Annotated in this window: 44 protein-coding genes and 4 tRNA genes; 19 read left to right on the forward strand and 29 right to left on the reverse strand. The window is 46.5% G+C overall.

What is annotated here, in order from left to right:
* The 8 genes from Q8J68_RS04085 to Q8J68_RS04120 form a co-directional block, all read right to left on the reverse strand.
* Positions 1–497: DUF1538 domain-containing protein (locus Q8J68_RS04085; protein WP_305310309.1), on the reverse strand; the 497-nt coding region annotated here is incomplete at its 3' end.
* Positions 498–511: 14 nt separating this feature from the next.
* Positions 512–1,201: a DUF1538 domain-containing protein gene (locus Q8J68_RS04090; protein ID WP_305310273.1), complete on the reverse strand. Its 690-nt coding sequence runs from the start codon at positions 1,199–1,201 to the stop codon at positions 512–514.
* A 116-nt stretch (positions 1,202–1,317) separates the two neighbouring features.
* Positions 1,318–1,941: a ferric reductase-like transmembrane domain-containing protein gene (locus Q8J68_RS04095; RefSeq protein WP_305310274.1), complete on the reverse strand. Its 624-nt coding sequence runs from the start codon at positions 1,939–1,941 to the stop codon at positions 1,318–1,320.
* A 760-nt stretch (positions 1,942–2,701) separates the two neighbouring features.
* Positions 2,702–2,896 (reverse strand): MM0924 family protein, encoded by a 195-nt coding sequence (locus Q8J68_RS04100; RefSeq protein WP_305310275.1) that lies wholly within the window; start codon positions 2,894–2,896, stop codon positions 2,702–2,704.
* A gap of 197 nt (positions 2,897–3,093) precedes the next feature.
* A tRNA-Gly gene (locus Q8J68_RS04105) sits at positions 3,094–3,165 on the reverse strand.
* Between the two features lie 21 nt (positions 3,166–3,186).
* Positions 3,187–3,260: transfer RNA gene (locus tag Q8J68_RS04110), tRNA-Phe, on the reverse strand.
* A 65-nt stretch (positions 3,261–3,325) separates the two neighbouring features.
* Positions 3,326–3,402 (reverse strand) — tRNA-Val (locus Q8J68_RS04115).
* A 375-nt stretch (positions 3,403–3,777) separates the two neighbouring features.
* Complete coding sequence (locus Q8J68_RS04120) at positions 3,778–4,167, reverse strand: hypothetical protein (RefSeq protein WP_305310276.1); 390 nt, start codon at positions 4,165–4,167, stop codon at positions 3,778–3,780.
* Positions 4,168–4,601: 434 nt separating this feature from the next.
* On the opposite strand from Q8J68_RS04120, the gene lonB reads away from it, so the two are divergent.
* From lonB to Q8J68_RS04145, 5 genes are all read left to right on the forward strand, one after another.
* Positions 4,602–6,503, forward strand: a complete 1,902-nt coding sequence (gene lonB / locus Q8J68_RS04125; RefSeq protein WP_305310277.1) for an ATP-dependent protease LonB — start codon at positions 4,602–4,604, stop codon at positions 6,501–6,503.
* Between the two features lie 30 nt (positions 6,504–6,533).
* Positions 6,534–7,865: a TldD/PmbA family protein gene (locus tag Q8J68_RS04130; RefSeq protein ID WP_305310278.1), complete on the forward strand. Its 1,332-nt coding sequence runs from the start codon at positions 6,534–6,536 to the stop codon at positions 7,863–7,865.
* A 2-nt stretch (positions 7,866–7,867) separates the two neighbouring features.
* Complete coding sequence (locus tag Q8J68_RS04135; protein ID WP_305310310.1) at positions 7,868–9,178, forward strand: TldD/PmbA family protein; 1,311 nt, start codon at positions 7,868–7,870, stop codon at positions 9,176–9,178.
* A gap of 268 nt (positions 9,179–9,446) precedes the next feature.
* Positions 9,447–11,483 (forward strand): CHASE4 domain-containing protein, encoded by a 2,037-nt coding sequence (locus Q8J68_RS04140; protein ID WP_305310279.1) that lies wholly within the window; start codon positions 9,447–9,449, stop codon positions 11,481–11,483.
* Complete coding sequence (locus Q8J68_RS04145; protein WP_305310280.1) at positions 11,483–12,313, forward strand: response regulator; 831 nt, start codon at positions 11,483–11,485, stop codon at positions 12,311–12,313. Before Q8J68_RS04140 ends, Q8J68_RS04145 begins: the two co-directional genes overlap by 1 nt.
* On the opposite strand, the gene Q8J68_RS04150 is transcribed toward Q8J68_RS04145, so the two are convergent.
* The 7 genes from Q8J68_RS04150 to Q8J68_RS04180 form a co-directional block, all read right to left on the reverse strand.
* A complete protein-coding gene (locus Q8J68_RS04150; RefSeq protein WP_305310281.1) occupies positions 12,303–13,529 on the reverse strand; it encodes an MFS transporter in 1,227 nt (408 codons plus the stop codon). The two genes, Q8J68_RS04145 and Q8J68_RS04150, sit on opposite strands and share 11 nt — an antisense overlap.
* Before the next feature lie 25 nt (positions 13,530–13,554).
* Positions 13,555–14,415: a phosphatase PAP2 family protein gene (locus Q8J68_RS04155; RefSeq protein ID WP_305310282.1), complete on the reverse strand. Its 861-nt coding sequence runs from the start codon at positions 14,413–14,415 to the stop codon at positions 13,555–13,557.
* Between the two features lie 103 nt (positions 14,416–14,518).
* Entirely contained in the window at positions 14,519–14,872 is a 354-nt protein-coding gene (locus Q8J68_RS04160; RefSeq protein ID WP_305310283.1) for a hypothetical protein, read from the reverse strand.
* The gene (locus Q8J68_RS04165) at positions 14,869–16,593 is read right to left on the reverse strand and encodes an ATP-dependent DNA ligase (protein ID WP_305310284.1); all 1,725 of its coding nucleotides are present in this window, start codon (positions 16,591–16,593) and stop codon (positions 14,869–14,871) included. Before Q8J68_RS04165 ends, Q8J68_RS04160 begins: the two co-directional genes overlap by 4 nt.
* A 32-nt stretch (positions 16,594–16,625) precedes the next feature.
* Positions 16,626–17,621, reverse strand: coding sequence for a homoserine dehydrogenase (locus Q8J68_RS04170; protein ID WP_305310285.1), 996 nt, complete (start codon positions 17,619–17,621; stop codon positions 16,626–16,628).
* Between the two features lie 10 nt (positions 17,622–17,631).
* A complete protein-coding gene (locus Q8J68_RS04175; RefSeq protein WP_048146782.1) occupies positions 17,632–18,132 on the reverse strand; it encodes an amino acid-binding protein in 501 nt (166 codons plus the stop codon).
* A 65-nt stretch (positions 18,133–18,197) separates the two neighbouring features.
* A complete protein-coding gene (locus Q8J68_RS04180) occupies positions 18,198–18,980 on the reverse strand; it encodes a hypothetical protein (RefSeq protein ID WP_305310286.1) in 783 nt (260 codons plus the stop codon).
* Between the two features lie 294 nt (positions 18,981–19,274).
* Here Q8J68_RS04180 and Q8J68_RS04185 point away from each other — a divergent pair, with 294 nt between their 5' ends.
* The 3 genes from Q8J68_RS04185 (at position 19,275) to htpX (ending at position 21,953) form a co-directional block, all read left to right on the forward strand.
* Positions 19,275–20,576: a hypothetical protein gene (locus Q8J68_RS04185; protein WP_305310287.1), complete on the forward strand. Its 1,302-nt coding sequence runs from the start codon at positions 19,275–19,277 to the stop codon at positions 20,574–20,576.
* A 72-nt stretch (positions 20,577–20,648) separates the two neighbouring features.
* A complete protein-coding gene (locus tag Q8J68_RS04190) occupies positions 20,649–20,918 on the forward strand; it encodes a hypothetical protein (RefSeq protein WP_305310288.1) in 270 nt (89 codons plus the stop codon).
* A 177-nt stretch (positions 20,919–21,095) separates the two neighbouring features.
* Positions 21,096–21,953, forward strand: coding sequence for a zinc metalloprotease HtpX (gene htpX / locus Q8J68_RS04195; protein WP_305310289.1), 858 nt, complete (start codon positions 21,096–21,098; stop codon positions 21,951–21,953).
* A gap of 20 nt (positions 21,954–21,973) precedes the next feature.
* On the opposite strand, the gene Q8J68_RS04200 is transcribed toward htpX, so the two are convergent.
* Complete coding sequence (locus Q8J68_RS04200; protein WP_305310290.1) at positions 21,974–22,420, reverse strand: DUF488 family protein; 447 nt, start codon at positions 22,418–22,420, stop codon at positions 21,974–21,976.
* A gap of 458 nt (positions 22,421–22,878) precedes the next feature.
* Here Q8J68_RS04200 and aroA point away from each other — a divergent pair, with 458 nt between their 5' ends.
* Positions 22,879–24,159: a 3-phosphoshikimate 1-carboxyvinyltransferase gene (gene aroA / locus Q8J68_RS04205; RefSeq protein ID WP_305310291.1), complete on the forward strand. Its 1,281-nt coding sequence runs from the start codon at positions 22,879–22,881 to the stop codon at positions 24,157–24,159.
* A 50-nt stretch (positions 24,160–24,209) separates the two neighbouring features.
* Here aroA and Q8J68_RS04210 read toward each other — a convergent pair whose 3' ends face one another.
* From Q8J68_RS04210 to mcrB, 6 genes are all read right to left on the reverse strand, one after another.
* On the reverse strand, positions 24,210–26,261 hold the full coding sequence (locus tag Q8J68_RS04210) for a hydantoinase/oxoprolinase family protein (RefSeq protein ID WP_305310292.1): 2,052 nt from the start codon (positions 26,259–26,261) through the stop codon (positions 24,210–24,212).
* 276 nt (positions 26,262–26,537) lie between these two features.
* A complete protein-coding gene (mcrA, locus tag Q8J68_RS04215; protein WP_305310293.1) occupies positions 26,538–28,256 on the reverse strand; it encodes a coenzyme-B sulfoethylthiotransferase subunit alpha in 1,719 nt (572 codons plus the stop codon).
* A gap of 14 nt (positions 28,257–28,270) precedes the next feature.
* The gene (gene mcrG / locus Q8J68_RS04220) at positions 28,271–29,017 is read right to left on the reverse strand and encodes a coenzyme-B sulfoethylthiotransferase subunit gamma (protein ID WP_305310294.1); all 747 of its coding nucleotides are present in this window, start codon (positions 29,015–29,017) and stop codon (positions 28,271–28,273) included.
* 12 nt (positions 29,018–29,029) lie between these two features.
* Complete coding sequence (gene mcrC / locus Q8J68_RS04225; RefSeq protein WP_305310311.1) at positions 29,030–29,635, reverse strand: methyl-coenzyme M reductase I operon protein C; 606 nt, start codon at positions 29,633–29,635, stop codon at positions 29,030–29,032.
* A 1-nt stretch (position 29,636) separates the two neighbouring features.
* Positions 29,637–30,128 carry a methyl-coenzyme M reductase operon protein D gene (gene mcrD / locus Q8J68_RS04230; RefSeq protein ID WP_305310295.1) on the reverse strand — a complete coding sequence of 164 codons (492 nt, stop codon included), beginning with the start codon at positions 30,126–30,128 and terminating at the stop codon, positions 29,637–29,639.
* A 40-nt stretch (positions 30,129–30,168) separates the two neighbouring features.
* On the reverse strand, positions 30,169–31,473 hold the full coding sequence (gene mcrB, locus Q8J68_RS04235) for a coenzyme-B sulfoethylthiotransferase subunit beta (RefSeq protein ID WP_015052764.1): 1,305 nt from the start codon (positions 31,471–31,473) through the stop codon (positions 30,169–30,171).
* Positions 31,474–31,830: 357 nt separating this feature from the next.
* Here mcrB and mmp10 point away from each other — a divergent pair, with 357 nt between their 5' ends.
* On the forward strand, positions 31,831–33,066 hold the full coding sequence (mmp10, locus tag Q8J68_RS04240) for a methyl coenzyme M reductase-arginine methyltransferase Mmp10 (RefSeq protein ID WP_305310296.1): 1,236 nt from the start codon (positions 31,831–31,833) through the stop codon (positions 33,064–33,066).
* 3 nt (positions 33,067–33,069) lie between these two features.
* On the opposite strand, the gene Q8J68_RS04245 is transcribed toward mmp10, so the two are convergent.
* Entirely contained in the window at positions 33,070–36,489 is a 3,420-nt protein-coding gene (locus tag Q8J68_RS04245; RefSeq protein WP_305310297.1) for a DNA polymerase II large subunit, read from the reverse strand.
* Positions 36,490–36,683: 194 nt separating this feature from the next.
* Positions 36,684–36,896, reverse strand: a complete 213-nt coding sequence (locus Q8J68_RS04250) for a winged helix-turn-helix domain-containing protein (protein ID WP_256622032.1) — start codon at positions 36,894–36,896, stop codon at positions 36,684–36,686.
* Positions 36,897–37,157: 261 nt separating this feature from the next.
* On the opposite strand from Q8J68_RS04250, the gene Q8J68_RS04255 reads away from it, so the two are divergent.
* From Q8J68_RS04255 to Q8J68_RS04265, 3 genes are all read left to right on the forward strand, one after another.
* A tRNA-Leu gene (locus Q8J68_RS04255) sits at positions 37,158–37,243 on the forward strand.
* Positions 37,244–37,258: 15 nt separating this feature from the next.
* Entirely contained in the window at positions 37,259–38,098 is an 840-nt protein-coding gene (locus Q8J68_RS04260; protein WP_305310298.1) for a fumarate hydratase, read from the forward strand.
* Complete coding sequence (locus Q8J68_RS04265; RefSeq protein WP_305310299.1) at positions 38,095–38,673, forward strand: FumA C-terminus/TtdB family hydratase beta subunit; 579 nt, start codon at positions 38,095–38,097, stop codon at positions 38,671–38,673. The genes Q8J68_RS04260 and Q8J68_RS04265 overlap by 4 nt, the downstream gene beginning before the upstream one ends.
* Here the strand turns inward: Q8J68_RS04265 and Q8J68_RS04270 are convergent.
* The 4 genes from Q8J68_RS04270 to minD form a co-directional block, all read right to left on the reverse strand.
* Positions 38,666–39,655 carry a type II secretion system F family protein gene (locus Q8J68_RS04270; RefSeq protein WP_305310300.1) on the reverse strand — a complete coding sequence of 330 codons (990 nt, stop codon included), beginning with the start codon at positions 39,653–39,655 and terminating at the stop codon, positions 38,666–38,668. The two genes, Q8J68_RS04265 and Q8J68_RS04270, sit on opposite strands and share 8 nt — an antisense overlap.
* A gap of 1 nt (position 39,656) precedes the next feature.
* Positions 39,657–40,475 (reverse strand): type II secretion system F family protein, encoded by an 819-nt coding sequence (locus Q8J68_RS04275; protein ID WP_305310301.1) that lies wholly within the window; start codon positions 40,473–40,475, stop codon positions 39,657–39,659.
* A 97-nt stretch (positions 40,476–40,572) separates the two neighbouring features.
* Entirely contained in the window at positions 40,573–42,549 is a 1,977-nt protein-coding gene (locus tag Q8J68_RS04280) for a type II/IV secretion system ATPase subunit (protein ID WP_305310302.1), read from the reverse strand.
* A 22-nt stretch (positions 42,550–42,571) separates the two neighbouring features.
* Entirely contained in the window at positions 42,572–43,369 is a 798-nt protein-coding gene (gene minD, locus Q8J68_RS04285; RefSeq protein WP_305310303.1) for a cell division ATPase MinD, read from the reverse strand.
* 182 nt (positions 43,370–43,551) lie between these two features.
* On the opposite strand from minD, the gene Q8J68_RS04290 reads away from it, so the two are divergent.
* On the forward strand, positions 43,552–44,073 hold the full coding sequence (locus Q8J68_RS04290; RefSeq protein WP_305310304.1) for a DUF367 family protein: 522 nt from the start codon (positions 43,552–43,554) through the stop codon (positions 44,071–44,073).
* A gap of 24 nt (positions 44,074–44,097) precedes the next feature.
* Positions 44,098–44,553, forward strand: coding sequence for a TIGR00725 family protein (locus Q8J68_RS04295; RefSeq protein WP_305310305.1), 456 nt, complete (start codon positions 44,098–44,100; stop codon positions 44,551–44,553).
* A 55-nt stretch (positions 44,554–44,608) separates the two neighbouring features.
* Here the strand turns inward: Q8J68_RS04295 and Q8J68_RS04300 are convergent, their stop codons facing one another.
* Positions 44,609–45,382 carry an exodeoxyribonuclease III gene (locus tag Q8J68_RS04300; RefSeq protein WP_305310306.1) on the reverse strand — a complete coding sequence of 258 codons (774 nt, stop codon included), beginning with the start codon at positions 45,380–45,382 and terminating at the stop codon, positions 44,609–44,611.
* Positions 45,383–45,648: 266 nt separating this feature from the next.
* On the opposite strand from Q8J68_RS04300, the gene Q8J68_RS04305 reads away from it, so the two are divergent.
* From Q8J68_RS04305 to Q8J68_RS04320, 4 genes are all read left to right on the forward strand, one after another.
* Positions 45,649–47,904, forward strand: coding sequence for an amino acid permease (locus tag Q8J68_RS04305; RefSeq protein ID WP_305310307.1), 2,256 nt, complete (start codon positions 45,649–45,651; stop codon positions 47,902–47,904).
* Between the two features lie 46 nt (positions 47,905–47,950).
* Positions 47,951–48,124 carry a hypothetical protein gene (locus Q8J68_RS04310; protein ID WP_305310308.1) on the forward strand — a complete coding sequence of 58 codons (174 nt, stop codon included), beginning with the start codon at positions 47,951–47,953 and terminating at the stop codon, positions 48,122–48,124.
* Between the two features lie 35 nt (positions 48,125–48,159).
* A complete protein-coding gene (locus Q8J68_RS04315) occupies positions 48,160–48,537 on the forward strand; it encodes a Fur family transcriptional regulator (RefSeq protein WP_305310312.1) in 378 nt (125 codons plus the stop codon).
* Positions 48,538–48,556: 19 nt separating this feature from the next.
* Positions 48,557–48,802 (forward strand): redoxin domain-containing protein (locus tag Q8J68_RS04320; protein WP_305310313.1); only part of this gene is annotated, 246 nt, incomplete at its 3' end.

Genomic DNA, 48,802 nt, shown 5'->3' on the forward strand with positions numbered 1-48,802 from the left:
GCTATGAAATCCTTATCCGAAAGCCACATCAGCACTATAGCAAGAAGATAGCCTGGTACAATAATGTAAAGGAAGGGAATCCCATACACCAGTTTGGCCATTCCTATGGAAACGAACACTGCTACACTTATTGACAGCGTGTAAAGCATCAGTTTCGATCTGATGTAACCACTTGAAGACTTTTCTATCTGATAGCACAGCACCCTTACTGCGGGCTCTGCAAAGGTGGCAAGGAAGCCAAGGAAGAAACCAACAGGTATCATGAGCCATTGATGCTTCATCTTCCCGAAAAAGCTGCCTATCTCTGTTCCTACCGGAAAGAAGCCATTGTAAACACCATAAAGGAATAATACCATTCCAAGAGCTGTCATCGATATGCCCAGAAAGAGCTTTGCAAGCTGGGAAGAGGGAAACTTAAGGTAGAGGAACTGGAATATTATGAAAAATACTATCAGAGGCAGTAAAGCCTGCAGAACCTCAACAGATATAGATAGCAAGCTTTGGCTATTACTCAAGCGAGCACCCCCATCAGCATTACGCTTAGTATTGGGCCAATTGAAGCAAGACCTATCAGACCGAAGCCTTCGGACAGCTCAGACTTTTCCCCCAGTACTGATACTACACCTATACCCAGTGCCAGGATCACAGGCACGGTCATGGGACCTGTGGTCACACCCCCTGCATCAAAGGCTATCGCAAGATATTCGGGTTTCGTGAAAAAGGATAATGTAATAACTATCAGATAACCTGCTGTCAGCAGGTATTTTATCGGGACGCCATAGACTATCCTGAGCATGGAAACTGACACAAAGAAACCTACCCCAAGAGCAATGGACAGGATCAGTACGTTGCGGGAAATACCGTTCTCGGACACCGAATCGATCATTGTGCTCAGCACCCTCACATCAGGTTCTGCAAGTGTCGCCATGAAAGATAGTAAAAAGGCGACTCCTACAATGAAGATCAAAGAATTATGCTTTGGAAGTTCGGAGCCGATGGATTCCCCGATAGGCAACATTCCCAGCTTGACACCCATGAGGAAAAAGACCATGCCCGCGATAACCATTATAGCTCCTGTAAAGAAAGAGAGGAACATACCGGAATTAAGGCCAATGATCAGCATGATCAGGAGCACAGCTGCTGTCAAGGGTAATACAGCCTGGACTACCTCCCTGAATGTTTCTTTAAAATCCTGTATCATGTAGACCTTCCTCCTATGGAACAGGGCAACGGCAGAGCGAAGCCTAAGAGGTAAATAGGAGCAATACTACATGAGTATAGCTATTAGTATAATTAGCACGTACTATTGCATTGCTTTCAGTCCTGCCTTTTTTCCTGTTTGCCCTTTCCTGCATTCTTCTTCCTGGCAGGGGTTGGCATGATATGTTTACGAACAAAGACTGCAAGCACAATAAGTACCAGAACAATCCAGAGAATCTGCATCAGGCCGTATTGGAGGTCTGTACCTATGATCCATGCATGAAAGAAGACGAGTACGAATCCCAGATAGTTCAATGCGTGGATGTTCTTCCATTTTTCAGGTATCCTCTTCCTGTAGACACCTGCCAGAACTGCTATTATGATAAGATAAAGGGCCGGCCTTCCTGCAAGCCCCAGGAAGTCCATAAAAGGATAGAAAACAGGTAAAAACGCGTTCAAGCCGAATTGGTAGGCAACAAGGATCGGATGTATCAGGATCAAAACAATCCCCACTCTTGCAAGATGATGATGGACATTCATAAAAGGCCTGCCAAACACCTTCCTCATCTGGAGCATGTACTCTGATGACACTATTGCAAGGGAGAGGAAAAGATATCCGAAAAGTCCTGCTGCCCTGACGACCATCCTTATTGCTATATCCCTTTCCTGTAGAAGGTAGAAAAGTATTATCCCTGCCACAACCACCAAAGAGGAAACTATAATCTCTCTTTCATACTTCATGTATATCATTTTTACATTTAAGCAATATGAACTTAACCGGTTTAGTTTTTTAAAATTTTTTCCTTTGGGACTTATTATTTGTTCATCGGAGATAATTTCCATGAGTTTTAGATTAAAAAAGGAATAGATTTTCATTTTTATGTTTTTTCGGGATTTGGAAGCTTGGATTTGACCAGATCTTGAGTTGGAAATACTTCTGCTTGAGGCAGAAGATAGCACCTTACAGACTCAATTATGCATAAAGCCATACTTTTTTAGTCCAATACACGCATTCAATGCAATGTTGAACGCCTCTTTAAGCGGCAAATAACCTCATGTCACAGTTGGGACAGTTTATCAATACTTCCACTTGTTCACACCTCCGCTCCTTTGATACGAGTTGGCTTTCAATCAATAGATGCATCACACTCCCACATGATGCAATTTTGACAAATAGTTTATTAGAAACTACCGGCATTGTACCTTTTTGCCAACTCCGTGTATTCTATGGCCCCCTCTAATATAGATAAAACCGATACAAACAATATAGAAAGTTGAAAAAATACATATGCAATTCAAATTAAAAATAGCTGCATTGTAATTTCTAAGGATTATGATTTTTGCATGTCTGCGCTTATCTTGAAAATGAAGAAAAGCCATCAAAAAAGTTTTGGATTCCGGTGTCTCTTTATCTCTGTCCATGCACCCGACAACTTGAAAGTTCCACCTGTCGGATCATTGACAAGACCAATGACCGGAAAATGCCGAAAGTACGAACGCCTTATTTTAACTGCAGCCAGATGGCTTTGATAGCATCTATCTCTAGGTGAGTATACCCTTCCTTATTTATATCCCACTTCAAGCTAAGGACCCCGTCATTGCATTCCGCAACTACACCCCGGTAGTTGTCCTCTCCTCCAATATCGATCTCAACTTCCTTCTGCATATAGTACTTTTCAATAAAAGACTGTTTCACTTCTATTCCCCCTTGTTAAGAACGGATCATTGATTAAAGTTTGCTGATGAAGCCGCTCCCTTTTAAAAGGGTATTTTATTTTACTTATACTTTATCAGCTGCATGGAGATAGGATACACCAAAGTATGATACTAAAGTTGAAATGAAAGATAAAGAAAGAAAGAAAAGTCTATAACTTAAAAACTAAAAAAAAGAAGTACATCAGCCGGGATTCGAACCCGGGTTCTAGCGTTGGCAACGCCAGGTGATGACCGCTACACTACTGATGTCCTGCGATTACTACTTATAGGTGCCCAGACCCGGATTTGAACCGGGGACAACTGCCTCTTCAGGGCAGCGCTCTCCCGAACTGAGCTACCTGGGCTTGAGTGTCCTTGCACCTAATAGATGTTTTTGCATTTATATTTTTCGAATCCTGCCTAAGGATTCTGGTGGGCCCGCTGAGATTCGAACTCAGGACCTCCGCCATGTCAAGGCGACGTCATGACCGGCTAGACCACGAGCCCATGCAATTTCTGTTTTGCCGTAAAGGACTCCTGAGAATCCCGGGCGATACGTTGCATATTACAGCAAGCATCAAGCGCCTAACAGCATCCCTCCTAATGCATTATTGTTGATAAAGGTTTTGGGTTGATGTGCCTGATACCAACCTACACACTAATGACTTAATATTCTAGAGGCTATATTAAGAGAGGTATGTGTAAACAAGGCATTATAAATACATGAAATATGTTTTTAGCCAGTTTTTTAGCTTTAAATTGCAAATAAATGGCTAAAATTAACAATTTAGATCGGATTACTAGTCAATATGACCTTCCAACATTCCAATATCCGGCAGACCATATATCCAATAGAGGACACCAGGGAATAAGGCGGGCGGCTTATCCACCGTAGAAGGTATAAGGGGTTGATGTGGCACCCGGAACGTTCCTTGAAGAACCGTCAGGATATACCATTGTCAGCATGTCCACTTTTGCTCCGAGAGCGCGTGAATCGTGCAGGTAATACTCTGAATTCTGCCTGGAAATATTGCTGACATGAACTACCGCATGGTTCCTGCCGATTTCCCTGACCTCTACCTGCTCAAAGTCGAAAAGGACATTCTCGAGCGTTGGCTGGAGATTATAACTTCCAAGGAGGAACACATAGACCCTTGAGAACATGTCAAGCTCATAATAGAAAGTCACCTGTGCATCGGTACCTTCAAACCTGATGTCCATCTGCTTCAGATGTATATACTGCCCTTCTTCATTAAGAGCATATCCTGTCACAGATAACGAAATAATTGCAACTAGCAGTATAAATAGGGACAATAGCGCCTGTTTCATGCTGTACCTGACATATCCATATCAATAAGTAGATTCTTATACGGTGCCAGCATTAATAAATGTTGGTTTAGTTTGAGGTACTGTAACTATTTAGCCTACTACAATCAGCCCAATGATGCTGATTCTATTAGAATAGAGGTATTTCGACCTAAAAGTTATTGGAACGAAAAAAGCAATCAATTGTCACAGTTATAATAAGTTTATTAAAAAATTGTCACGCATCAACTTTTTACTAAACTGGCCAATGATAACGATTTTGTCAGGCTGAATCGTTAAGAGGTACTTTGATATAATGTGATTTACAAATTACTTAAAAACCGTCAAGTATATATTTTGTACGTACTTCAGTGAACAAACTAGAAACTTGTGAGCAGACTATGGATAATGAAATAACTATTTCTGGCGATGAGAGAGGGCTCTATGGTGATACTTTTGATACTACAGACTCCATTGATGTCCCCAAGCTCCTGATCGACCAGATCATAGGACAGGAACACGCAGTAGAGGTTGTCAAAAAAGCAGCCAGCCAGAGAAGGCACGTAATGATGATCGGAAGCCCTGGTACGGGCAAGTCTCTGTTGGCTAAGGCTATGGCAGAGCTTTTGCCAAAAGAAGAGCTTCAGGATATACTCGCGTATCCTAACCCTGAAGATAATAATAATCCCAAGATCAGATTAGTTCCCGCCGGCAAAGGCAGGGAAATTGTCATGGCCCACAAAATGGAGGCACAGAAGAAAGTGCAATCCCGGAACATGCTTATGATGATACTGGTGTTTGGTATAGTCATATACTCGTTCTATGTAGGCCAGCTGCTTTGGGGTATCATTGCTGCCATACTGATATTGTTGCTTACGCGTCAACTCCTTCCAAAAGACGATATGATGATACCAAAAATGATAGTATCAAATTATCAGAAAGAGCATGCTTCTTTCATGGATGCGACAGGAACCCATGCAGGCGCTCTGCTTGGCGATGTCAGGCATGATCCTTTCCAGTCGGGAGGTCTTGAGACCCCAGCCCATGACAGGGTAGAGAGCGGAGATATCCACAAAGCCCACAAAGGTGTGCTCTTCATAGACGAGATCAACACTCTGAGCATTGAATCCCAGCAGAGCCTGCTGACTGCGCTCCAGGAGAAGGAGTACCCCATCACAGGACAGTCAGAAAGGAGCTCCGGAGCGCTTGTTAAGACAGAGCCTGTTCCCTGTGACTTCATCATGGTCGCAGCAGGTAACCTGGATGCTATGGAAAAGATGCATCCTGCTCTGAGATCCCGTATAAAAGGTTACGGCTACGAACTGTTCATGCGTGAGTCCATGGAAGATAATCCTGAGAACAGAAAGAACCTTGTAAGGTTCGTTGCACAGGAAGTCATGAGAGACGGTCGTATACCGCCCTTTGACAAGAGCGCGGTTGACGAAGTGATACGCGAAGCCCAGAGAAGGGCAGGAAGGAAAGGACACCTTACCCTGAAGTTGCGTGACCTCGGCGGACTTGTAAGGGTTGCCGGAGATATCGCACACGCCGAAGACGTGACCGTGGTCACTGCAAGGCACGTGCTTGCAGCCAAGAAAATGGCCAGATCCATAGAGCAGCAGCTTGCTGACAGTTACCTGGAGCGCAAGAAGGACTACCAGCTCTTCCAGAAGAAAGGAGGAGCTATAGGGCGGGTCAACGGACTTGCAGTCCTTGGAGGCGATTCGGGTATTGTGTTGCCCATAATAGCTGAAGTGACGCCTTCCCAGTCCAGTTCAGAAGGCCGTGTCATTGCCACAGGTATGCTTAAAGACATAGCAAAAGAAGCTGTCCAGAACGTATCCGCGGTCATCAAGAACATCACCGGGAAGAATGTCACCAATCATGACATCCACATCCAGTTCATAGGCACCTATGAAGGAGTGGAAGGCGACAGTGCTTCAATATCGATAGCAACTGCAGTCATATCTGCACTTGAAGGGATACCTATAGATCAGTCTGTTGCGATGACTGGCTCGCTTTCCGTAAGAGGAGATGTCCTTCCAATAGGCGGTGTGACATATAAGATAGAAGCAGCTGCACAGGCAGGAATTAAGAAGGTCATTATCCCCAAATCCAATGAGGATGATGTGCTTATAGAGGAAGCATATAAGGATAAGATAGAGATAGTGCCTGTAACAAACATTATCGAAGTAATTGAGCACAGCCTGATCGGTCCTGAAAAGAACCGTATCATGGAGAAGCTACAGAACATAACGAGCTTTAGATTGAATCTGGATATGCCAGACGTAGTCCCTGCGTGAACAGGGATCTTACTATTTTGGGAGTATACCATGTACAGGGTCGACTTTTTCGATGCAAAGATCATTGAGGGGACAACAACGTCGATTGTCCTCGATAACGGTAACATAAAGGAAGTGTCCGAGAATTACACAAAGGGAGCCGGTGTGCGTGCCCTGAGCGGAGGCTCATGGGGATATACTTCGGTGGATGGGGACTTTGACCTGAACAAAGCCATCGATGCAGCATCAGAACTCGCTGCCGGGATGGATGAAAGGTCACACAAGGAAAAGGTAGAGATGCTCGATATCTCAAAACCTGTTGCAAGGAATATGCCAAAGATCAAGGTTGACCCAAGGGATGTTTCCCTCGAGGAGAAGGTCAGGTTATTAAAAGAGATAGGTGCAAGGGCAAAGATCGATGGTATCTCCAGCACCAGCGCTGTTTACAGTGAGTCTTCATACAAGGTCTTGTACACAGACTCCACCGGCATCGAGGGAGAATATGAGCTCGTCCGTACTGGATTTGCTATCAGTGCTGTTGCATCCCGAGAAGGAGTGTACCAGGCAGGCAGGGAAAGCAGGTTCGGAGTTACAGGATACGAGATATTTGAAAAGCACGATGCTTTCGCACTTGCAGAGGCTGCAGCAAATACAGCACTTCAACTGCTTGATGCAAAGCCTGCAAAAGGCGGGAATCTGCCGGTCATACTTGACCCGGAGCTTGCCGGCGTATTTGCGCATGAGGCTGTTGGCCATGCATCCGAAGCCGACCTTGTGCTTGAGGGCAGCTCCATACTTGAGAACATGATCGGACAGCAGATAGCTTCCCCACTCATCAATATTATAGACGACCCCACACTGCATGAATATGGGTTTTTCCCGTTTGACGATGAGGGGACACAGTCAGGGAAGACAGTCCTTATCAGGGACGGAGTGTTCAATTCATACCTGCACTCCAGGGAAACGGCTGCAAAGCTTGGAGGACAGCCGGGTCACTGCCGGGCGCAGGGTCATGCAAAGCCCATTGTCAGGATGAGCAACACTTACATCGACAACGGCACTTCGAAATTTGAAGAAATGCTTGAAGAGATCAAGAACGGAGTATATCTCATAGGCTCCAGGGGCGGACAGGTTAACACCGGAGAAGGTGTGTTCCAGTTCAATGCAGAAAAGGGTTATCTTATTGAGAACGGACAACTCACAACCCTGATAAGGGACGTTTCACTTTCAGGCAAGACCCTGGAGATCCTGAACAATGTGAGGATGGTCGGTAATGACCTTACCCTCACCTCAGGCAGGTGTGGCAAAGGTGGACAGCTGGTGCCTGTGACAGACGGTTCACCTCACCTGATGGTCTCCGAGGCCCTGGTGGGTGGTGCCTGATGATGTATGAACTTGCAAGCAAAGGACTCAAAGCTGCAGCGGATGCAGGTGCCGATGAAGCAGAGATACTGCTTATTGAGGATCACAAGACTTCAGTGGATATCCGCAAGGGCGAGATAGAAGGCGCAAAGGAGAACATTTCCCAGGGACTGGGCATCCGTGCCATTGTCAACGGTGCTGTCGGTTTTGCAAGCACTAACATCATGAGCCACATAGAGGATGCAGCCAGGAGCGCCGTCAGGTCAGCCAGGGTCCGCGAGAGAGACCCTGACTGGATATCATTGCCTTATGCGAGTGAATATCCCAAAGTGTCCGGTACAAGGGACCCGGAACTTGAGCAAATGGAGCTCGATGCCTGCATTCTCCAGACAGTAAAAATGATAGAAGGAGCAGGGACCATCCCCGGGATCGTTGTTACCTCAGGCAGCTTTTCCCGCAGTTTTGGAAAGCGTCTGATAATGAACACGAACGGAGTTGAAGTGGAGGAGAACTCCACAGGTATCTCTGGCTTTGCTGATGTCATTACAACAAAAGGAGAGGCATCTACTGCCTACGATTTTGCAATATCCCGGAAGAACGATCTCGATTTCACGGCAATTGGCAGGACTGCAGCAGAACTTGCCTGCAGGTCACAACAGGGAATATCCATCGAGCCGCAAAGAACAGATGTTATCCTGCACCCTTTCGCATTTGCGGACCTGCTGGGAAGTGCATTCATACCATCCATAGATGCTGACAATGTCCAGAAAGAACGCTCCCACCTGAGAGGAAAGATCGGAGAACAGATAGCCACTGAAAGGCTTTCTATAACCGATGATGGAATACTGGACGGAGGTATCGAGACCGGCAGGTCCGATGATGAAGGAGTTCCCTCACAAAGGACAAAAGTTGTAGAAAATGGAATTTTCAGATCCTACCTGTATGATACGTACACAGCAGGCAAGGACAATGTCAAAAGCACTGGAAATGCTTCAAGAGGCTCATATTTCTCAACGCCTTCTGTAGGCCCCAGGAATTTCATCATTGATCATCCGGGCCTTGATATAATAGCCGATACCGATAAAGGTGTCTACGTGAATACGGTCATTGGCGCCCACACTGCTAATTCAATATCAGGGGACTTTTCCGTGGAGGCAAGGAATGCCTTTACTATAAAGGACGGGCAGATCGACAAACCAGTGAGATCCCTGATGATATCAGGCAATATATTCGAGATGCTCACAAAGATCAATGGTGCAGGTACGGATATACGTAAAGTGGGAGGGATTGTCACCCCATCGATCAGGATCCCTGAAATGAGCGTTGTAGGATGAGCCCAATTGAAAACCACGCATTAATCTTGTTATCGCATTGTTGGTCATAGTGTGATAGCAAGATTGCCTTGAACTATCAAATATTAATGGGCATGTATCTTACATTCCCCATAATTACCGATATTTCTTCACAGCCTTACTCCGGTAGCTGAACAGAAGCGATAAGAATATATAGTGATACAGCTCACAGTTTCATAATTTTATGAATTGAATTAGTGTCTTAATATTCACAGATATTCGGCTAATAAGACAAGGACCGTGCAACCATATGACCACTTTACGCAGAAAAACCATTGCAATGCTTGGTGCCACACTTGCCGGGTTGGTCATTTTACTTTTCCTGGGTTCCCAGGTGATCCTGATCAATAGTTTCGATCATCTTGAGAGAGAAGAGCTGAAGGAGGATATGCAGAATGCAAGGAACTCCCTGTACTGGGACATGAAGGACCTCGAGAAGAAAACGGCAGACTGGTCCGTATGGGATGAGACTTACTACTTCGTTCGTGATAATAACAGCAACTACATCAACATCTATCTCGTAGATGAGACATTTATCAACCAGAGAATAAGCTTTGTACTGTTCTATAACGAGTCAGGTGCACTGGTATATTCAAAGGGCATGGACCTGTCGAATATGACACAGGTGCCACCACCACTAATCCTTATCGATCACCTTGAAGAGAACAGATATTTACTGGAACATGATACAAGGGACAGCAGAAAAACAGGAATGCTATATCTGGCAGATGTGCCTATTGTTATCACTTCCCAGCCTATACTGTTAAGCGATGAGGATACCCCCATCGGAGGGGTTATCCTGATGGGACGTTTCCTGGACCAGGCAGAACAGGATTTGCTTTCTGACAAGACAAACCTTTCACTTGAAGTGCTATTAGCGCAGGAAACTGAGGAGGTAAGAGATAATACAGGAATCAGGCTTAGTTCAGGAGAGGAGATATATTTAAGCCTGGTGAACAGAAGCATAATCACCGGGAGCATCTTACTCAATGATATCTATGGACAGCCTGCTCTCGCACTGGATGTAAGCAGCCATCGCACCATTCACCTTCAGGGCAGAGCCACCATGATATACTTTTTAATGATTCTGCTGCTTGTAGCCGGTGTTTTCGGATCTGTGACCCTGTACCTGCTTGATAATTCGTTCTTTTCGCGCCTGAACGATTTGAACACGGACATAAAGAATATAGGGGAAAGCCAGGACCTTTCAAGACGTATCTATGAAGAAGGCAATGATGAGATATCCAACCTCAGCAAATCGATGAACCTGCTGCTTGAATCACTTGAGCAGTCCGGACACCTTGTCCTGAAAAAGGATGCAACTATAAAAGCAATCATCCAGGCTATGCCCGACATGGTATTCCAGATAAGAAGAGACGGGACAATATGCAATTATAAACTCTCCACTGGTGAATGCCTTTACGAATCCCCTGACCGGCTCCCGGACATAAGGATAGCTGATGTATTGCCGGAAGACATTGCAATGAAAGAGCTAATTGTCATCGGAGAAGTGCTAAAGACAGGAAAAATGCAGACCATGCAGTACCAGTTGCCGGTAAAAGGAGAGATGAGGGATTTTGAGGCACGCATAGTTGTGAGCGGAGAGGACGAGGTTATGTCCGTGGTAAAAGATATCACAGATATAAAAAAGGCAGAAGAAGCACACAAAAAGGACATACTTCTAAGGGAGATACACCACAGGGTAAAAAATAATCTCCAGGTCATCTCAAGTCTTCTTAACCTCCAGTCCGGAAAATTCAGGGATAAGGAGGTCATTGAAGCATTCAAAGAAAGCCAGCATCGTGCAAGATCCATGGCCATGGCTCATGAAAGGCTCTGCCGGTCGCAGGATATAGAGAAAGTCCACATGGAGGATTACATAAAGAGCCTCTCAGAATATCTTGTCAGTTCTTATGGCTTTTCCCGGGATGAAGTCCAAATCAATTTAAATATTAAAAACGTAATATTTGGAATAGACACCTCTATTCCCCTTGGCCTGATAATCAATGAAATGGTATCAAATTCCCTGAAACACGCTTTCCATAAAGCTCCCGGAAAAATATCCATAGAGATATACCCGGAGGAAGATGATTTCATCATGAATATCAGCGATGATGGAACAGGGTTTCCTGAAAATATAGATTTCAGGAACACGGATTCGCTTGGCATGCAACTGGTGAACTCGCTTGTGGAGCAGATAGATGGAAAGATCGAGCTCTATAGGAACAAAGGCACAGAATTCAGAATAACTTTCAAGGAACTCTCCTATGTAAGAAGGGACTGTTGATGGTGAATGAAAAAATACTGGTCGTCGAAGATGAGAAGATAGTTGCCCTGGATATCAAGCATAGCCTGGAAAGTTTCGGGTATATAGTACCCTGCATGGTATCAACCGGAGAGGATGCTATAAAGATGGCCAAGAAACACAACCCTGATCTTGTATTGATGGATATTGTGCTCAGAGGGGACATTGACGGTATTGAGGCTGCTTCGGTCATACACACCAACTATAAGATCCCAGTGGTCTACCTTACTGCATATTCCGATGAAAGGACGTTGCACAGAGCGAAAATGACAGAGCCCTTCGGACATATACTCAAGCCTTTTGATAACAGGGAACTTAGAACTAACATAGAGATCGCCCTGCATAAGAAAGCACTGGAGAAGGAAAAATTATTTCAGAACGACAGCTGGGTCACTTCATTGCTTGATAATGTAGGAGATGCCATCATTTCAACGGATGCTTTGGGAAGGGTCAAGCACATAAACCTGTTGGCACAGGCATTGACAGGGTACAGGCTGGAAGATGCATTAGGAGAACCAATTGACCGCATTCTTCGGGTAATATGCGAAACCACAGGAAAAACTGTGTTGAACCCCACAGAGAAAGTCCTGAAAGAAGGGACATTTTATGGCCTTTGTGAAGGAACCGTGCTTGTTTCCAGAGAGAACAACCATATACCTGTCGATGTCATCGGCTCACCCATCAAGAACAGCAATAACGAGACAATCGGAGCTGTCATTGTCTTTTGTGATATTACGGAAAGAAGGCATCTTGAAAAGTCTTTTTTAAATTATATGTTGAATACCGAGAGCAAACCGACAGTCAACCATTAGTCTTCCCGGGCTCTTTCACCTTTGCAAGTATCATGAAAAAGGATAGAAGGATGAGCGCTCCGCACAGATAGAAAGGCGTCCGGAATGAAACATAGCCTGCAAGCAGTCCACCCATTATCGGCCCCAGAGCCATGCCACCGGCCTGCGCTGCAGTTATGATACTGACCCTTGAACTTACTGCATTACCACCAGTCAGTTCTACAGCGAGTGCCATGACAGGAGTCTCAACCGCAGCCATGGAAATGCCCTGCAAAGCACGCAGGATTATAAGTTCTGTTATACTGCCTGCATAGCCAAGCCCTATGACTATGGGAACGTTAAGCAACAGACCGTATGCAACCATCTTTTTCCTTCCCACCCGGTCTGAGATCATACCCATCGGTGTCTGAAAAAGCACCCTTACCAGGACATAGGCAGAGACCGCCATACTGAGTGACAGTTCGCTTGCATTGAACCGGGTCCTGTATTCCGGAAGGAATGCAAATATTATCATGATACCGACCATCATCATGAACATGGCAACCGCAAGCACAATGAACTGTGGGTCTTTAGCGTATGATACACCTCCTGATGTTTTATCCTGTATGTCGCCATGCGTTTCTCTCACAAAGAAAAATACGAGCGAGGTGCTCAGAATACCCAGAAGCGCACATACATAGAAGGCTGCCTCATACCCGTAGTAATTTACTACAGCACCTCCGACGATAGGACCGCTGCCAAAACCCAACCCCCTCAGTGACGAATATATCCCTATGGCTTTTCCCCTTGTCCTGCTTGTGGAAAAGTGCGTCACCATCGCCACAATAGCAGGGACTGCCACACCCACGGTTATCCCCTGGACAAAGCGGAAAAGGACCACATATTCGAACTGCCTGGTATTTGCATATATGAAAGAAAGAATAGTGAAACCCACCATTCCAGCAAGGATGAAGGACTTCCTGCGATCCATCCTGTCGGAAAGGTTTCCCATAATAGGCTGAGATATCGTATTGGAGATGCCAAATGCTGTTGCTACCAGGCCTGCCTTCACTACAATAGGCGTGGATGCAAAAAGTGTGCTATGGAGATCTACTATATACAGCGGGATCATAAAAGCAAGCATCCCGGTACCCATGTCCTTGAAAAGTTTAGAAAGAGAAAGGATGTAAAGCTGAGAGTCAAGATTCCCTGAAGAGGGACTGCTCATTTTTTTAGATTCTGCAGGCAATCTTTGCATTTTTTGGTATCCTGTGGCTGACCTGTTATTCCCGGAGGGGATGCACAGTTTCCCGGATCATCCTAATCCTCTTTACTATCCTGTCCCTGTACCGGATGGCAATGCCACAACTTATAACTGCAAGCACCAACCCTCCGAAGAAATCAGTTATCCAGTGTATACCCAGGTAGAATATAGTGAACTGGATGGAGAGAGTAAGCAGGACAGCTACGACCTTATATTTCATGAGGTTGGTCCTCAGCACAATGAGCAACATTGCTATAATAGAGAGCGCAGCGTGCAGGCTGGGAAAACAGTTATCGAAATAGGGGTCAACGCTCCTTAAGCCATCCAGTATGACGGGGCTTAGCTGATATAACAGGGGAACCACATTTGGAAGTGTATAGCCCGTGATACTCACCGGGGCTAAAACCTGGAAAGGAAAAGCGATAAGATAGGCTATTGCGACTGCAATGGCATATTCCTGCAGGACCGAGATCTTGCCGGTACATATGAGCGCAACAAAAGTGAATATGAGAAGGAACGAGAAGCCGAACAGGTAGATGAACGCACTGAGATATGTCAATGCGGGACTTGCAATTGTCTGGAATAGACTGACAGTGCTCCCTTCTAAGAGTAATATTCTATGTGCGATTGTATATGTTGGCGTTATATCCAGTGCAGCCGTAATAGTTTCCTGTGATTTGGCAAGTATGTACACGACAGATACCAATAAAATATAAGGAAGCACCTCGTATGCAATTCTAAGCGATGCTAAGTGATCATGTTTTTTGCCGTTGGATATCATGTACTCTTTAGGCAGCAGAGTATAATAAGCTATCAAGGTCAATAGAACGACTACAGGAGCCATTACAGTCATCAGGGCAATCGCTGTCAGTATATCCACTCCTCAATGGTGTTTTTGAACCTGATATTTTAAACCTGATATTTGTTCGCCCTGAAAGAAAATAATCGTTGTGCCTGAGGCAGGCACTAAGTGAGGGAGAGCATTATTCCACAATGACCATCCCACTGCCGGTCCAGGGATGTGAGAGCAGGTAATAATTGTAGGTTCCAGGGGCATTGAAAGTGACATCATAACTGCCACCCCTCCTGAGAGCAGGCGACTGGAATGAACTACCACTTATGACTAATGCGGCAGTGTCATTGCTTATCCATCTCACAGTATCGCCTTCCTTTATTGTGACTGCATCAGGATCGAAAGAGAAATTATCAATGTAAACTACCGTTACACCGGGCTCTACATCACCTGCAGAAGTATCCCTGTCATACACATTCTCCAGGCAGCCTGCAAGAATCAGGAAGCTGGAGAGCAGGATAAATGTGATCAATTTTGTATTCATTTGCCACCTACTTCTGCACTACCAGGGTTAATTCCCCTTTCCCTCTGCAGGCGGTACATTTCCTCAAGCCTGCCAATGGTCTCAACATCTTCTAGCGATTTGTCATCCCTCACGCTCACGAGCCGGGGAAACCTGAGAGCATAGCCGGACTCATAATTGGTGCTCTTCTGTATCTCTTCGAATGCAACCTCGAAGATAACCTGGGGTTTGAGCTCTATCTTTGTACCGGATTGCATAACTATCAGGTCCGAGAAGATTGCTGTCAGTTCAGACAGTTGCTCGTCGGAAAAACCTGTAGCTACTTTTCCGACAGGCAGGAAACGTCCTGTCTTGGGGTCATGACATGCAAGGGCATACGAACCCATGAAACTGGTACGTCTGCCATAGCCCCATTCGGCGCCTATCACGGCAAGGTCGAGTGTTTCCATGACAGGCTTCTTTTTAAGCCAGTTCTTCCCGCGTTTTCCAGGTGAATATGGGGACTGGGGGTTCTTGATCATGATGCCTTCATGACCTGCCCTGAGAGCCTCTGTGTAAATGACATTGATCTCTTCGGGGTCGCTGGTTACAACCTGCCTGTCCACGCGGATGGAGTCACCATTCTCAACGCAGCCCTCAAGCATTTCCCTTCTTTTTACCAGGGGAGCATCTATAAGGCCCTTTCCATTAAGATACATTATATCAAAGATATTAATCGACAGCGGAATCTCCTTTGCAGTAGAATCTACTTCGTGCTTGCGCCTCAGGCGTCTCAGTATGTCCTGGAAGGCCCTTGGACGGCCCCTCTCATCCATTGCGACAGCTTCACCGTCAAGTATGGCTGAATCCGCGTGAACATATTTCCTTATAGACGCAGTAATATCAGGCAAAGAGCCGCTTATGTCCTCAAGCTTGCGGGAGTATAATGACACCCGTTCTCCATCTTTATGGATCTGCACCCTTGCACCGTCAAACTTCCACTCGATAGCTGCCTCGCCAATATCCGCTATAGCTGATTCGATAGTGGGAGCTATCTGCGCAAGCATCATTCTTATTGGGCGGTTCAACTGCAGGCCAAGCCCTTCCACTGACTCTGCTCCACCTTCCCTTGCAGTGATTGACACAAGGCCCATGTCATTGGTAAGCATGAAAGCCCGCTCTACAGTAGCCACAGGAACATTGAACGCAGATGCTATGGCATCACGCACGATTCCCTCACCGACGCCTATTCTCAGGTCCTCTACGGCGAGTCTGGCTATATAACCAACCTCATCAGGGGTTGCGCAGTTAAAAAGGTACTGAAGATTCTTTATCTTGGAAGTCTGGGAACCTTTGCCTGATGACCTTGAGATGGCCTGGAAACGTTCGAACACTTCATGTATGGAGATATCTGGCGCTTCCTCCATGAATGAGGAAAATGTCGCCTGACCCTTTGACCTTTTGGCGAGTGCCTTTACAGCAGTCTCGCCTATGTCGCCTGTGTCCCTTATGAGGCCTTCTATATCATTCACGGAGAGCCCGGAGGACTTTGCAAGAGCAGCATAGAGGATGCCCGCTCCCACCCCCACTTCCTGAGAGCTCCAGGCAGGGAATACTTCACCCATGACAAAATGAGTGACAATGGGGAGTTCTTCCGGGCTTACTCTTTTTAGCAGCTCTGCAACCTGGGAAGTCATCTCCAAGGATCCCGGGGTCGCCTCTATCATCCTGCAGGCCTGTGAAAATTCCCTGAAACTTGTCATGTTTATCGTAAAATGTGATATTTATATGAAGGTTATATCTTGTATATGCCGATAATATCACTCAGGATGGCACTTGCTGTTTCTATTGAGCCGGCACCTCTTCCTGTGATGGTGATTGGGCCTGCGAGGTCGGTCTGTACTGAGAAAACATTAAGCGTACCGCCTACGGCAAGAGGATGACTCAGAGGCACCAGCTTTGGTGCAACATTGATCCTGCTGTCGTTCACCTCACCTATCAGCTTGATGGCAAAACCATCAGCATTTGCAAGAGAAAGCGCTTCAGGAGTTATCCTTGTGATGCCTGTTACTGTCACATCCTTATAAGAGGCATTCATGCCGAAAATGGAATTGGCGACGATTACAAGCTTGGATGCCGTGTCGATTCCCTCAACATCGTAGGAGGGATCCTTTTCGGCTATCCCAAGTTCCTGGGCTTCTGCAAGCATCTGCTCGTAGGGGGCCTGCTCTTCCATCATGCGACTGAGGATATAGTTGCAAGTGCCATTGAAAATGCCTTCCATGCTGATGATCCTGTTACCTGCAAGGACATCACATGCAAGGTTGATGACTGGCATAGCACCACCTACTGTAGCTTCGAACCTGCAATTGGAACCGGATTTTTTCGCGGCTTCCATCACGTCTCCGTATTTTAGTGCAAGAGGGCCTTTGTTGGATGTCACCACGTCCATGCCCCTCTCAAAAGCGGTCATCATATTGACGAGACCCACGCCTCCGGTCTCGATATTAGTAGGAGTGGTCTCTATTACCAGCTCGTGATCCACAGTCCTGATGATCTCCGTACCCGAAACGGTTTCACTTCCCACGGTGCCAGTGTCCTTTTTCCTGGAAATGGCGGACGCGAGGTCCACACCATGGGGATCGATCACTGAAGTTCTTGAATCCGCTATCGCAACAACCTTCATATCTATGCCAATGCTGCGCAAGTATTCACTCTTCCCCAGAAGCACCTTCGCCACACCCTGACCTACAGCCCCAAAACCTATAATTGATGCACGTATCGTTTTCATTACATCTCCCTCAGTTAACACCTATAGGCTCTATGACCAGCAGGTCTTTCTCCCTGGCAATCGATTTCAGCAGTTCTATCGCAGCACTCATATGCTGCTTACTCACAGCATCTATTTTAAGGGAAGCGGATGATGGCCTGTTAACCCGGGGCATTGCCAGGTTAAGGTCCACAATCTCAGCATATCCCGTATTGTCGATCTTATCAATGGTATCCTTGATGTCAGTGTGGACTATATGACCAATAAGTATCACAGCTCCATGCTCAAGATACCTCTTCTCATCAACGCTAACTACACTGATCCCGCTTTCCTCAAGGAGGGAGATGATGTTATCAAGATGATCGGACTTTATCTCAAACACCAGATGCACCGGGATCTTGCCACGGGGTGTCTTCTTCTCATGATGGTGCACAACAGATATCAGATTGCCCTTAAATTCAGAAACAGGCTTCAGTGCAAGGACTAACTGCCCCGGGATGTCTTTCAGTTCAAGGTCCATAGAAACTCGCATTTATACCTCGTAAGAGTCGATAAAATACTCTAAATGATTTCTGTATCCATAGGTCTCAAATACAGTTATATATTTTGGTTTGGTCCTTCAGACCGGGTTCTTTCAGCCTCATCTCGTTGGGAATGCACAAGAACTACAACATTTCCCCTGCCTTTTTTGAATTTCCGGACAATGCCGCGGTCCTCAAGGTCGGATACCAAGAGGCTGACCTTTGCTTCCGAGTGTCTCAGTGATCCCCTGAGATCCTTCTGAGTAATGCGGCCGCCGTTGCGTGAGATAATGCCTACCATCTCCCGCAGGTCATCGGGCAGGGCAGCATACTCGTCACTCACATCGAGTGGTGCCTCATCAGCGGGCAGGAATTCTTCTTCCCGGCCTAAGTTGACTTTGCGTCTTGCTGCCAGCAGGTGTGCACCAGCAACAAGTGCCAGAGCCGTCAGTATGATCATGGACAGAGTGCCGTAGGAGAATGAGCTTTTGCCTGTTTCTATGTCCTCTGCAAGGTCGGCAAGCTCGCTAAGTTCGGTAAACTCGATCTCACCCATGCCCGGATCATAGAAAGTCGGGAGGAAGATAATATCCATAACATAGTCACCGGAACCCTTTATTGTGATCTCCTCCTGAGTACTGTACACAAGGACGTTATTGCGGTAATAGCTTGCAGAGATCACATAGTTGCCTGGGGCTAGGTTGAAGGAATAGAGTCCATACCTTGCAAGCATTGACTGGGAGGGTGTTGAATTTACTTCTACTATCACGTTCTCAAGAGGCTCGAAGGTTCCCCATTCATAGATGACCCCGTGGACTGTTGCCATGTCGGCTCCTTGCGCAAGAGGGACAATGACCATGAAAAGTAATAAGAAAAAAGTACAGAGAATGTTTTTGGCTGGCACAATTTGTATAATTAGGAAGTACTTGCATTTAACGCTTTCTTAAAAGAAATCTGAAGAGACATAAAGCTTTATCAAGCAAATAAAGTGAGAATAATGTCTATAAACAGGATATGTCCCTAAGAAAGACAGCATAAAGTAAAGTAAGTATATATGCTCTCCTGAGAATCCGGAAATTACGTGAGAAACAGGCAACAACTGCTTTTCAAACGAAGATCATCAGAGAATATACGGGAGAACAGAGGCAAAACAATGAAAACAACACTAAAATTATTCGCATACTTTGCAATGACACTCATGGTGGTAAGCATCTTATCCACAGGTGCTCTTGCTGCATCGGACAACGCATTGAAGAACGGTGTTCAGATTAAAGACCGTGACCGCGACATGGTCAATGCCAACGAGAACGCCTTGCGCAAACAGACAGAGAGCCTTAACAACACGACCCTCATGAACAGGGTGAACGAGAAGAAGAATGTAAAAGCCGGTTATCTTGATGCCAGAGACAACTTCGTAAAGCTGAAGAACAGCGACAAGAACCTTGCGTCACAAGAAGCCATTGAGGCTACAAAAGAATACCTGAACAGCACTATTGACTATATGATCAGCTCTCTTGATGATGAGGCATACATCGCACAGCTGGAACTTGTAAAAGAGGATGTGGCTGCAGCAACCAGCAGGAAGGAGCTTTCTGAGTCCGCCCGGGATATAAGGGATATATGGAAGGATGCAAACAGACAGAAGACTGTATCAGCATCAAGATCCATGGATAAGAAACTAAATGCTGTCATAAAGACATCCGATAACATGGCACTGCGTATGGAGAAGGAGATTGCACGCCTGGAAAGCAAAGGTGAGGATGTGACTGAGCTCAGGTCAATGCTTGAGGATTACAGGACACTGATATCTGAAGCAAAAGCATATCAACTCCAGGCAGCAAACGCCACTGATGCAGATGAGAGGGCCAATCTTGTAAGGAACATGAACATGGCAGGCCAGAAGATAAAGGAAGCAAACGTCCTTCTGAGAGATATGCTCAAAAACCTGAAGCATCACCGTGAAGGACTGATAGTGCTTGGAGGGAACGGCACCCTTACAGCCGAAGGTAACGGGACAGCAGTCCTCTCAGGAGATATCACAATCAGCTTTAGTGCAACTGATGCAAAGCTCGTGATCAAGGACATGGCCGGGGATGCAGTCATCAACACAAGTGACGCATCTTATGAGTCATCAAATATCGATGCCGGGAACAGTAGCAGCAACAACCGGGCATTTGTCTTCCACAACCTTACAGGAACAGTCACGATAGAAGGCAGCCGCCTTACAGTGATGATCCAATCAGAGGATATGTCACTCTCTGTTGACGGAGAAGGCACAGCAATGCTCTCAGGCAATGGCTCCTATGAGTTCAACAGTGTCACTAAGGAATGGGCAAAGTGTGATGATGCACAGGAAGAAGCTGATGAAAGCTCAGAAGAATCTGAAGAGAATGAGGACGATGATAACTCTGAGAATGAATCAGAGAACAATTCCGGCAACCTGACTGGCATCTGAAAGGCAGGCATTAATCTAATAATAGGTAAGAACAATTAAAAGATAAATATATTCGTAAGGGGATGAAGATTAATGCTAAAACAAAAGATTATCCTGATAATAGGGGTAATGGTATTGGGCTTAATAGTATCAGGCTGCACTGACAACAAGTTCCAGGGAGATGCTGCCCTCTCCGATGATACAAGTGGGGAGGATCTATCCGAAGCAGATGCATTACTCAGAGACGAACAGATCGGTATCACCGACCCTGAGATAATGCAACTTGAAGCCGAGATGGCAGAACTTGAAGCGCTTATTGAAGGAATGGATACTGGAGAGAACATCTCAGTCGAAGAGATATGAGTACGGCACTCATATCTCATTCTCACTCTTTTTTCCAGCTGCAGGTTGTAAGTGATATTTGCAGGGTCTGAAAATATGATTACCTGTAGAACCACCCTATCAAAACTAATATATAGATGTACAAACAATTATATATCGATTATGAGAACATATGAGAACATCTCTACGAGGTAAAAAATGGGGAATATGCTTAAGACAACATTACTGCTGGCCACACTAACAGGTCTTCTGGTCATCGTAGGCCAGATGGTTGGCGGGACTTCGGGAATGATAATTGCCTTCATATTTGCAGTTATCATGAACTTTGGTACTTACTGGTACAGCGATAAGATAGTCCTGAAAATGTACCGCGCACAGGAAGTGACAGCTGCAGATTATCCGGAGTTATACGGAATTGTACAGAAGCTTACACTGCGCGCAAACCTTCCCATGCCTAAGGTTTATATTGTCAATACATCAATGCCTAATGCATTTGCAACCGGAAGGAATCCGCAGCATGCAGCAGTCGCTGCAACCACAGGAATACTCAGCCTGCTGAATGCAGAAGAACTGGAAGGTGTGCTTGCACACGAACTTGCACACGTAAAGAACCGTGACACGTTGATCAGTGCAGTTGCGGCAACTATCGCCGGTGTTATCACAATGCTAGCCACATGGGCCCAGTGGGCAGCTATTTTCGGAGGCATCGGAGGAAGGGACAATCAAGGCAGCGGCAATATAATAGGTTTCATCGCACTGGCGATCGTAGCACCCATTGCAGCTACAATAATCCAGTTAGCCATCTCCCGTTCCAGGGAATTTGCTGCCGATGCCGAGGGAGCACGCATCTCGCAGAAGCCATGGGCACTTGCAAATGCACTGGAGAAACTCGAATATGGGTCTACCCACTACAGAGAACGAAGAGGGGATGTGCATGCATCAGAAAGCACAGCACACATGTTCATAGTGAACCCCTTAAAGGGAAACACACTCATGAACCTGTTCAGGACACACCCTGTCACTGAGGAGCGCATTAAGCGCCTCCGTGCAATGTGATGTAAACATCCGGTATCGGATCAGAAACTAAAGAGGCTCACCTGACCGGGCTCGATCAGGTGAATCACCTCTATATCATTTTCTTCCATTTTTATAGAGAGATAATGCCTGTGGCATCCCTTAGGACTTTTTTCTGCGCACATAAGCACCACTTTTCCACCTGCTTCATGAATTCGGACAATATACGCCAGAAGTTTTGCAAAACTGTTCCTGAACTCATCAGTCTCCATGTATTCGAGATAGGTGGAATCACGCATGCCTCCAACCCCTTCACAGTGGATATAGAGTATATTGTGAAGAGGAAGAGATTTTTCCAATGATTCCTTGTTGAAATCATCAAATGTTGACTGAGGATACCTCCTGATATCCACAAGATTGCTTATCCTGTTCTCTGCAAGCATCCGCACAAAGTCATTAAAGGACCTATTACCATATCCTATGCTATAACATTGAGTTTTTCGCACCATCAAAGGATAATAGTTCTTTATCTAATTGAAGACATCGAAAGAGAAAGCATTGCCATTAATAGCATATGTTGCCATCAGTGGCCATTATTGTCATCATATGCTTACAACAATCGCTTTTGCCATCGATTCACTCATCATGGTTCTGACCCACAAAGGTAAACGTAAAAGTGCTTCTTTTCCCGTCCCCACTTTCAACCCATATCTTTCCATCATGCATTCGCTTTCAATACACTTCATTAATCCGTACTGTCCTTTTCCATAATAACTTTGTTCTGAAGGAGCATTATTCAAAGGAATCTAGGGAATGTAAAAGTTATTTAATATCCACACTCGGTCCCTACAGATATGTATATATATCATTATTTCATGCTTGAGAGCAAAAATTATACAAGCGTCGCTGTTTATGAAAATGTACCGGAATAAAACTAACTGATAACTTTTCGGTACAAGAGGATAAAATGAAAGTATCTGCCGGCATCTCTAAAATTAATGGTGAAGTATTTGCACCGTCTTCAAAAAGCTATACACACAGGGCCATCACTATTGCCTCGCTCTCACAGGAGTGTATTGTCAACAGGCCACTCCTGTCAGCCGATACCTTGGCAACAGTAAGAGCCTGCGAAGCCTTCGGTGCACGTATTGACAGGCTGGATGACAGGCTGGTAGTCCACGGATTCGGGGGAAAGCCAAATTTGCCGGATAATGTTATCGATGTTGCGAATTCCGGCACTACTTTGAGATTCATGATAGCCATTTCTGCCCTGCTGAAAGGCACGACTGTACTGACAGGGGACAGCTCCATCAGGACGCGTCCCAACAAACCCCTCCTTGAAGTTCTGAATGATCTGGGAGTAGAGGCATTTTCCACCCGTGAAAACGGATGTGCGCCAATCGTGGTAAAAGGCGGGCTCAAAGGTGGCACTGCTACTATTGATGGCTCTATCAGCTCCCAGTTCATTTCTGCTTTGCTCATAGCTTGCCCCCTCACAGTCAATGACACTGTAATTTCCATAAAAGGCACTCTTAAGTCCAGGCCCTATGTGGATGTCACGATCGAGCTTCTCAGACAGGCAGGTGTGGAAATAATCGTGGAAGAGAATGGTAACACCAGTTTCATCATACCTGCGAACCAGACATATAAACTTCAGGAATACACGGTGCCAGGAGATTTCTCATCAGCTTCCTATCTGCTCGCGGCTGCAGCCATCACAAGGTCCTCTGTTGTGGTCAAGAACCTCTTTCCCTCAAAACAGGGTGACGTTGAGATCATCGATGTGCTCAGACGCATGGGTGCCGACATATCATGGAACATGGAAGAAGGCATCGTGAGCGTGGCAGGGAACAGGAAACTCAAAGGCACCACATTTGATGTCGGAGCCACTCCTGATCTTGTACCCACTATTGCGGTGCTGGCCTCATGCGCAGAGGGTGTCACTGTGATAGGTAATGCAGAGCATGTCCGCTACAAGGAAACCGACAGGCTGCATGCTATGGCAGTCGAACTGACAAAGATGGGGATCAATATAATAGAGGAAAGGGACAGCCTCACGATTACCGGAGGAGAACTACATGGTGCCGATGTACACGGCTGGCATGATCACAGGATAGTGATGTCACTCACAATTGCCGGCATGGTGGCAGGGAACACTACCGTCGACACGGTCGAATCCGTTGACATATCTTACCCAGGGTTCTTTGAGGATATGAAATCCCTCGGAGCAGACCTGAAAATATCATGAAATCCCAAGGATAATTAGAAAACAAAAATTGAAGGGAACTATCCCTTCATTCATTTCCCGGAATAAGAGAACTCTGAAGCCTTGCGGGAGCTTAGGGCTTTCTTTCTCATGTAATCAGGCACAACATCCTTCTCGATTACTGCCCTTGATGTACCTATACCCACCACAATGACCTTGGTCTCGACAGGCTCTTCCCCTTCCCTGATTGAAAGTTCTTTTCTTGTGACTTCTATCTCCACCTCGCTGGGAGAATACCCTGCTGCCTGCATGTAGTCCATTACAAGTTTCTTTGCGGTGAGAATTGCGTATTCAATGGCTTCCAGATGCTCGGGGAATATATACCTGCCGTCGGGGGCGAACACAAAGTATTTCAGGACCACCTTTGCATTCTTCAGTTCCTCAAGAGTTACATCCTCACCGGTTATGGGAGCAAAGTCCCTCTTAACAAGTATCTCCACACGCTTGATACCTTTACCTACAAGGGCGCCTACTGCATTGCCCACACTTGAATGTTCGGGGACCACTATTTGCGCATCTATGAGCTTTCCCATCTCTTCCTTAAAGGCACCTACAGGACCGCCCAGCAGTACGACAGGAGTTTCAATCTTGAATCGGGTGAAGTTCTCACCGGAGAGGATCCTGTCAACAACAGATTCAGGGATGCCTTCCACCAGGTATGAGATAAGGTCGTGAGCCATATTCCTTGCAACCTTACGTCTTACCTCGGAGCAGAACTCTTCTTTTGTCATTTTTACAAACTTTGAAAGCCTTTCAGCGCCTATGATCGATGCTTCAGCATCCCACAGACTGAATTCACCAAGCACATGCAGTGCATCAGTGGGTGTGAATGCGATTGCCTGGACAAGACGTTTCTGGATAAGGCTGTCCAGTGACCTGACACCAGGCTGCTTCTTAAGCCGGAGGAACAGTTCATGATATGATACCGGTACGCTCTGTATGGCATCATATATCTCTTCCTCGAACTTGTTAAGCTCCAGAGGCTTTGTAGCTGTCCTTACAAAGAATTTGGTAGGCTGGACATTCTCGCAGAACAGCTTTCTGGAAGGTGACTTGCACTCCTGCAGCTTGGCCATGAAACCCGGATACTCGACTGCGGCACGACATAGCGGAATAACTCTCCGCGGGCCTATGAACATCCGCTCATCGTGTACCCATACATGGCTGTCGCCGCCTGTTGCGGAAGTTTCCATCCGGATGGCTTTTACCATGGTCTTCCAGCCTCCGACAACAGCTCCCTGGTCACTGAGCTCCGGGATACCGTTCCTGATAAGTGCGACGTCAGTGCTTGTGCCTCCAACATCCACCATCGCGCATGTATCATATCCTGTAAGGTATGCCGCACCTACAAGACTGGCAGCGGGACCTGAGAAAATAGATTCTATGGGTCTCTCAAGTGCCTCTTCCATGCCGACCACCGAACCGTCACATTTGAGCATTAGAAGATTGGCATCAATGCCCCTTGAACTGATATCCTGCATAATGGACTGGATGAACTTATGAGTGATAGGAAGCAGCTGGGCGTTCAGGTAGGCAGTTATGGAACGGTCATAAGCTCCAACTTCCTGAGAGAGTTCGTGCCCGCACACTACAGGCAGCCCTGTAAGCTCCCTGATAATTTGTTTCACCCTGAGTTCATGCTCAGAGTTCCTGTTGCTGAAGAAGGAAGATACTGCAAATGCAGCAACATTGTCCTTTATTTCCATCGCAAACCTTGTGACCCCCTCCTCATCCAGAGGTGTAGCCTCCTCTCCATTACTGGTGTGTCCTCCGCTAAGCTGCACATAGTACTTTGCAGGAAAACCCTCCTTAGGAATCACATAATCCCCTACCAGTATCACACCTACAGGAAAACCTGTATCCTCAAGTATGGTGTTTGTGGACAGGGTCGTTGAAACTGAGACAAGTTTCACATCTTTCACATAATCAGGTGTCAGCTCATCAATGACTTTTTTAATGCCGCTTATAGGGTCAGGATATGTGGTGAGTACCTTGGCAGACTCTACTATCACACCATCTGAGTCACGAACTATAACAGCATCCGTAAACGTTCCACCTGCATCTATTCCCAGACTGTATTGCATGTTGCGCACTCCTTCAAAAATGGATATGGTAAGTTACATTCAGAAAGTATGTCAAAAACAAGGGTTTTGCAATATTTAAGCATTACCAATAACAATGGATAAGGAAGAATGTATCAGAAATCCGCGTTCATCAGTTGTCATTTCAGGTACGGATTAACAAAGATTCACACAGATGAGATCTGCATTCATGGATATTATTATCCGAAGACTGTCAAAACATGAAGCACAAAAAAGAAAAGAGAAGTAGGCATGAAGCCTACTTTTGTTCTATATTGTTTACTTTGCCGGGATGATGAGTGATCTCTCACCAGCAGGCTCGAACTCTCTGAGAGCTCCCCTACCGAATTCCTTCCTTGGAGCAGTGAAGTCAAAGGGCAGGAGTTCGTCTGCAAAACAGACCTTGATGAGTGGGTTGACAGCGAATGCGTCTCCACGGCCTGCGTGTGCAGCGGATGTGATACCGGAGTATCCACCCTGGTGTCCTACGTTCATTGCGTAGTTGGGGTAGTTTGGTCCACGGAGTTCAAGAGCCAGACCTTCGTCGGACTGGTAGGACAACACGTTTGTTGCACCACACTGGTCCTGGAGGTCGTAACCGAAGAAACCGAGACGGCCGTGTGCTTCCTTGTGCAGGTACATTGAGAGGTACCATGCGGAAAGACCGGCATTTCCGTTTCCGGTTGCGATTGCTGTTGCACAGCCTGCTGCTGCGGAAAGGCTTGTTGCCCTCTGGGAACCTCCGAAGTGGTCCTCGAGTGTGGTCGGGTATTTCTCGTAGTTCTCCAGACCGTAGATTGTGGACTCTGTTGCAATGTCCTTGACAACTTCGAGGGTTGCCTTGACCTTGTTGTCCTTACCGGTCTTTGCTGCACCATCGTACTTGTCATTGATGTAGTCTACATCGTAGTAGAGGTTGTCATCAAGGATGTTGTTGGTGTATGCAGCTGTTGCGTACTGTGTGAAACCGACACCACCGGACATGTATGATCCAAGCCAGATCTGGTCGTAGAGCATACAGCCTCCACCTACTACCTCAAGGGCGACCTTTGCAGGGTCCTCAGGTGTTACGCGGCTGGTCTGGATGATATCTGCGAAGTGACCGAAGGAGATTCCTCCTGGCTCGTTCGGACCACGTGCACGCCTTGCTGGGAGCATCTCACCCATTGAGAGCACACCTGCGTGCTTTGCTGCGTATGAAAGGTCAGCTACTGCTGCCTCACCGGCACACATGCTGTATGCGGAGATGAAGGACATACCGACCTGCATAGCCATCCACCTGCTTGTCTGTGCACCGTCTGTTACTCTGCTGACGATGGTTGGGATGTGGGCTGCCTGCCAGCTTGTCTTGCCTATTGCTGCCTTGATGGTCTCTGCCTGGTCTGCAGGGAACTGTTTGTTGATGTCGATAAGGAACTGCTTGTCGATCTCATCTGCAAGTTCGTCGTCACCGGTGAACACCTTGACGTAACAGTCGTCTACGAGTGCAGGGTGGGTTTCGACCATGTGTTCCTGAACTACTGCTCCACCAGGGAGTGCGTGGTTGAGGGTCTCAAGGTAGTGGTTGATGGTCTCTGGTGTGACTTCGATACCGAGTCTTTTCTCGAGTGTCTCGTGTGCCATGTCCATACCGACGACCACAGTCCTCCTGATATCGTCCCACATCTGCTGCATTGCAGCGTTGTTGACGTAGTGGAGGTCATCGATCTCGACCATCATGTCCGTACCGGATATGAAGGATGGGGTAAGTGCTCTCTGACCGAGTGGTATACCACCGCAGTGCATCATTGGGTTGTAACCGGCAAGCCCTCTCTTCTTTGCAATTTCCTGACCTGCCTTCTTCATTTCAACTTTACGGGGGTTCTGCTCGACACCAAGCCTGTAGTACTTACCGACCATGTCAGTGATCTCACCACCCTCCATCTTGTTAGATCCATGTTCCTTTGTGAACTTGATTTCCATGTGTTTTGCAAACATCTTCTTTCTGTCATTTGCCATTATCATCACCTCATTTATTCAGGCTTGAAGCCGTAGATGGTTCTCTGGTCGAATACTCTGTGGACCCACTCAATGACTTCCTTGTCATTTCTGAATGCGACATTGTCGACACGGTAAATGGTTGTCCTCTTTGCGGCCTCTGCCTCTGACATTGGCTTTCCTAGGTTGACCTTCTTGTCGATTGGCCTGCCTACCTGGTCCTTGTGCATTATGACGATGTTGCCTTCCTTCCTGGTCCTGTCAAGCATGTCGAACATTAAGCCATCTTCCGGAAGTCTCAGGGAGTGACCGTGGACTGTTGCGCCCCTCAGGCTTGCAAGTGCCGGACAGGTCATCTCTGTCTCCAGCTGGAACTTTGCAAGCTGTTCCATGTCCCTCTCACGGGCCTCAACGACCTGACGACCGGAGAGTGTACCTGGGTCGACACCTCTGAAGTTTATAGCTGCTGCGTATGATCTGAAGTAAGGGGTTGCTGGTGCGTTGTACATAGAGTCAACGAACTGAACGTATCTTACTCTGTCACCGGCCTTTGCGCCTGGTGTTGCTTCTACGGTCTGCCTTATGGAGCAGTCTGGCTCACCCATTTCTGCAAGTGGTGGGTGGGTGCTTGGGTAGTCACTGCCCGGTGCACGGTGTCCAAGCATAAGTGTCAGGTCATCGTCGGAGATGTCTCTGAGCTTCTCCACTTTACCTGACATGTGCTTCCTTCTGTTTTCTGCAACGGATGTTGCTCCTGGATAAAACTGTGGTTTATATACCATAATCATTCACTCCTAATTCTCTAATGATCTCATTGTGATCTTTACAGCTTTCACGAGTTCGTTCAGCTTTTCCCTTGAACATGATTCTCCTCGTGTTACTCCTGTCACAATTTCCATAACCCTTCCTTTTGTCAGAATATCGCTATCTTTAGGTTTCACAAGCCTTGTCTTCACTCCTGCCTCTGCAAAGTCCTCGAAATCCACAAGAGTCTGGCAGACAACTACTGCAGGAACGCTCGCTTCTTCCAGAATTGCCTTTACTTTCCGTATCACATGGTCCCTTATGTTACCTGTGTGAATCACAGCGACCTTGTGCCTGTTTATCTGTGCGACCTCTTCCGGGCTTATCCCGAAAGAACCGGAACCCAGATTCGTGTCCGGCACCCCTGAACCTGTGTTCAGGACCATTACACTTACCTGTATCTCTTCACGACGCATTCCATATGTGAGTTCACATACGGGTTTTGTGATATGCCTTCTCCCGGGACTCATTGCAACAGCAATTACATCAGCTCTGCCGGTTTCAGAGATGGTTCCGCGCTGAGCGAGCCCTCCTCCTCTGCCAAGGCCCATGCCGTGCCTGCAATCAACAACCTGCGTCTCCCGGTCGAACATAATATCACTCGCTTTTCTTATTCAGGATACATATGGGTTTTTTACTCAGCTTGCCCTTTGGATCGGCCATTCCAAGCAACATAGGATCCGCATCCGGCCCGCGTTTTGCGTAATCGGTAACGGTCTGTATGGTTGGTATGAAAAGACCTTCCCTGAACTCATACGAGAACGGGAGCAATCTGTCACAGATCTCTCTGATGTTTTCCTTTACATCGGCATCGGTAACTTCCAGACGAACGCCACCTACGCTCACTTCAAGGTCGATCTCCTGGCCGGCAACCACTATCACCTTGTTTGCAGGGTGATTAACGATTTCGCCGGTAGCAGGACCATAAGGTACTGTTTGCGGGATCCTGGGTCCGTGAACGAAGAACCTGACAACGCCTTCCAGCATAGCTATCTCATTGAGTAATGCCTCGGCTGTATCTGGATTTAACAGCCTGCTGGGATATATCTCAAGTTGCAGGTAATCTGTATTTGGAGAAGCATCGGACATATTTGTTTAACCTTTGGATATTCTAACTGGGTTTTGTGCCTTAGAGAGCTCCTGCTACTGCCTTTATAGGCTCCTTGAACTCTGGTATTGATCCAAACACGCTGCCCACAAGTGCAGATGTCTTCTCGACTGTGAACATCTGTGTACCTGCATCAAGTGAAACTGCTGCGCAGACACATGGAATTGCGAAACCTCTGGAGTGCCTGGTCACAACGTGGTTACCGTTGAAGATACCTGGTCCGCCGCCGCCGTAAATGGAGTGGCTGAAGAAGGAGAAACCGACAGCTGTACCCTGGGATCTGCCCATGTCACAGCCTGGAAGACCTGTTTCTTTCTCGAGGATGTCGTTGAAGTACAGCAGAGTTGATGATACATTCTGAGCTGCCCTGGCTGCACCACAGTTTACCATGGTAGCTGCAAGCTGACCTGCTGCTGCACATGCATTCCACATTGAGACATCGTTTGCCTTGTAGAAGTTGTATCCGGATGGTGCTGTCTTGTCAACAGATATGATACCTGCTTCAAGAGCCTTGTCGACCACGGACTGGACTACAGTACCGATAGTACCGTTCTTACCGTTCTCTTTTACGAGGTCGAAAACGATGTTGTTTGCGTTAAGACCCTGGAATGCAAGACCAAGTAACTGGTGCCTTTCGAAAGGACCAACAGCGTTACCCATCTCGTACATGCCTACCTGCTCAAAGATTGAGGAAAGTGCTGCTGCATTCATTGCCTTCTTGCCGGTGATTGCTGCAACGTGGTTTGTAGTGATGTTCCTGAGTGAGAAACCAAGACCTTCGTTGTTCTGTGGGATACTGAGGATCGATGCAATGTTTCCGCCCATCATGTCCATGGTCTGTGGGTAGCTTCCCCATACCGCAGACTTGACGATTGGTGCGTCGAACATGTCAGTCTTGTACATGTCGATGATTGCCTGAACGACTGCTGCACCGGTCACAGTGCTTGCAGACACATAGTCAGCGCCTACAAGTGCCCTTACGCTTGGAACCTGTACAAGGAGCTGTTTTCCGCCTGCCAGTACCTTTACATTGGTGTCATCGCCTTCTTTTGCCATGACAAAGCCTTTAACTGCGTCCTGGATTGCGCTTGCGTTGGCAACAACATCGTACTTGAGTTCCCTTCCAAGTATCTTGCGTCCGAGGCCGCCCATCTTTCCGCTCTCGAGAGCTTTCTCGATGCCGGCAAGGTTGACTGCAACGGTTCTCTTGGTATCCTTAATGATGTTTTGAATTGCTGCGTTTCTTGTTGGCGCAATATCCATAAGATCGACACCACTTTCCAGCAATTTACCTCTATCGTCGTAAATGTCTATTTTATCAGACACGTGTATTTTCCTCCTATGTTCTTATTCAGAAATCACCCAATCGGAAATGTACAGTTCGAGTCACTGATGAACAATTACTCTGTACCACATACTTCCTGTACGAAAAATCTCCATTGGGAATTCTCGGAACTATTAAGTAACGATGGTGTTTAAACCTTTTGCATCATAGTGCTCCCAATCCCGCAATCATCGGACAGGAATATAAAATATTTTTGAGATATGACCTTTTTTCACCTGAAACGTACCTCAGGTCCTATTAAACAATGCACTCAATATGAGTTGGATCGGGGATCAAAAAAGATAGATAATAATGTATCGCAAAAGTTTAAATAATACAAATAGTGTCTAAAAAACACTATGGAAATCATCGCAGATGTGGGAGGGAATCCCGGCATTGATTGCAAGGGATTTTGCACATATTGTTATTTCAAAAAGGTAAAAGAAGTACAGCCTTTTGGATGCAAGTACTGTTTTCCGTTCATAAAAGGTTGCGACTATTGCACCAGAGGGGTACGGGAATCATACTCGGGATTCAAGCCTGCTGAATACGTGTTCCAGGAAACGTACCAGAAGATGCGCTTCAACCAGGAGAACATCGATAAGATAACCATCAGCGGAGGAGGAGATGTAAGCTGCTACCCCGAACTGATGCCGCTGGTTGCCAACCTTTCACAGTTCGGACTGCCCATCCACCTGGGATACACCAGTGGCAAGGGTTTCAGTGAAGGCAATGAAGCTGAATTCTTCATAAATTACGGAGTTACCGAAGTTTCATTTACTGTTTTCGCAACAGACCCCGGGATACGCGGAAAGTATATGAATGATATGCATCCGGGGGCATCATTGCAGGTCCTCAGGGACTTCTGCAGCAGCTGTGATGTTTATGCAGCCATTGTGGTCATACCCGGAATAAACGACGGAGAAGTGCTTGAGAACACCCTTGGAGATCTTGAGGCCATGGGAGCAAAGGGAGCCATACTAATGCGCTTTGCCAACAGGCTCGATGAAGGCCTCATACTCAATAACGCTCCTGTAATGGAGGGGATAGAGAGCCACAGCATAGAAGAGTTCACCAGTATCGTCCGTCAGGCTGCTCAGAGGCATAAGCTGAGAATCACAGGCACCCCGCTCGAAGACCCCCTTACAGGTTCACCCTTTGCAATCAGGAATGAAAAAGATGCGCTTGCGCAGCTTCCGGCAGTCACAAAAGAGGCCACACTGCTTACAAGCAGGGCCGCAGCAGAAAGGCTTGCTGAGGTTTTCAGTAAACTGGGCAGCAGCGTAAATGTGGTTGCCGCAGGAAAAGATATCGGGTGCCTTATCACCATACAGGATCTGCAAGCTCTGGACCTTAATGGGATCAAAGAGACAGTGATAATTCCCGGAAGGGCTTTCGTGCATGATCCGGAGGCAAAGAAAATGCTCTCAAGGGACGGTGTCGACAGGTTCGTACGCAGGGGACCGGATATGTTGAGCTATGATGGTGAAATGTCGATCGGGATGACAAAAAAGGAAGTCCTTGAGTTTGAGATTAAGCAATTCACAGAGCTCATACAGGAAATAAACGCTATCGGACTTCCGCTTAAGAAATGATACCTACATGAACTCAGATAGACCCACCTGCCTGGACTTATCATTCTCGAACAGGGACTTCATGTCCAGTCCCAGGAGATCTATCCTCTGTTTCGTATAACTTGAGACATTGTACTTTTCCGCAACTCTTTTTGAAACTTCCAGATACTTCTTGACTGCTCCTTCGTGGACAGTAAGTACTACATTCCCTCCACATTTGGGGCAGGCACCTGTCAGCGGTGGCCGCCTGAACTTGGCGGCGCATTTCATGCACCTTGTACCCTGCCTTGAGAAAGCCCTGAGATTACCGAACATATCGGGCAGGAAATGGGATATGAGCACCCTTTCAGCAACATCTGCCGCGTCAACAGCACGTATCTTGTCTGCCAGGGCGAGTTGCGCGTCCATTTTATCCACCATGCTGCCAAGTGTCTTGTAGGCGCAGTGCAGGGGCCCTGCAGCAATATCGGTAGTATCATGAGTGAACATGAAATTATCATACTGCAGAGGCGTATTGAGCCTGCGGCTCACAAGGTCTATGATCTTCTCGAAATCCTTGGGGTTGGGGTACAGAAGGGTCGCCTCATAGAATTCAAGCGGGTAATGGTCACATACGTCGATATTGTGAGCTTCCTTATCAACTTCGCTCGGATCTATCCTGGTGGTAAGCACAAGAGGAGCATCCATCTTTCCGCCTCTCTTATCCGGAAGATAGTCACGCGAGAAGTTCAGCAGCCCATCCATAAGCAACATGACACAGTCCTCATCACCATCACAGTTGCGCCTCTTTGCAGCATGGAAGAAGGGATGGGCGTAACCTACCGAAGCTTTTGTGAAACCTACCAGCCTGCCAAGCACACCCGCGGAGGTGTGAGGAGCAAGACCCATAACAAGCGCACCAACCAGATCCTCAATCACCTCAGCATTATAGAAAGGCTCCTCTTTATAATATTTCACAAGCAGGTCATCGATATACCTGGTCGTGCGCATCAGGTATTCGGCGCAGTCATAAGAAACGACGATATCCTGCACTTTCAGGCATACAACCTGATCTTCGTTTTCAATAGTTTTTCCATAAATATCCTCAGTATATCCGAGGTCATGCAGCATATCAACAGTGATGCCAAGCTCATCAGCCCGGATATGTGTCAGGGGGATATCCGACATATCATACCTTACAGTCCCGTCCTTGAAAGTGAAGATATCATGCTTTGCCCTTAGTATGCCTTTCTCCAGAGGTTCCGGAGTCATGTCCCTGGACATCATCCGCTTAACACCTTTGAGCTGCTCTATATTGCTTTCACGCTCTCCAAGCCTCTCGAACGCGCCCTGGTAAATGCTCTTAAAATCAATTGCCTGCATCTTTACACAAGTTGTCTTTGTGCCGCATTTGGGACACTCCGGCTTCTGCACAGATATGCCGCACCTTGGGCAGGACAACTTCGGGATAGTGAATTCCCCACAACCGCAACGATATTCGTAGTTGTTGGTACCGCATGACGGACATACCCTGTTGCCTATCTCAACATTGATAAGCCCCACCTTCTCGTTCATTGACGCCTTATAGCTGGCAGCAGTCTCCAGTTTCCTTGTATTGCCGCCGGTATCACCTATAGGGAACAGTACATGAGGAGCAGGAGACATCTTCCTTTTATTGGACTTCTCAGGCCGACCCATCCTTGCACCTATTCTCATAGGAGCACGTGCACGTACTTTAAGGCCGCTTACATGGTTGGTCGCATCGAGCGCATCCCCCGATGGAAGAGAGTCCCATTGTTTCCTTAGAGCCTCATCAAGACCAAGGCACCGGATGAAGGGTTTTGGAGTCCCGATACTTATCTTTTCGTCTCTTATCCTATGAGGCACCAGCAACTTCTCAAGAATCACCTTGATACCGTTCTCAATGGATAGTTCAAAGGGGAGGTCGAGGCAATTTCCGTCCCCGATTGATCCAAGGGAGGATACAAAAGAAGATAAAGTGGCGAACTCCACCACAGTTATATCATGCCAGAGATAAGTGAACTTGGGATGCAGCGGAACACCATAAGTCCTGCATAGTTCAAGCGCAAGCTCCTGAGAGGGATCTTTCAGCTCAGGCATATCGGGTCCCCTGCCATTCGCAAGTTTCTCATATTCCTGTATCCACCATTCAAAGCAATAGGAAGCCGGGATCAGAGGATGATTATTCTCCAGGAAATCGCCATAATTTATGAGGATCTCGCCGATATCTATAATGCATTCCACTTCTGGATGCAGTTCATAAGCTATCTTTTCATCATCTATCCTGAGAACATCCCCCGATTTTAGTCTTACAGTGGGTCCCTCCAGAGAATCAACCGGAGCCATTCCTGCCGCTTTCCCGGGACGTTCGACCTTGAGCTGTGTGCCTGCAACAACAAAACTATCCAGTATGACCATGCTTGCAGGGCTTATCCCTGCTGCGGCAAAAGATGTGTTTCTTGACCTGCCATACCTTAGCCTGAAACCTCCCGGCCGCATGGGATGCGAGAATACCGGCCTGCCTGCTATCAGGTCGGTCAGATATTTGTCTTTAGGCTTGACACCTTTTGAATCATCCTTACTTTCATCACTTTTTATACCGGATATGAGTTTATTGAGCCAGTCCCAGCCATCCAGTTCAAGTTTGTTGACATGCTTTAGAACCTTGGGAGCCTTCAGTGCCAGCCCTTCCGCAAGCACAAGGGCCATTCCTCCGCGTACCCTGTTGGTCTGGATCCTTTCCAGATTGCGATGACCTTCCACCTCTTCAGCTTCAGTGGGTTCCCCGTCAATGCATATAGGACAGTTCTCAACGATGAGCCTGATCTCATCTTCCGAGGGAGTGTACTGCAATGTAGCCACGCGCCTGTAAAGGAGGATTTCCTCAATGTACCTTTCAACTTCTTCCTTGCGCGGTTTGTACCTGTCAATTCCCACAGCACGCCTTACGTAGTCACCCACAAGCACGGACAATGCCTGGGCTGTGCCTCCTGCGCTTCGTATCGGACCAGCATAAAAGATACTGATATACTCTGAGCCATCATCGTTCTTGCCTATATCCACACGATCGATACCTTCAATTGGTGCGGCAACAACACCCTCTGTAAGCATTGCAACGGAAACACGGATAGCAGCCTCTATTGCCGCAACTCTTGAAGGGAATTCACCCACAATACCTTCCGCAACTGCTTTACCGATGGCAAGAGCACCTTCTTCACGGGACATGGTCTCCTCGAATATGCGTATCTGCGCAGCCACGCCTTTCACACCAATGAGGTTCTCGACCCTGTCAGCCATATCCTTTGCAAGAGGGATTTCCACCCATGGTTTTGGGTCCTTGCCCTTGGAGCGTGCCCTGTTGGCAATCTCTATCTCATGTTTCAGATCTGACTCAAGTCCTTCAAAATAAGCTTTCATGGAGTCGCTTACAACTATCTCGCCCATTCATAACCTCTGCAGATGACCAGTTTATCTACGTACTACGTACCTGAGTATAAAAAGTATTGTCCTGCACAAAAAACGGTTATTAAGCCTACATAAAATGAGTAGTATATAATCTAGGGAAGGAGACATGATAGCACCTGCCCGCCAATATAAAGAATAAGACGTTTTTAAATTTGTCAGGTCGCGGCCTATACCTAGCGAACGTCAAGCTCACTTGCAAGGTCTTTATACACGCGGCCTTTGTCTGTTGTGACGAACAGGTTACCCTTTTGTTCGATCAACTGTTTGTCTTCGAGTCGTTCCAGATATTTATTCGCTATTGTTGAATTCAAGTTGGCCCCATATACGATTTGCGTTTTCTTGGCACCGTTCATAGCAATCTTCAAGATCGCAAGCGTAATGTCCAATCTACTTCTTCTGATAAGAATGCCCCCCAGCTTCTTTATACAGTAATTTCCCGATTAGTACTCACGGGTCGATAAAAGAATATTGAGACGCAAATATTTAACCTAATCGTTTTGGAATATTCTTTCCAAATACCATTCAAGAACAAAAAACCCTTTTATATAAGAGGATAGCAATAATCGACCGGACTATATCCGGCAACAGGCGGACAACAGATAGATTTATAATTAATACCGATGTAGAATTGTCGAAAATCTCATATTGCGGGAGTAACCAAGCGGCCAAAGGTGGTAGACTCAAGATCTTCTCGCGAAGGCGTTCGGGGGTTCGAATCCCTTCTCCCGCACCATACAGGTGATTTTTTTTGGCAGGAGACGTTTCTTACGATATTGTTGTGAACTCCGTTGTTGAGATACTGAAGGAAGCTCAGACAGGCCTACCACAGGATGTTACTGATGCACTCCGAAAAGCAGAGGCTCAGGAGTCCTCGCCTATTGCAAAAGAACAGCTGGAAGCTATCCTTAGGAATATCGATATCGCGTCCAGGAAACAGATACCCCTGTGCCAGGACACAGGCATCCTTATTTTTTTCGTGGAGATTGGCAGGGAAGTGAGACTTGATTTTGACCTTGAGGCAGCCATCATCGAGGGAGCGAGGATAGCCACCGAGTGCATTCCTCTGCGCCCGAATGCAGTAGACCCCCTCACACGCCATAACACCGGAACAAATACAGGTGACGGTATACCGGATATAAAGTACGAGTTTGTAGAAGGTAATCAGATTAAGATCACAGCAGCTCCGAAAGGTGCAGGTTCCGAGAACATGAGCGCACTTAAGATGTTCAATCCCACAGAAGCAGACCGCATCCGCGAATTCGTGCTTGAGACAGTGCTTAAGGCAGGCGGCAAACCCTGCCCGCCAATTATCGTGGGAATTGGCATTGGAGGCTCTTTTGATAAGGCAGCAAGGCTTTCCAAGCTTGCCTTGCTGGAAGATACCGATAAGATGGGCGGATTCGAGAGGAGTATACTGAAGGATATAAATGCCCTTGGTATCGGTCCAATGGGACTGGGAGGGGACTCCACCGCACTTGCCGTCCACATCAAAAAAGCATGCTGCCACACAGCATCCCTGCCTGTGGCAGTAAACATACAATGCTGGGCCAACAGGCATGCCTCTGTGACACTGGGAGGCGGCAAATGACGGAATTCCATCTTAGCACCCCTCTCGGTAAATCGGACCTCGACCAGCTTTCAACAGGTGACATTGTTTACCTTACAGGCACGGTCCTGACAGCCCGTGATGAAGCTCATGCCCGCATACTTGAATTTACAGAAAGGGGAGAAGAGCTTCCCTTTGACCTTGAGGGAGCCGCCATCTATCATTGCGGCCCCCTTATGAAACAAAAGGATGATAAATGGGAGGTCGTTGCAGCTGGCCCGACAACAAGCGCACGCATGTCAAAAATGACGCCCCTCCTTCTTGAAAAATACAACGTAACCGCACTTATAGGGAAAGGAGGCATGAACAATGTTGCCGGCCCGCTTAAAGGAAAATGTGTCTACCTTGCATTCACCGGAGGATGCGCCGCCCTTGCTGCAGAGAATATCCGGGAAGTGGAGACCGTACACTGGCCGGACCTGGGGATGCCTGAGGCTGTGTGGGTGCTGAAGGTAGAGAACTTTGGACCGCTCATTGTAGGCATAGATGCGAAGGGCAATGATCTTTTTGGAAAAATAGAGGAAAAGGCCAGGAACGTATTTTCCGGCCTCAGATAAAGAATGTGAAGACCACCCAGGCTATCATGGTAAGGATAATAGAGTGCTTCAGTCCCTGGGTCACAGCTCCTTCACCCATCTGTCCCGCAACAAGCCCGCTCATGAAACCCTGGATTACCGCCGCATGCATCATGAGTCTTGTGTATTGAGCAGGATCAAATGAACGGATAAAACTTGAACCTGCCCCTGAAGCCTGCGCGGCTCTTGCTGCTTCTGCCATAGTCGGGACGAATGTTGATGTAAGCAGCGCTATAACGAAAATAAACACAAAGAACGATATGTAAGTAATCACTACATACATCATCATGTTCCCCCGCCTTTCACGCTCAAGCAACTTCACTTCCCGGGCATCACGGGCAGCTGCTTCCAGCACGGAGGATACACGTCCTCCTGCTCTGCTTGCCTGGTTGATCAGCGAGACAGACCTTACTATCACAGGGGTGGGCACCCTTTTGGAGAAATTTGTTAATGTCTGCTCAAAGGAGATACCCCATGACATGGATGAATCCATTTGTTGAACTTCTTTTGTCATAGCTCCATATTCACCTTTTGCAACCGTGCTTACAGACCTTGAGAGAGTCAGACCCGCTCTGCTCAGTTCAGATATATCCCTGAGGAAAGTTGGCAGGTACTCTTCCACTTTGTTTATGTTTGTGAACTTTTTATGGAATGCAATAGCAGGAGGAGTGATAATGATAAGTATTGTAAAGATTATAACATCATCTATAATCGGAGTACCCCAGGCCATCCTCATCCCAAAGACAAAGACAAGAAAAGCTACTGGTAAACTGATAATAAGCGTGTATTCAGGATGTTCATAAAAAGTACTGCCAGGTCTTTTTAAAAACTCCTTGATCGCCAGGTTCTTTTTTGCATTTTCCATTCTGGAGCCGATCAGGCCATCTTCCAATTCACACAGTTCTTCCTCTGTCAGAGACACGTCCGAGGCCAGATCATTCTCAACAAAATCCTTTATGTTCATATTATGCCTCCGGGGTCAAACTACTTATTAAAATGACATACATGATACTTCCAATGGGAATCAACGCATAGATAATCAGATAAAGGAATATCATCTGAGCACTGCCCATTATAGACATGATCGACATTACAACTATCATGAAAAGCGGACCTGCGACAAAAGCAGTTACATACGTTTCTCCCAGAAGCCCCAGAGTTTCTAGAAATTCTTTCTGATTCTGCCTGTTCTCTATCAGATATTGATCTGCCTTTATTTGAAAGTAAGTTTCTACCTGACCACCAGAAGTTACAACAGTTACTGCCCCTTGTAAAAAATCCTGAAGCATTAATGAAGGAGTTGTTGCAGAGAGGCTTTTCATAGCCGTTACAAGGTCATCACCAAGGACTTCAAGGTCGCGCACAAGAAATCGGAACTCTACAGAGACCTGACCATATAAACTATTATTTGCAAGGGATCTGAAAAGTTCAACAGGAAGTACACCTGCACCTGACATTGCAGACATGTAATTTACAGCATACGGTAGCATGGTATCGATATTCCGCTTCCGGTCACCAGCCATTATTGCAGGGTAGAACATAAATATCTTGTAGACCACAAGAAAAACTATACTCATAAAAAGAATACTTCCAATAAGAGCGACTGCGAAAGACTTGTATACGACATAAGGTGCTGCCCATGCAGGAAATGTTAATCTCGTGACCTTTAATTCAGGTACTCCAAGCAACATGATGACGACATTAAATCCAATCAGTCCAACAACAGAGCAAATAATAGAACTGAGCAGTGCACCTGAAAGATAGGCATCATAAGCCAGGTCCATTCTGTTCTTCATCAGGTTATAACGAAGGCCAAAATACTCGATCCTTTTTTTGGTGTAATACTTACCAAATATATTGTATGCAAAGGTGAAATATAGGTTAGACATGCATATCTTGCCTCACCATTTCCATTACTGTTTCCGGTTCACGGTTGTACGCGACTACAATCTTGGCGAAGTCCCTGAAGTAAGTAACTTTCTTTTCCCGGGTCCACTCAAGGATCTCCTGACGCCTTTTAAGCTCCTCACGAACTCTTTCCTCGGTCCAACCCCTGTTCTCCATCACACTCTCAATCACATAGGACCTTCCCGAATAATGGAACATATCTCTTGTTGCATCCCATGAGAACACGTCATTTGTCAGCAGGTCGCCTGTCCTGGGGTCAGCGCCCACGATCTCTGTTAGTGTCTTGCATCTTCTTACACGCTTGTCACCAACTTTGACCTGTACCTGAATAGCTATAAGGTCAAGAGCCTGAATCATAATCCTTGGCACATTGATAGGAGGGTTTTCCAACCTGTGGATGGCAGATGCAACCGAGTCAGCATGCATCGTGGAGAAGGTGGTATGACCTGTGGACATTGCCTGGAAAAGTGTCAGTGCTTCTACTCCACGCACCTCACCCACAATTATATATTCCGGTCTTTGTCTCAGAGATGCCCTGAGAAGTTCATACATCTCAATGGAACCTTTGTCCCCGCCTCCAAAAGACTGTCTTGTGACACCTGGGATCCAGTTGGGATGCGAAAGGTTGAGTTCCCTTGTATCCTCTATAGACACTATTTTCATCTCGGGTTGGATGAAAAGGGATATAGCGTTCATTGCAGTAGTCTTCCCTGATGCAGTACCGCCTGCGAATATGAGACTCTTGTTGGAATCCACTGCCAGCCACATATAGGCCAGCATAGATGTGGAGAATGTATGGAAGTCAATCAGGTTTGCCGGCGTTATAGGATTATCCTTGAATCTTCGAATCGTGAAGGTACTGCCACGAGTAGTAATCTCACGCCCGATAGTGAGCTGTATGCGGGAACCATCCGGCATGGTTGCATCCAGAAGAGGATTTGCTATTGAAACATGCCTCCCACATATCTGCGCTATCCTGATCACAAACGAATCTACCTCTTCATCATCTTGGAATTCTACACTGGAAGGTATAGAATTGTAAACTTTATGGTAGAGATAAATAGGAGTATTCGGACCGTCACACGATACGTCCTCTAGATTTGGATCCCTCATAAAGACATCTATCTCGCCGTATCCTACGAAATTGCGGACAATATAGTACATTATCTTTTCACGTTTCTTAGGAGATATATCGATCTGGTACTCCTGGAGGTATGCCATCACTTTATCTCGAAGGAAAAACTCTGCATTTGTACGGGAGACTTCCTTGAGGTTGATATCAAGAGTTTCAATGAACTTGATCCTGATGGTATCCAGTAGCTCCTTTTCCTTTGGAGAAAGCCGTGGCTCTAGTGATTGATATTGGAATTCATGCGCTTGGGGGTTGTAGGCTATCCTTACATATGCGTAGGGCGCATTTACCTCGTACAGTTCCACTTCCTTATATGGACTGTCTGAAGGGATTGTGAAATCAACTATGGGACCGTGCTCTATAATATTGTAGGTATCGGTGTTAATCTTCGTCCTTACAAACAACTTATTTAAACGATCCTTAAGGCTTTTACGTTCTTCCTCTTCTTCAAAAGCATCTTCTTCAATAAAAGGTATCTCAAATATCTCCCTGAGAATCATACTCCAATAAGTTTCTCTTTCTTCAGGAATGTCTTCTACATAACTTGCATCTTCAAAGGACACATTGACCTTGCCCTTCAATTCTTCGATGCTTACGGTCTCATTTGCTGGCAATATAAGGTTTGCAAGTTCATCCACAAAAGTGTCTTCATTAATGCGAGGGATAAGTTCAGTTGTATTATCATCGGATAGATCTTCACAATATCGATTTTCCTTCATATCCTGATTAGATTGTACAGTCCCAACATTTTCCCTATCGCTAGGAACTGCCGGAGCATTTGCCTTTTCATCTTTGTTTTTATCTGAGTGATGATCCATTATTACCAGCTCCTGTAAATGATCAAGCACTCTTACTTTTAGAGATTGAGAGCTTCTTGCTCTTCTTTACTTTTTTCTTATCATCTTGGAATGTCTCAACTGCAGGGACCTTTATCCCAGCAACAGATGCAGAAAGACGATTAAATCCAACCGAAACCGGAGAGCCAGGATATTTCACTACAACAGGGGCCTTAAAGGCCATAGAGTTTTTGACATTAGCATCCTCCGGCAGATTCTCAAGAACCCTGATTCCCAGAGCGCCTTCTATTCTCTCTGCAGTGAGTTCATTCGGAATCACACCGGTCCGGTTTAGGAAGCATCCAAGAAATTGTTTATCCATAGATTCTGCAACGGTCTTTACTTTCATTGCACCCGCAAGAGAGGCAATATCGGGATTCACTACCTGTATTACCTCATCAGCCAGGGAAATTGCAGAAATGGAACTTTTAGTAATACCTGTGGAAGAATCTATAATGATAAATTCATAACTCTCCCTGAGACTTTCAATGATTTCAGACAAATTATCAGTGTTCGTGTTTAGAAAACTCTGCAAGGAAATGCTTCCCGGCATTACTTTCAGGTTGTTTGGACCGTCGTAGATCGCCTCTTTGATGTCTGCATTACCTGCGAGAACATCATGTAATGTGGCTTTGGATGTTTCAATACCCAACATTAACCCAATGGTAGGCATCCCTATATCGGCATCAATGAGAAGCGTATTCTTGGCAAAACCTGCAATTGCAGCCCCAATGTTTATCGCGACAGTGGTTGAACCGGTACCACCTTTTCCGGAAATAGTTGTATATATCTTTGCAGTCATCGAACACCCCTTGAAGATATTGATATTGTATCCTATAGGTACTGGCTGAGTAAGCCATATATTATAATGCTAAATATATTTATTAAAATAAGGTATTGTAAATATAAAAAGATATCCATAATAGCTTTTGGTCACTTTCAGCAAACCAAGCAATAAATACTATAATATCAACAGGAAAGATTATGGAAGAAAAGAATGAAAGGAACGTAAAGCTGTTCATTTACCATGCAAGTCAGTGTGATCCGAAAAAATGCACGGGAAAGAAAATGGCGCGCTTTGAGCTTGCCCGGCTTTTCGACCAGGTGAACAGGATACCCCGCGAGTCCATCCTCCTGGACCCGATGGCAGAGAAGGCGCTCTCACCGCAAGACAGTGACAGGAAAGGTATCACTGTCCTTGATTGTTCATGGGAGCATGTAGAGGAAGTATTCCCCCAGCTTGTCAGGCTCAAGCTTCAACATCGTGCGCTGCCTTACCTGGTTGCAGGCAATCCGGTGAACTTTGGCAGGCCATTCAAACTCACATCAGCGGAAGCCTTCGCCGCCGCCCTGTACATCCTGGGCCACAAAGATCAGGCACATGCAATAATGAACAAATTCAACTGGGGACATACTTTCCTGGAGCTTAATCACGAGCCTCTCGAGGAATACTCCACAGCAAAGGACAGCAAAGAGATATTGAGGATACAGAGCGAATATATTTGATACAGATGTTACAAAGGTGTCCTGATGAAGATGCAGATTGGAGTAATAGGTGCCGGTACATGCGATAACAGTATCGAGAAGATGGCTGAGGAAGTGGGACGGGAGATAGCAAAGAGAGGTGCCATCCTTATATGCGGAGGCCACGGCGGTGTTATGGAAGCCTCAGCCAGAGGAGCGAAAATGGAAGCTGGCACCACATTGGGAATTCTTCCCGGAGATTGCCGCCAGGATGCAAATAAGCACATAGATATTGCGGTCCTTAGTAACATGGGACACGCCAGGAATGCTATTATCGCGCAATCATGCGATTCATTGATAGCTATCGGGGGTGAATACGGCACGCTTTCTGAGATCGCACTTTCCCTGAAAATGGGAAAAAAGGTTGTCACCCTTGGATCAAAATGGGAGATAGAGGGAACTATAAAAGCCAGCGATCCTGTGGGGGCTGTTGAGCTGGCAATGAGTGATCTGCGATCTTGAAACCAGTTCTTTGCCCGGATAGTATTTTATTGTCCCATTCTTCCATCGTTTTTTATTACAACTCTATGACTATCCCCAGTGGGCAGTGATCCGATCCCGGGACTTCAGGCATGATGAATGAGTCACGGATGTTTTCCATCGCATTTTCACTTGCATAGAAGTAGTCTATTCTCCAGCCTACGTTGCGGGCCCTTGCTCCTGACCTCACGCTCCACCAGGTATATTGCCCGGGCTCCGGGTGCAGAAATCTGAATGTATCAACGTATCCTTGTGAGAGGAACCTGTCTATCCATGCCCTCTCCTCCGGGAGAAAACCTGATATAGTCTCATTCTCTTTCGGACGCGCCAAATCTATCTCCCTGTGGGCGGTGTTCACGTCACCACAGATAATAAGCTTCTTCCCCTGCTTTTTCAGCTCCAGGGCATATTCCAGAAAAGCATCGTAGAACTCCATTTTGTAGTCCAGCCTTTCCGGGGAGGACTTTCCATTGGGGAAATAAATATTGAACAGTATGAACTCACCATAGTCTGCGATAAGGATCCGTCCTTCGCGGTCAAATTTTGGAATGCCGAAGCCACATTTTATGCTTAGGGGCTCTTTTTTGGTGTAGAGTGCCACACCACTGTACCCTTTTTTTTCAGCCGAAGAGAAATAGCTACAATAACCTTTCACTTCAGTAAGTTCAGAACCCAGCTGTTCTTTTTGTGCCTTTGTCTCCTGGATACAGAGGATATCGGGCTGCTCTTTTTGCAGCCACTCCAGAAAACCCTTTTTTTGAACAGACCTTATTCCATTGACATTCCATGAGATAATCCGTATTTTTTCCATAGCATGACCCATGTACAAATAAACTTACTCTATTATAATCCTCCCCAGCTCAGCTGATCAGAACATATATATTTCAGACAGAATCTGCATTATCTATATAGGTAAACCTCATATATTTGCTGTGCAGAATACGCCCATGCATGATACTGTATATGGCTTGCATCGATGAATCACCCGGATCAGTGTCAGCATCGGTGTTCTGCAAAGGAATTTGCAAAGAGCCCTGATAGGTAATCTGGAAGTCACCAGAAAGAGGATACAAATAAATGGCCACAGCTGGAACTCAGGAAAGGTTGGGACGTGGCCTGGGCTTTTTCTCGACTTTTGCCATCGGTACCGGTACTATGATCGGGGCGGGAATATTCATCCTCCCGGGCATCGCCATGGCAAATGCGGGTCCAGGAGCGATACTTTCGTTCCTGCTTGGGGGCATCATCACAATAGCCACAGCCATCAGTATGGCAGAGCTGGCGACGGGAATGCCTTCTGCTGGCGGAAGCTATTATTATATCAGCCGCACAATGGGAGCGGTCCTTGGTGCGGTGATCGGCCTTGGCTCATGGCTGGCGCTGATATTCAAAGGTTCTTTTGCCCTTGTGGGCCTGGCTGAGTATTTCCAGATATTCTACCATCTACCCCTCTACCTCATTGCAGTTGCTGCTGGAGTCATTCTCCTTGTGATCAACTACCGTGGTGCTAAAAGCAGCGGCTCGCTTCAGAATATTATTGTGGCACTTCTAATCGTTATCCTCCTGGCGTTCATATCAGAAGTGGCATTGTTCATAGAGCCTGGCAACTTCACACCCACTCTGCCTTACGGACCAGCATCCGTCCTGACCACTACAGGTATGATCTTCATATCCTACCTGGGACTTGCAGAGCTTTCCGCAGTCTCCGAGGAGGTCAAAAATCCATCAAGGAACCTGCCTCTTGCTTTTATTGCCTCGGCAGTGGCAGTGACACTGTTCTACGTTGGCATAATGGCAGTAGTTGTGGGAATCTCGGCCCCCGGCATGACCGCATCCACAGTTACCCCTCTTGCAGACATCGCCGGGCTGCTTGCCGGGGATGCAGGGAGGATCATCATAGTATTTGGCGCGCTCATCGCCACGCTCTCCACAGCCAATGGAGCCATATTATCATCTTCCAGGTTTCCCTTTGCCATGAGCAGGGATGCACTGATGCCAAAATGGTTCATAACGATCCATAAGAAGTTTGAGACCCCTTCCAATGCCATACTGGTGACCGGGCTGATCATGATCCTGCTATTATTCCTCTTCGACATACAGCAACTTGCAAGACTGGGGGGGGCTTTCAATATACTTATCTTCGTCCTGCTGAACGTGGCCGTAATAATCCTCAGGAAGCGGACCCTTCCCGGCTATGAGCCTACCTTCAGGGATCCGTTCTTCCCACTAACCCAGATAATAGGGATAGGAGGAAGCCTGATACTGCTACCGCTTCTGGGAGTGCTGCCTTTGTTCTTTGCAATTGTCATGGTGTTTGCCGGAGTGGGCTGGTTCAGATATTATGGAAGGGGCAAAGCCACACCTAAATACACCCTGTTCGACCTGCTTGAGAACACAGTTGAAAAAACGAATGTTAAACCCGGGTCAGTAGTCAAGGTATTGGTGCCCATCTCCAATCCCAGACATGAGCGCGACCTCCTTAAACTGGCGGACTGTCTTGGCAGCGAGATCATCGGACTTCACGTTATCAAGGTTCCGGACCAGACGAGCCTGCAGGTAGCCAGGGAAGCATTCCGCGACAGGCATACGGCAATGGATTTCAGTTTCAAAAGGGAATTTGACAGGTATCCTGTGATCATTGGTCACAAAAGAGACTACATTGTTGCTTTTGACCATGACATCGCAAATTCGATAAACGAACAGGCTGAGATAGAGAACGTTGATACTATTATCATGGGATGGCATGAAAGCAGGTTCCAGTATTTCCTCGGGGAAGTGGCAAGTGATGTACTTGCTTCCTCTAAAAAGCAGATCCTTCTCCTGAAAGGATACCTGCCGGACAGGATAAGCACGATACTTGTCGCATATAATGGCAAGGAGAACTCAGTGCAGGGCCTTCACCTGGCCCGGAAACTGGCTGCCAACACAGGGGCTCAGATAGTGATAATAACCGTCATCAGTCCCGATGAGGAACAGGAGAGGAAGGAAGAGATCACTGCGAAGATATCCGAACTGGCAGCAGAAGAGGACATAATACCTCTTGAGTGCAGAGTACTGGAAAGATACTCTGTAGAAGATGCCATACTGGAAGCAGCTGAAGACAGCGATGTGACCATAATAGGCGATTCCAGCCAGAGGTTCAAGGTATCCCTGATAGGGACCATGTCCCATAGGATTGCCAGGCATTCAAAAAAACCGGTCCTCATTGTAAAAAGACCAAGACCCATATCCAGGGAAAGCCTGAACTACTTTTTGAAAAAGGTCTTGCGCAAATGCAGGGCAGAACTGCAAAGGCGGAAATTGTACCGCAGCACAGAATCTTCCGGTCCATAGATTCGCTGTGCTTAGAAATATAAAGTGGTCAGATCCGTATCCGGAAATGATAAAGTATGCAACCCCAGCAATCGGCTTTGTCAGGTTTTACTATGAAATTTTCCCATGGGGAGCTTTACATATTAGTTACCAAGAAAAAGACTTAAATAATAATGATTCCTATTTAGAATTATATCTTAAAACGGATTTGCTAAAAGCAAACACAACCATAAAAGACTGAAATTGAAGGAATGATCACAGACGAGTACAGAAGGCATCAAATACACAAATCAAAGGATAGAGATCCTGCAGTTCCTGAAGGAATTCGACGGGCACCCTACCGTAGAAGACGTGTACGAAGGCGTCAGGAAAAAGCTGACCAGGATAAGTAAAGCCACTGTATACAGCAATCTGAGGTTCCTGGCTGAAAAAAGCCTGATCAAAGAGGTGAACATCAAGGGAGTTTCCAGATTTGAGGCAAATCTTGTACCGCACCACCACATCATCTGTATTGAATGTGGTAAAATCTCTGATTACGAATCAGAAGAACTGACAGGTTACTCGCTGAAGATAGCGAGTGATATAGAAGACTTTGAAGTAGAGAGCACAGATACGAACTTTTACGGATTCTGTAAAGAATGTATGGAGGAATAATATGGACGAAATAGTAACAATGCCGCTCATAGGCGATGATGCACCGACGTTTACAGCAAAGACGACTATGGGGGAGATCAATTTCCCCAAGGACTACAAAGGCAAATGGGTCATCCTCTTCAGTCACCCGGCAGACTTCACGCCTGTGTGTACCACGGAGTTCATGACATTTGCAAGCATGCAGGAAGATTTCAAAGCACTAAATTGTGAACTCATCGGCCTGTCCATTGACAGTATCTACGCCCACATTGCATGGCTTAGGACC

It is taken from the genome of Methanolobus sp. (assembly GCF_030682845.1).
Lineage (GTDB): Archaea > Halobacteriota > Methanosarcinia > Methanosarcinales > Methanosarcinaceae > Methanolobus.

Bases quoted from the DNA above. Each gene is read 5' to 3' on its own strand.
- htpX (WP_305310289.1), top strand. From the start codon at position 21,096: ATGGGGAATATGCTTAAGACAACATTACTGCTGGCCACACTAACAGGT.
- Q8J68_RS04170 (WP_305310285.1), bottom strand. From the start codon at position 17,621: ATGAAAACGATACGTGCATCAATTATAGGTTTTGGGGCTGTAGGTCAG.
- Q8J68_RS04140 (WP_305310279.1), top strand. From the start codon at position 9,447: ATGACCACTTTACGCAGAAAAACCATTGCAATGCTTGGTGCCACACTT.
- Q8J68_RS04160 (WP_305310283.1), bottom strand. From the start codon at position 14,872: ATGAATACAAAATTGATCACATTTATCCTGCTCTCCAGCTTCCTGATT.
- mcrD (WP_305310295.1), bottom strand. From the start codon at position 30,128: ATGTCCGATGCTTCTCCAAATACAGATTACCTGCAACTTGAGATATAT.
- lonB (WP_305310277.1), top strand. From the start codon at position 4,602: ATGGATAATGAAATAACTATTTCTGGCGATGAGAGAGGGCTCTATGGT.
- Q8J68_RS04245 (WP_305310297.1), bottom strand. From the start codon at position 36,489: ATGGGCGAGATAGTTGTAAGCGACTCCATGAAAGCTTATTTTGAAGGA.
- Q8J68_RS04130 (WP_305310278.1), top strand. From the start codon at position 6,534: ATGTACAGGGTCGACTTTTTCGATGCAAAGATCATTGAGGGGACAACA.
- Q8J68_RS04280 (WP_305310302.1), bottom strand. From the start codon at position 42,549: ATGGATCATCACTCAGATAAAAACAAAGATGAAAAGGCAAATGCTCCG.
- Q8J68_RS04095 (WP_305310274.1), bottom strand. From the start codon at position 1,941: ATGAAGTATGAAAGAGAGATTATAGTTTCCTCTTTGGTGGTTGTGGCA.
- Q8J68_RS04265 (WP_305310299.1), top strand. From the start codon at position 38,095: ATGACGGAATTCCATCTTAGCACCCCTCTCGGTAAATCGGACCTCGAC.
- Q8J68_RS04185 (WP_305310287.1), top strand. From the start codon at position 19,275: ATGAAAACAACACTAAAATTATTCGCATACTTTGCAATGACACTCATG.
- Q8J68_RS04165 (WP_305310284.1), bottom strand. From the start codon at position 16,593: ATGACAAGTTTCAGGGAATTTTCACAGGCCTGCAGGATGATAGAGGCG.
- Q8J68_RS04210 (WP_305310292.1), bottom strand. From the start codon at position 26,261: ATGCAATACAGTCTGGGAATAGATGCAGGTGGAACGTTTACGGATGCT.
- aroA (WP_305310291.1), top strand. From the start codon at position 22,879: ATGAAAGTATCTGCCGGCATCTCTAAAATTAATGGTGAAGTATTTGCA.
- Q8J68_RS04300 (WP_305310306.1), bottom strand. From the start codon at position 45,382: ATGGAAAAAATACGGATTATCTCATGGAATGTCAATGGAATAAGGTCT.
- Q8J68_RS04175 (WP_048146782.1), bottom strand. From the start codon at position 18,132: ATGCGAGTTTCTATGGACCTTGAACTGAAAGACATCCCGGGGCAGTTA.
- minD (WP_305310303.1), bottom strand. From the start codon at position 43,369: ATGACTGCAAAGATATATACAACTATTTCCGGAAAAGGTGGTACCGGT.
- mcrA (WP_305310293.1), bottom strand. From the start codon at position 28,256: ATGGCAAATGACAGAAAGAAGATGTTTGCAAAACACATGGAAATCAAG.
- Q8J68_RS04190 (WP_305310288.1), top strand. From the start codon at position 20,649: ATGCTAAAACAAAAGATTATCCTGATAATAGGGGTAATGGTATTGGGC.
- Q8J68_RS04305 (WP_305310307.1), top strand. From the start codon at position 45,649: ATGGCCACAGCTGGAACTCAGGAAAGGTTGGGACGTGGCCTGGGCTTT.
- Q8J68_RS04145 (WP_305310280.1), top strand. From the start codon at position 11,483: ATGGTGAATGAAAAAATACTGGTCGTCGAAGATGAGAAGATAGTTGCC.
- Q8J68_RS04275 (WP_305310301.1), bottom strand. From the start codon at position 40,475: ATGGACCTGGCTTATGATGCCTATCTTTCAGGTGCACTGCTCAGTTCT.
- Q8J68_RS04295 (WP_305310305.1), top strand. From the start codon at position 44,098: ATGAAGATGCAGATTGGAGTAATAGGTGCCGGTACATGCGATAACAGT.
- Q8J68_RS04150 (WP_305310281.1), bottom strand. From the start codon at position 13,529: ATGCAAAGATTGCCTGCAGAATCTAAAAAAATGAGCAGTCCCTCTTCA.
- Q8J68_RS04090 (WP_305310273.1), bottom strand. From the start codon at position 1,201: ATGATACAGGATTTTAAAGAAACATTCAGGGAGGTAGTCCAGGCTGTA.
- mmp10 (WP_305310296.1), top strand. From the start codon at position 31,831: ATGGAAATCATCGCAGATGTGGGAGGGAATCCCGGCATTGATTGCAAG.
- Q8J68_RS04290 (WP_305310304.1), top strand. From the start codon at position 43,552: ATGGAAGAAAAGAATGAAAGGAACGTAAAGCTGTTCATTTACCATGCA.
- Q8J68_RS04310 (WP_305310308.1), top strand. From the start codon at position 47,951: ATGATAAAGTATGCAACCCCAGCAATCGGCTTTGTCAGGTTTTACTAT.
- Q8J68_RS04135 (WP_305310310.1), top strand. From the start codon at position 7,868: ATGTATGAACTTGCAAGCAAAGGACTCAAAGCTGCAGCGGATGCAGGT.
- Q8J68_RS04180 (WP_305310286.1), bottom strand. From the start codon at position 18,980: ATGGTCATTGTCCCTCTTGCGCAAGGAGCCGACATGGCAACAGTCCAC.
- Q8J68_RS04270 (WP_305310300.1), bottom strand. From the start codon at position 39,655: ATGAACATAAAGGATTTTGTTGAGAATGATCTGGCCTCGGACGTGTCT.
- Q8J68_RS04200 (WP_305310290.1), bottom strand. From the start codon at position 22,420: ATGGTGCGAAAAACTCAATGTTATAGCATAGGATATGGTAATAGGTCC.
- mcrG (WP_305310294.1), bottom strand. From the start codon at position 29,017: ATGGTATATAAACCACAGTTTTATCCAGGAGCAACATCCGTTGCAGAA.